Below are 56,493 nucleotides of genomic sequence, written 5' to 3' on the forward strand. Positions count from 1 at the left end.
CCGCGGTGCGCGCGGTCCGCCATGATCCACTCGGGTTCACGGAAGTCGGGCTATCCCTCGGACCAGGATGCCCCGACTTCAATGAACCCGAGTCGATCACCCTCGACCTGCGGCCTCGGCACCATCCTCGGCGGCCCTGCCGTCCGGGCCACCCCGGGCAGGGTCACCATCAGCCCGGCTCCTGATCGCGCCCAGGCCCAGCACGAAGGCAATGCTGAAAGCGACACCGAAGGCGACGCCACCCTTCGCCCCGAACACGGGAAGGCCGATCGCCAGGCCGATCAGGATGCCAACCGGCCAGGTCCAGAGATAGGACGTGTCACTCCGCGTACCGGATCTCGCCATGCGTCGATCTTATTCGGCGCCGCCAAGGCCCCACCGATCGCCGTTCTCGACACGACGACCGACCATCAGGCAAGCCCTCACGCGAACCATGCCTATGCCGATCTCGCGATGTCGGGGTCCGCGCCAGGATCACCTGCCGCGCGGAGCTGCTCCTCGAACATGACGAACGTCCGCTGCCGGATCCCACGAATGAGCGCCTGCTCCTTCGGCGTCTCGTGACGTGACTCAGCGTCTGCCAGAAGCTCAATCGAACGCACCGTCTCGTAGAGCGCAAAGATTGGCCCTTCACCCTTGAGATAGTGAGCCCGGAAGGCCTCGACCTCCTGAACGAAGTCCTCTGCCGTACGACGGAATACGTCGCCGCCGATGTCGAAGACGATCTCGCTGAAAAGGTCGTTCTTCTCCTGCCAAGCGCCGGTGTCGATCGCGACACGCCATACCCTGGCGCCGCCGTCGGGTGTCTCCACGATTTTTACCGGCGACTGGTAGTACAGGTAGTAGGACGGGAGCACTAGACCTGGCATTTGGGCCATCAAGCGTTCCCCTCGTAAGTCGACTGCAGCGCCTGCCAAAACAGCTGTTGTTCGCGACGAAGGATCCCGTCTGCGATCGCTCCCTCGCGCCTCGTCAACGCTCGACCCTCGATCCGGGCCAAGGCGTCCACATCGCGGCGCACCTCATACAGCGCATGTTCCCAGACCGCGATCTCGTCGAGCGCGGCCAGGTGCAGACGAAACTCCGCGAGGTGCCCGTTGCGTGCCCGCAGTACGAGTTGCACATCCCGGTAGCCGCTGTCCTCGGGAGACACGAACCGGTCCTGGCAACTCACGATCATGACTTCGGGGTGGTCGCGTATTCGCCCGAGGGCGGCGTAGAGGTCGTCGAGGTTGCGAAACTCAACCTTCGCGGCGGCCAGGTCGAGCAGCTTGGAAGCATCGCCCTGGTGTTTGTTTACCTTGTCCTCGGCTCGACGACGGTCCTTGGGCTGAGGACGCCAGCCGGGCTCTCCGACGCGAAGACCACCGACGTGGGCTAGGGACACTGCTAGCTGATTCAGGTCTGCCTGTGCCTCCATCGCCGCCGAATAGAGATCGTCGAGGTAGCGCTTCCGGTAGACGGCGTCGTCGCGTCGGACCTCGTCGAAACCTGCCTGCGTGACCGGCCCCCGACGCACCTGGATACTCGCGCTGATCCTCAACTGCTCGCTGGTGAGGGGTGTCGGCTCCGGTCGGGGCACGGGCGGGCGGTCCGAATCCTGTCGTCGCATGGCCTCCTGTTGGGCTACGTCGTCGAGCACCTCGGCGAGGACGTCGATGGCCTGTTGATGGCTGGCCAGGTGGTACAGAGTCAGCGGACGGGCCGTCAGTGACTTCGCGAGTTCGGGCGTGGACAGGATCATGCGCGCCAGGTCCGGACGCTGCACCAGCTGCCGCACCAGGTGCTCGGCCAGGTCGGGCTCGTTAGGGGGCGGCTCTCGCCGGGCGCTGTCGAGCATGCCGCGGACCCGGTCATCGGTGAACAGTCGTACAAGATCCTGTGCCGACGCTTCGTCCAGGTCCGGGACCAGCCGGCGAAGAGTGGGCGGGTCGACCGCCGTCGCGAACTCAGCGGGAGTCACGCCGGCCGCGAAGACATCGTCCACACTGTTGGCCGACGAAACAGCGCGGGCACGACCGCCAGGCGGTGTGGGCTGGTCGAGACCGGCGCTCGCTGGATTGTCGGCGTCCGGCGACCACGGGGCCGAGCCCGGGCCGTCGAGGAGCAGGTACATCCGGTTGATGTACGGGTCGCCGTGCCCGCCGTCGTCGTGCGTTGGCGGGTGATCCGGCAGGTCGGGTCGCTCGCTGAACCGCCCCCTCGGCAGTCCGCCGAGCGGCATCGGCCGGCCGTCTCCGCTCAGCACCAGCGCGTCGATGCCGACCACGTCGGGGTAGAGCGGCCGGTCCCGGACCACGCCGTTCTGCGGGTCCACGTAGAGCACTGTGCCGTTCTGGTTGAGCGCCACCCAGGCGTGCGAGCCACCGTGCGCCCACTCGGTGACCAGGAACGAGTAACTGCCGTGGCCGCCCAGCAGCAGTTGGTCGTGCAGGTTGCGGTAGCCCCGGTCGGCGGCCTGCCGCGCCTGCTGGGCGTCGGCGTGTTGGCCGGCGGGGGCGAGGAGTTGCTGGAAGCGCCCGCCGGTCACGTCCTCCACCCGGCCCGGGCCGCCTGCCTCGCCACGGATGGGGCGCCGGATGTCACCGTCCAGGTAGCCGTCGAAGGTACGGGGTGCCGACACGCGGGGCCGCCCGTGCACCCATGTCTCGAACAGTGACAGCGTGCAGTCCAGGCAGTTGATGCCCCGGGTGGCGTCTGCTGCGGGACCGCCGTCGTTGAGGAGCCGGAACCAGCCGCCCTGGCGGGGGTCGGCGGTGCGGGCGATGGCACCGTCCGGCTCGCGGGGCATTTGCCGTTCGACGTCGACCTGGTGCAGGGCGAGTGGTGGACGGAGTCCTCCGGGCTGCCCGTACGGCCGGGAGTCGTCGATGGGCGGCGGATCGTCGTCACCTGTGAGCCTGGACGGGCCGACAGTCTCCACCGCGCCGAGCGCGAGCGCGCCCACGTCCCGGTTGGCGTGCTCGAAGGTGGCGCTGATGTCCACGACCGGCGGGGCCGTGGTGCCGGCCAGCACCGCGTCTGCCAGGTCACGCCATTCGGAGTACGCGCGAGCCTCCTCGTTCGCCGCGCGCTGCCAGCCGTCGGCCCACTGCCGGTTGCCGGCCTGGTGCAGCTGTCGGGCGTAGGTGGCGTACTCGACGGCTCGGCGATCGTGCTCGACGGCACGGGTGCGCAGGCGGGCGGCTTCGGCCTGTCGGCGGTTGTTCTCGAACCCGATCCGTAGCGATTCGTAGTGGTCCTGGTAGCGCCGCCGCTCGGCGGCTTCGGCCGCGGCTGCCCACTGCGCCGCGTACGCGTCGTTGGTTTCGGGCTCGCGCATCGATGGGGCACCGAACGCGGCCACGTCGACGGGGATCGACGCCCTCCCCCGGGCCGGGTGGTCGGGTGCTCGTACCGGTGCGGGCGTCCCCCGCGTCGGAACGCGCGACGGTACGGCGAATCGACCCACCACAGGTGTGGTGGAGGCGACCGGCGGCGCTCCGTTGGTGGTGGTCGGGACGCCGAAGGTGCTCGGTGCCGCTGGGCCGGGGGTGATTGTCGGCGCGGAGGGTCCAGTCGCCGGAGACCAGGCGGTCGGTGCGGAGGTGGTGGTGTGCGACGAGCCGCCGGGGTGGGTCGGCGGCACGCCGGTGGCCGCCGGCCCGCTGCTCGATTCGAGGGGACCGACCACGGGCGCGGCCGCCGACGAGAGCCGCGGATCGGCGGCCGCCGACGACGAAAGCCGCGGATCACCACCCACCGCCGACGTGGCCGGATCGGCACCCACTGCCGAGAACACCGGATCGACACCCAACGCCGGAAACGCCGGATCGACACCCACCGCCGACGTGGCCGGGTTGACGGTCGTCGCCGAGAGCGTGGGGTCGGCCGCGACCTGGTGCGGTACGCCAGTTCTCTCCCCGACTGGTCCGCCCGTCGACGGCGTCGCCTCGGACGCGCTTACCGGACGGCCCACCACGTCCACGTCGGACACCGCACCAACACTCGTCGTCGACGACAGGTGCGCGTCGGTCACGACAGGAGATGCCAGCGCGGCTGCCCCTGACTGCTCGATGCCCGGAGACGTATGCGCGGCCACCTGGTTCGTCGGCGACGCCGCGCCGGCCTCCGTCGCCTGCACGGAAGCGCCCGCAGACGTGACGAGACCACCGGAAGCCACACCACCGGCGGCCCCCGCAGACGCACCCCCCACCGCGGACGGACCCCCCGAGGCGGCCGCATCCCCCGCGACAGGCGGCACTGACGGAAGAGTGGGGCCGGTGAACGACGCCCCGGCGAGGGCGTTGGCCTGCGCGTCGAGCCGGGCGCGTAGCGCGTGGTCGGTCTGGCCGGTGGCCGAGCCGGTGGCCCCGGACGCGGCGGCGCGCGCCACGTCCTCCATCGAGGTCGGGCCCTGACCGGTGGCCAGGCTCGCCGCGCTCTCGGCGAGCACCTCGCCGGTCATCTCCCGACCCAGGTGCTCTCCGACCTTCGCCGCTCGGCCGGTCGCGTGCCGACCCAGGCCGGCCAGCGGCGCCACCGCACCGCCGGCGAGCCCGCCGACCGCCGAGGCACCGAGGTCGGTCAGGTCCAGGCCGTGTGCCCGCCCGGTGGTGTTCTGGTACGCCTGGGTGGCCAGGGTGACCCCGGCTTCCTCGGTGGCCTCCTCCAGCCCTTCCCGGGCGGCCCGCTTGGCGAGCCCGCGCACACCACCCCGGGCGGCCTCCTTGGCGGCCCGTTCGCCGGCCTCCTTGAGCCCGTGTTTGAGGGATTTGCTGGCCAGTTGACCCATCAGCCGCTTGAAGATCTGTTGAACCAGCAGCCGCGTCGCGGTGATCGCCGCACCGGCGGCCGGGGTTGCCGCACCGGCGGTGAGCACCGCCGCGACCGCCACGGAGAGCAACTCGACGACCAGGATGCCCAGCTCGATCCAGACTTCCAGCTTGGCGCCCTCGATGTCGCAACCGCACTCCTCGACCAGGCGGCCCAGGTCTGCCGTGACGGCGAGCAGCACGGGCAGCGGGGCGTCGGCGTTCTCGGCGATGCCCCGCCAGGCCGCCTCGAACGCCGCGTCGACCGCCCCGACGACGCCGTACCCGTTGCGCACCTCGACGGCGGCCGTGGCGGCGTCGGTGTGTGGCCCGGCGAGCACGGAGGCGACCGCGTACCACTGGTCGGCGAGGTCCCAGACGGCCCGCTCGTTGCCCTCCGGCCACTGCACACCGACCACCCAGTCGAGGGCCTCGTAGATCCAGCCGGGCACGTCCCACGGCGCGTGGTCCAGTGGGTGCGGGATGGGACTCGGCAGCACGCTCATCTCAGACCGCCGGCCGTCAGCGCCGGTCGGCGGCCCGGCCGACCCGGGCGGCGTTGGCCCCGTCGGTCTGCACGGTCGCGTCGACCGCCTCGACCACGTCGCCGCCCAGCTCGGTGAGCCGATGCCCGACGCCGGCCCAGGCTCGCAGCACGGTCTGCTCGAACCCTCGGTAGTTGCGCTCGAAGGCGGCGCCGATGTCGTCGCGACCCCACGGCCGGGCGCCACTGGCGGCCTCGATCGCGCCGCCCTCGGCCGCACGTCGGGCCGTCACCGCCTCGCCGGCGAGCGCCAGGTCGGCACCACCGCGGCGGGCCCGGGACGGATCAAGCCAGAGCTGCCCGTCGGTCATGCCTTCGCCTCGCCTTCGCCGAGTGCGGCGTCGGCCCGGCCGAGCAGCGCGGCGTAGTCGCCGGTCTTGAGGAAGTCCATCGTCCCGGAGCCGGCCGGCATGTTCTCGGCGACGAGGTCGCGGGTGGCGTCGCCGGCGGCGGTCGCGGCCGCCCGGATCGTTTCGGTGATTTTTCGGCCGAGCGCCCCAGCGTCGCGGTCCCGGTAGATGGCCGGCGTCAGCTCGACCTCGATCAACTGGCCCTGCGCGCCCACGGTCGCCGTCACCTGCCCGTCGGCCGACCGCCGGGTCACCCGCAGCGCGGCAAGGCGCGTCTGGAGGGTGTCCAAACCGGATCTGAGCTGCTGGTATTGACCGTACACATCGTCGAATCGGGCCCGTAGGTCGCGATTGACGCCCCGGTCCGCCTGTTCGCCCACCGCCGCCCTCCCGTCACCGTCGGTAGAGCGAAACAATACCGGCCGCCATCGATCCGTGTAGTCCGGTAGTTTCAACGCGTGATCGACCGTCAACAGGCCGAGCAGCTCGCGGCCACCTGGGCCCGCCGTGACTCGCAGCGCCTCGGCCACGAGTGCACGGCGATGGTCGACGAGTTCGACCTGGGTTACGTCATCACGTCCGTCGTGCCCACCGAGGTGCGCACGGTGCCGGGTGACCTGCCGACGACAGTCATCGACAAGCAGACCGGCAAGGTCACCACCTGGCCCCGGGTGCCGAGCACTGTGGTGGCGGAGCTGTACCGGCGTAGCCAGCCCGCCGGGCCGACCGCTCCGCGCACCGTCGATCCGTCGAGCCTGCTGGTCCGGGAGATCCACCGGGGCGCCACCCCGAACACCGCCGCGCACCTCACCATCGACGGACGGATCTGGACGGCCCAGGGCACCAAGGCTGAGGTGCCACTCAACCATCACCCGCTCGTGCGCGACTATCTCCACCAACTGCCCCCCGGCGAGCTGGTCCGCGGCGGGGCCGGGCACGCGGAGCTGATCGTGGTCTCCGACGTCCTGCACGAGTACGACCACCGCCGCGCCGCCGAGGGCATCGCGCCGATGGGGCGGGCCGAGGCAGCCGCGCTCCTGGAGGACGCCCGCTTCGAGATCTTCCGGATCCGTGAGCCGGGCGATCCCGCAGGTGGGCCCGCCGAGCGGCCCTGCGACTCGTGCATCAGCTTCCTGGTGCGGGCGAACGTCCTGCCGGAGTCGGCTCGCGCCTACACCGAGACCTGGAACGCGCCGGAGGCACCCGACCCCGATCCCGGGCGCTTCCCGGCGGAGGTCGCCAACGCGCTGGTCGCGGCCGGTTGGCGGCCACACATCGGGGATCAGATCATGGCCGCCGCGGCGGTACGGGACGTCACGTCGGTGGCGGGGCGGAACCACCGACACGAGGTCTTTCCCGCCGCGGTGGAGGCGCTCACCGCGTTCCCCAGTCTGGTCGGCGCGCGGCGCGGCCGGGGCGAGCAGGTGTGGATCTCCCGTTTCGACATCCGTCCGCACACCGTCGCGCACACCTCCGACACCCTCGCGGACTTCGGCGCGGTGCTCGGCGTACGCCTCTTTCCGATCGGCACCGAGCAGCAGGACAGCATCCTGGCGGTGGACGAGCGCGGCCGGGTCTTCGCGCTCGACCAGGCCGGCGAGTGGTTCCTCGGCGACACCATCGACGCCGCGCTGACCACCCTGCTGCTCGGCCGCTCCCCCGCCCGGGTTCGCGACGACGGCACCTGGCAGGCCGACTAGCGCGGCGGCGCTGTGTCCGTGGAGCGCGAGGCCGGTCTGCACCGTGGCCCGGGGCCCAGCGCAGGCGAGTGATCAGCCGACGGAAACAGTCGCGATAACCCTTGTCTGCCGCGAATTCAGTAGCCAAGATGGCAGAGAGATTGCGATAACCGCCGCAGACCGGCGCCCCGGCCCCCTTCGGAGTGATCCCGCCATGAGTGACCAGCAGCAGCTGCGCAACTTCGTCAACGGCTCCTACGTCGACCCGGCCGATGGCGGCTACGCCGACCTGGTCGACCCCTGCACGGGTGAGGTGTTCGCCCAGACCCCGGTGTCCGGCCCCGCCGACGTGGACGCGGCGATGAGCGCCGCCGCCACCGCGTTCGAGAGCTGGCGGGAGGTCACCCCCGCCGAACGGCAGCGGGCGCTGCTCAAGCTCGCCGACGCCGTGGAGGCGCGCGCCGCCGAACTGGTCGACGCCGAGGTGCGCAACACCGGCAAGCCCCGACAGCTCACCGCCGAGGAGGAGCTTCCCCCGGCGGTGGACCAGTTCCGGTTCTTCGCCGGCGCCGCCCGGATGTTGGAGGGGCGGTCCGCCGGGGAGTACCTGGCCGGCCACACCTCCTACGTGCGACGTGAGCCGATCGGCGTCTGCGCACAGGTCACCCCCTGGAACTACCCGCTGATGATGGCGGTCTGGAAGATCGCCCCGGCGCTCGCCGCCGGCAACACGGTGGTGCTCAAGCCGTCGGACACCACGCCGGTGTCGACGCTCTTGCTCGCCGAGATCGCCGCCGAGTTCTTCCCGCCGGGGGTGTTCAACGTGGTCTGCGGCGACCGGGACACCGGTCGTACCCTCGTGTCGCACCCGACCCCGCAGCTGGTGTCGATCACCGGCTCGACCCGCGCGGGCATGGAGGTCGCCGCCGCGGCGGCCCCCGACCTGAAGCGGACCCACCTGGAGTTGGGCGGCAAGGCCCCGGTGGTGATCTTCGATGACGCGGACGTGGCGGCGGCCGCCGAGGCCATCGCGCTGGGTGGCTACTTCAACGCCGGGCAGGACTGCACGGCGGCCACCCGGGTGCTGGCCGGCCCCGGCGTCCACGACGACTTCGTGGCGGCCCTCGCCGAGCAGGCCCGCAACACGAAGACCGGCGCCCCGGACGACGCCGACGTGCTCTACGGTCCGCTGAACAACGCCAACCAGCTCACCCGGGTCAGCGGCTTCGTCGACCGCCTGCCGGACCACGCGGCGATCCAGACCGGCGGGTCCCGGCAGGGCGAACGCGGCTACTTCTACGCGCCGACGGTGGTCTCCGGGCTGCGTCAGGCCGACGAGATCATCCAGGACGAGGTGTTCGGGCCGGTCATCACCGTGCAACGTTTCTCCGACGAGGACGAGGCGGTGCGCTGGGCCAACGGTGTCGACTACGGCCTGTCCGCGTCGGTCTGGACGCGGGACCACGGCCGGGCCATGCGGATGACCCGTCGACTGGACTTCGGGTGCGTCTGGGTCAACACCCACATCCCGTTCGTCTCCGAGATGCCGCACGGTGGCTTCAAGCACTCCGGGCACGGCAAGGACCTTTCGGTCTACAGCCTGGAGGACTACACCCGGATCAAGCACGTCATGCACAACCTGGGGAGCTAGTGAAGCGCGCGGAGTGAGCCGGGTCTGCGAGCCCCGCAGTCGCGAACTCAAGGAGGCACAGCCCCATGACCACTTCCGAGGAACTGCACAAACGGCGTGGTAGCGCCGTCGCCCGGGGTGTCGGCAGTGTGCTCTCGTCCTACGTGGACCGGGCGTCCGGCGGGACGGTCACCGACGTCGACGGCCGGGAGTGGATCGACTTCGCCGCCGGCATCGCCGTGACCAGCGTCGGCAACTCGGCCCCGAGGGTGGTCGAGGCGGTCCGGGCGCAGGTGGAACGGTTCACCCACACCTGTTTCATGGTCGCGCCGTACGAGTCGTACGTGGCGGTGTGCGAGCAGCTCAACGCGTTGACGCCCGGCGGGTTCGAGAAGCGCTCGGCGTTGTTCAACTCCGGCGCGGAGGCGGTGGAGAACGCCGTGAAGGTCGCTCGGCACGCCACCGGGCGGCCGGCGGTCGTCGTGTTCGACCACGCGTACCACGGCCGAACCAACCTGACCATGGCGTTGACCGCGAAGAACATGCCGTACAAGCACCGGTTCGGGCCGTTCGCCGGGGAGATCTACCGGGTGCCGATGTCGTATCCGCTGCGTGACGGCGGGCTCTCCGGCGCGGAGGCGGCGGCACGGGCCGTCGAGATGATCGAGAAGCAGGTCGGCGCGGAGAACGTCGCCGCGCTGCTCATCGAGCCGATCCAGGGCGAGGGTGGCTTCGTCGTACCCGCGCCGGGTTTCCTGCCCGCGCTGCGTGCCTGGGCGACGGCGGCCGGGGTGGTCTTCGTCGCCGACGAGATCCAGACCGGTTTCTGCCGTACCGGTGACTGGTTCGCCTGTCAGCACGAGGGCGTCGAACCCGACCTGGTGACCCTGGCCAAGGGCATCGCCGGTGGCCTGCCGCTGGCCGCGGTGACCGGTCGGGCCGAACTGATGGACGCGGTGCACGTGGGCGGGCTGGGTGGCACGTACGGCGGCAACCCGATCGCCTGTGCGGCGGCGCTGGCCACCATCGAGACCATGCACGAGCTGGACCTGGCCGGTGCGGCCCGACGGATCGAGTCGGTGCTTGTCCCCCGGCTACGGGCCATCGCCGGGCGGGATCCCCGGGTCGCCGAGGTACGCGGCCGGGGCGCGATGCTCGCCGTGGAGCTGGTGCTGCCGGGCACGCTCACCCCGGACCCGGTCGCCACCGCGGCGATCTCGGCGGCCTGTCACGCCGCCGGCCTGCTCACGCTGACCTGCGGCACATACGGCAACGTGCTGCGCCTCCTGCCCCCACTGGTGATCTCCGACGGGCAGCTCGGTCGGGGTGCCGACCTCCTCGACGCCGCCTTCGGCTAAGCGGCGGAGCGGGCGGAGCGGGCTGAGCGGGCTGAGCCGTGGAGCGGGCGGAGCGGCGGAGGGGCCCGGTGCACGGGCCCCTCCGCCGACGTCAGCGAAGCACCTCGACCGTGTTGCGGCGCACCAGGTTCTTGCCCGGCTCGCGGATCTGCTCCATGGCGGCGGAGTTGAGCAGCACGCAACTGCCCGACGGGCCGGTCACCGTCACCGTGGTCGCGCGGTTGTTGTCCAGGTTCGTCACCCGCAGTCGGGTGCCCACCGGGAACTGCCCACTGGTCGCCGCCGGCCCGGCCGCCTCCTCGAAGAAGGTGATCGCCCCCGAGCACGCCGACCGGGGCGCCGGGCCGGGCGCGCCGGGCGACGCGGCACCCGGGCGGACCGTGCCGGGGGCGGGAGCGCCGGCGGGCGGTGCCGCGCCGTCGACGCGTTCCACCACGTTGCGGCGGATCACGTTCTTACCCGGCTCCCGGACCAACTCCATGGCCGCCGCGTTGAGCAGCACGCAACTGCCCGACGGGCCGGTCACCGTCACCGTGGCGGCCCGGTTGTTGTCCAGATTGGTCACCCGCAGCCGGGTACCCACCGGGAACCGGTCGCTTGTCGCCGCCGGTGCCCCACCCTCCGCCGAGAAGGTGACCGAGCCGGCGCAGACCGACGATCGTGCCGGGGCCGTGTCGGCGAACCCGAAGCTGGTCCCCACCGACACGCCCACCACGGCGAGCACCGCCACACTCGCCGCCAGCACGTGCCTGCGCTGCACCCTCATCGCCGTCACTCCCGTCCTCGGTGGTGTCCTTCACTCACCTGGTACGGACCGGAGCGCCCTACCGTTCAGCCGGCGCGGGTATCGATCGTGCGGCGGCCAGGTCCACCGGCCCGTACCGGGTGTGCGGCGCCCCGGTGATCAGCGCCCAGTAGCGGTCGCCGTACGACCAGTGCCACCACTCGGTCGGGTAGTTCACCATCCCCGCGCCGCCGAGAGCGTCCACCATGATCTGCCGGTGCCGACGGGCGGTGCCGCCGATCGCCGGCGCGTCGGTGAAGCAGGCGTCGGCGCTGTCCTCCGGGGTGGCGTCGATGGCCGTGCCCAGATCCAACTCGACACCGTCGTCGGTGCACAGCGTCAGATCCACCGCGCCGCCCGTGCTGTGCGGGGCCACCTCGACAGGTGCGACGAACTTCGTGGTCTCCCGGTGCAGCCGCTCCGGCGACCAGTCCGGGTGTCGTCGGCGCAGCTCGTCCCGGTAGCCGGTGAAGATGGCCAGCTGCGCCTGGTACGGCCGGTAACCCTCGACCACCAGCAGGCGCAGCCCACCCGGCAGGGCACGCTGCGCGGCCAACAAACGGTCCACGACACCCGCGCGCAACCGGGCGTACGCCCCGGCCGGGTCGGCCGCGCGGCCGTCGAGCCGCAGCTCCGGCAGCTCACGCAGGTCCACGAACTCCTCGCCGTCGTCGGCGCTGGGCACGGCCGCCACCCGAGGATCAGAGAGCAGGATCACTTGACGCTCCCCGCCGTGCTCGCATACCGCTCCGCGTGCCGGACGCCTGCCAACTCGACAAGTCGGTCCACCACCTCCCGATAGCCGACCCCGACGGCGGCCCACACCTTCGGGTACATCGAGTGCGCGGTGAAGCCGGGCATCGTGTTCAGCTCGTTGACGTACAGCTCACCAGCGTCGTAGAAGAAGTCGACCCGGGCCAGACCCCAACCGCCGATCGCGGCGAACGCGCGCAGCGACAGCTCACGGACCCGCGCGGTCACCTCGTCCGGCAACACGGCGGGAACGATCATCGGGTCGGCGTCACCGAAGTACTTCTGCTGGTAGTCGAACCAGCCGCCGACGACCCGCACCTCGCCCACCGCCGACGCCTCGGGACGCCAACCACCGAGCACCGCGCACTCCAACTCCCGGCCGGCGACCCCCTGCTCGACCATGACGAGCTGGTCGTGGCGAAGCGCCTCCTCCACGGCGGCGGCCAGGTCGTCACCCTCACCGACGCGGGAGATGCCGATCGACGAACCCATGCTTGCCGGTTTGACGAACAGTGGCCGGGTCAGCCCGGTCACCAGCTTCTCCGGGTCGTCGACGGCCCGGTAGGTGTGCGCGTCGAACGACACGTACGGGGTGACGGGGATGCCCTCGGCGCGCAGCGCCCGCTTCATCGCCACCTTGTTCATGCCCACCGCCGAGGCGAGGATGCCGCACCCGACATACGGCACGTTCAGCGACTCCAGCAGCCCCTGCACCACACCGTCCTCGCCGTACGGGCCGTGCAGCACCGGGAAGACCACGTCCAGCTCGGCGTGCACCGCGCCGGGGGCGTTGCCGGCGAACACCTGCACGACGCCTGGACGCGGCGCGGCCCGCAGCTCGATGGCCGGCCCGGTCACCACCAGCTGGTCGTCGATGGCCCGTTCGCCGGCCGGTCGGTCGCGCAACTCGGCCAGCAGCGCGTCGGGCATCAGCCGGAAACCGCCGCTGCGGGTGACACCGATGGCGACCGTGCGGTAGCCGCCGCCGGCGAGCGCCCGGGCCACCCCGAGCGCGGAGGCACAGGAGACCTCGTGCTCCGCCGACGGTCCACCGAACAGGATTCCGATCCGAACCGGCGCGCTCACGCGGCCACCCCTTCCCCGGGCAGGTCGGCGGATCGCGGGGCCATCAACCGGGCCACCAGCGCCGCCTCCACGTTTCCGCCGGTCAGCACCACACCGACCGTCCGCTGCCGGTCGCTCGTCGGTGCCGTCCGGCTTTCGCCGGCCGGCGGAAGCCGAAGGGCGCCGGCCAGGCCCGCCGCCCCGGACGGCTCGGCGAGCACCTTGACCTCCGTCAGGATCAGCCGGAACGCCGCAGCGATCTCGTCGTCGTCGACCCGGACGACCCCGCGCAGCGTGTCCCGCACGATGGCGAACGGCAGCTCACCCACGCAGGACGGCCGCAGCCCGTCCGCGATGGTGGGCGCCGGCGCGACCGGAACCCGAACACCGGCCGCCAGGCTGCGGGCCAGCGAGTCGCAGCCCACCGGCTCGACGCCGTACACCTCGATGCCGGAGCGGGCGGCGGCCAGGCACGCGCCGGCCACCCCACCACCACCACCCACAGGTACGACGAGCGCGTCCAACGGCGTCCCCGCCCGCTCGGCGTCCTCGATCAGCTCCAGGCTCGCGGTGCCCTGCCCGGCGATCACGTCCGGATGGTCGTACGCGTCGATGACCGGGTGACCGCTCTCGTCGCTGAGCCCGTTGGCCACCGCCACCCGCTCCTCGACGCCGGTGCCGGCGAACACCACACGCGCCCCCGCCGCGCGCGCCCGGTCGACCTTCGTCGGCGCCGCGTCGACCGGCAGCACCACGGTCGCCGCCAGCCCGTGCTGCCGGGCCGCCAACGCCACAGCCACCGCGTGGTTGCCGGTGCTCTGCGCGATCACCCCGGTGTGGCCGGCCGAGGCGAGACGGCCAACCGCGCGCAACGCGCCCCGCATCTTGTACGAGCCGCCGTGCTGCAGGTTCTCCGCCTTGAGCAGGACCCGCGCCCCAGCGAGCTCGTCGATCACCGGGGACCGCAGCACGGGTGTGCGGACCACGCGGCCGGCGAGCCAGCGGCCGGCCTCCTCGACATCGGCCCGGACCTGGCCAACGGTGCGTGACATCGTCTCTCCTTTTCGGGCACACCACAGGCGGGATCCAGCGGTACGTGGACCCCGGTGAAGGTGGGTGGAAGTGTCAGGTCAGGGTGGGTAGCTGGACGTCGACCCGCAGGCCGCCGTGCTCGGCGGGCCGGGCCGCGATGATGCCGTCGTGGGCCTGCGTGATCGAGCGGGCGATGGCCAGGCCCAGGCCGGCCCCGCCGCCCTGCGAGGTCCGGTCCCGGGCGAGTCGGCGGAACGGCTCGAACAGGCCGGCCACCGCCTCCGCCGGCACGGGCTGGCCGGTGTTCACCACGGACAGCGCGGGCACGCCGCTCACCACGACTGTCAGCGAACCGCCCGGCCGGTTGTACTTGATCCCGTTCTCCACCAGGTTGGTGACCAGGCGTTCCAGCAGCACCCGCTCGCCGACGACCACCCGGGGCGCGAGATGGGTCTGCACCGTGACTTCGGCCTCCCGGGCGCGGTCCAGGTACCCGGCCAGCACCGCCTCGACGATCGTGTCCAACCGCTGCGGTATCCGCGAACGGAGGCCCTGGTCACTTTCGCTGAGCGCGAGCAGACCCTCGATCAGGCGTTCGTTGCGCTCGTTGGTCTCCAACAGCTGACTGGTCAACAACTCCAACTGCTCACCGCTGAGCGCCCTGGCCATGCCGACCTCGATCAGCGTCCGCTGCACCGCGAGGGGCGTACGCAACTCGTGCGAGGCGTTCGCGGCGAACCGCCGCTGCCCCTCGTACCCGGCGGAGACGCGCTCCATCATCTCGTCGATCGCCCGGGACAGCCGGGCCAACTCGTCGCTGCCCCGAGGCCGGATCCGGTGACCGAGGTTCTGCGGGCCGAGGTGCCTGATCGGCCCGGCCAGGTCAGCGACCGGCCGCAGGCACCACACCGCGGCGAACCAGAGCGCCACCAGGACGGCCAGGGTCACGAGCAGGACGGCCGCCACGGGCAGCATGAACGCGCCCGGCCGTACGTTGCGGCACACCCCCGACAACCCGGGCATGGGCACATCGCAGAACTGCTGCCCCCAGGTCCAGGTCATCGCCGACAGCCACTTGCCCATCGCCGGCAGCACCGGGCCGGCCAACAGCGCCAGCAGCCCCACCAGCAACACCCGACGTCGGGGCGTCCAGTTCACGCCGTACCGCCGATGCGGTAGCCGGCCTTCGGAACGGTGTGGATGATCGCGGGATCGCCGAGCTTCTTGCGCAGGGTCATCACGGTGACCCGTACGGCGTTGGTGAACGGGTCGGCGAACTCGTCCCAGGCCTGCTCCAGCAACTCCTCGGCGCTCACCACCTGGCCGTCGGCGCGCAGCAGCACGTGCAGCACCGCGAACTCCTTCGGGCTCAACGCCAGCGGACGGCCGTCCCGGGTGGCCACGTGCCGGCCCACGTCCAGCGCCAAGCCGTCCTGGGTGAGCACCGGCGGCAGCGCCGGCGTGGACCGTCGCCCGAGGGCCTGCACCCGGGCCACCAACTCGGCGAAGGCGAACGGCTTCGTCAGGTAGTCGTCCGCACCGAGGCCGAGGCCCTCCACCCGGTCCCGGATACCGGCCGCCGCGGTGAGCAGCAACACCCGGGTGCCGACCTGCGAGTCGGCGATGCTGCGGCACACCTCGTCGCCGGTGTGCCCCGGCATGTCCCGGTCCAGCACCGCGACGTCGTAGCGGTTCACCCCGACCCGCTCCAGCGCACCGTCACCGTCGTAGCAGACGTCGACGGCCATCGAGAGGCGGCGCAGCCCTTCGGCCACCGTGTCCGCCAACAACCGCTCGTCGTCCGCCACCAGCACCCGCACGTTTTCCGCTCCCCCAGTTCGGCTTGCCCGGCATACCGTTGCAGGCCCGGGTTAAGGGTTCTGTAAGCACCCGCCGCAGCCATCCTCCACGCGAGTGTCCAGCGGGCAAACCACCGCAAGCCCGGCCCGACCAACTTCGTGCCCGTCTCACACCACCTGCGCAGTCCGTCCCCACCACCCCGGGGCGATGCGCAGAGGGTGAGCTGCATCACGCCCACCAACCGAAGATCCGCAGCTCGCCCCCGAGTTCGCCATCCAAACCCGTCAAGCCCACCACCAACCACCCGCCCTGCCTGCCCCCGCCTGCCCCCGCCTGCCCACCGCGTCGATCATGGAGTTGTGGTGGGCATCTAATACCGTTTCGCGCCTTTCGCGAGGCACCACAACTCCATGATCGACGCGGGCAGGGCGGGCAGGGCAGGCAGGGCGGGGCGGGGCGGGCGGGGCGGGGCGGGCGGGGCGGGCGGGGCGGGGGTGGCTAGGGGTTAAGGAGGGGGATCAAGGTTCGGATGATGTGGGCGGGGCGACGGTAGAGGTCCTGGTCCGTGAAGTGGCGCATTTGCCAGCCGTTGGCAGCGAGCCAATTCGTTCGAGCGCGATCGTGCCGGAGGCGGACACGGTCCAGATGAGACGACCCGTCGTACTCGACGCCGACGCGGTGGCGCCGATACCCGAGGTCCAGGCGATAGAGCGGTATCCCGTTGCTGTCCGGGACCCAAATCTGCGGCTCGGGCGTTGGCAGGCCGCCGTCCATCAGTACTAGCCGCAGCTGGCTCTCTTGCCGACACTCCGCCCGAGGATCGGCGCGTGGCACGAGATCACGCGCCTGACAGACTCCACGCAACCGGTCGTGTCGAGCGACCTCGACCCTGAGTTCCTCGGGCCGACAGGCACCTACGCGAAGACAAAGGTCCAGCAGCGGCATCGCTTCCATTCGACGCATCGACCGGGCCAGGTCCACCGCGCACCTGGCAGCGGGCGCACAGGGCACCCCGGCCAGCAGCACCGGATCACGCACCGGCAGCACTGCCTCGTGGGTAACCACGCCTCGTATATGTGGGACGTTTTCTCCCGCCGGCACGATCACGTGCACGTTGGGGCTTCGCGCGTCGCCGAAGCCATGCAGTTGTGCGCCGGTGTGAAAGCCGACGACGGCGCTGGAGGGCAGCCGCCGGAAGATTGCCGACAGGCGTCCGGCCTGGTCGACCGATGGCGCGTACACGCTCCGGGACAGCCGTTGCAGGCGGGACTGCTCGGTCAACCTGCGCACCTGCTCCCGGCTGAGGCCGGCCGCGAGTAACTCCGAGTATCGATACAGAGGCTCTGCCATGCCGCAAAAATCTGCAGCACCAGGTCATCAACTCTCGACCCCAACCAGGCGCCCTGTGGATAACCACCGACCCTGTGCACAACCCCCGCAGCCCTCCCCGACCGTGCTATGGAACCGAGTCCGCCAACTCAGTCGATCATGGAGTTGTGGTGGTGACAAATGCCTTGGAACAGCATCTTCCGCCCACCACAACTCCATGATCCACACGCTGCAGGGGGGTTAGTCGCAGGCTGTGCCGTCGCCGTCTCGGTCCAGGTCGTAGATGTCGTCGCCGATCACTCGGATCGGCCCGGTTGCGTAGGCGGGGCCGTTGCCACCGCCACCCGCGCAGTCGACGTCGCTGGCGATCGGGACGCAGCCGCTGTAGTTCGGGTCGCACTTGGACGACTGCGGCTTCTTGGTGCCGACGGCGACGACCTGGGCCACCGGCTGCTTCGTCACGACGGACTTGACCAGCTTCTTCGCCGTCCGCACGCCGTCGGTGGTGGTCACCTCGTATGTCAGGGTCCGTGCGCCGTTCACGCCCTTGGTTCGGACGACCCGCTTGCCCTCGGTGAGGGAGGAGTCCTTGACGGTCCGCTCGCTGTACCGGACCGTGACCTGCTCCGTCACGGTTGTCACCTGCACCACGGGCGCGGGCGCCGCCGACGTGGGCGTCGTGGTGGGCGCCGCTGACGTGGGCACCGACGTGGACACCGTGGAGGGCGCGGCGGCGGGGGCCTCCTCGGTCGGTTCGCCGGGCGCGGCCAGGATCGGCTGTTGTGCCGCGTCGGCGGCGGTGTCGGTCTTTGTCGATTCTGGCTCGCCGGTCAGCGCGCCGACGATGGCGGTGCCGGTGCAGCAGAGCAGCAGGATCGACAGGGTCACCGAGCCGAGGATCACGGCGACGCGGCGGGCGGGAGTGGCCCGGCGGAACCAGTTGGGTCGGGACGGCGGGTACGGCGGCCCCGGGTTCTGTGGTGGTTGCATCGTCACGGCGATGAGTGTCGCCGCAAACACGGTCTGCAATATCCACCGTCGCGCTCGTCACCTGCGCCTTTCGCTGCGCGGGAAAGATCGTGGGCGCGCTCGGGGGCGACGAGTCGGCAGGCGTGGCAACCCTCCGGGTCGGCGGGGCAGGGCCGATCGTGCGGGTATCAGCACCAACAAAAGCCGCAGATCCCCACGCACCGGAGCGACAAGCGATCGGGTGACCTACGCGGCGGCGAAAACTGTCGCGATGCCGTCAGCGGGGCAGGCTCACCGCTCCTCCATCGCCCATGGTGACCCGTAGGCAACGAGCAGGTCGAGGAAGGGCAGCGGGGGCAGCGCCTCCGGCCCGAGCACACCGGCACCGGTCCACGCGCCGGTGGCGAGCAACTCCAACGCGACGATCGGGTTGACTGCGGTCTGCCAGACCACCGCCTGGTGCCCGTACTCCCGCATCGACCACTCGTTGTCGACCACGTGGTAGAGGTAGACCTCGCGGGGTTGCCCGTTCGGGCCGAGGCCGCGTACCCAGGTGCCGGCGCAGGTCTTGCCGCGCATCCGGGCGCCGAGGGTGGCCGGGTCGGGCAGGCTCGCGGCCACCACGTCGCGCGGGGAGACGTCGACGCCGCGTACCCGCACCGGGGAGACGGCGTCCAGGCCGAGCTTGTGCAGTGTCTTGAGCACCTCGATGAACTCGTCGCCGAGGCCGTACTTGAAGGTGACCCGCCGGGCCTTGACCCAGCGCGGGATGAGCAGCACCTCCTCGTGCTCGACGTTGACGCACTCGACCGGCCCGATTCCCTCCGGAAAGTGGAAGACCTCCGGCTCGGAGAACGGTTCGGTGGTGAACCAGCCCCGGTCCCTCTCCCAGACGACAGGTGGGTTGAGGCACTCCTCGATTGTGGTCCAGATGGAGAACGAGGGCGCGAAGTCGTACCCGTCGACTGTGAGGTTCGCGCCGTCCCGGACACCGATATCGTCGATCTCAGCGAACAGTTCGTCGGCGGCGTACCTGGCGAACACGTCGGAGAGGCCGGGCTCGACCCCGATGCCGCAGAGCGCCAGCCGACCGGCCGCCGACCAGGTGTCGGTCAGCGCGAACTGTTCGTCGCCGAGCTTCACCCCGGTCTCGGCGTGCGACAGCGACATCGCCATGTCCAGGTAGTCCGCGCCGGCCGCGAACGCGCCATTGAAGATCGGCATGACGAACCGCGGGTCGACGGCGTTGAGGACGTGCGTGATCCGGTGCTCCCGGCACAGCGCGGTGACCGCGTCGACCGAGGAGGCGTCCACCTGGGCGGCGACGAACCGGTCACCGTGCCCGGCGACCGCACGTTCGGCACGAACGGGGTCGTGGTCGGCGACCACGATGGTCTCGAAGAAGGTCCGTCGGGCGGCGATGGCTACGGCGGCGGAGCCGACGCCACCGGCGCCGACGAGGAGGACACGCATCAGGAATCAAACCCCAAACCGAAACGATCGAGAGTACGGAGCCAGAGGTCGCGCCGACCCTCGCGCGCGTCGGCGCGGGCCAGTGACCGGCGGGTGAGATTGATGCCGACCGCGCGGACGGGTTCCGGTGGGAACGGCAGTGGCTTGCGGCGAACCAGGTCGAGCCGGGTCAGTGGGGTGTTTCGGCCGTCGAGCAGGTCGAGCAGCACCCGGGCGCCGAAGCGGGTGGCCCCGACGCCGAGGCCGGTGTAGCCGGCCGCGTACGCCAGCCGACCGCCGTGGGCGGTGCCGAAGAACTGGCAGAACCGGGTGCAGGTGTCGATGACACCTCCCCAGCGGTGGCTGAACCGTACGTCGGCGAGCTGCGGGAACGTGGTGTAGAAGTGGCGGGCGAGGGTGGTGAAGGTGGCCGGGCGTTGCTCCAGCTCGGGCGCGACCCGATTGCCGTAGTGGTAGACGGCGTCGTAGCCGCCGAAGAGGATCCGTCCGTCGGTGGTGATCCGGTAGTAGTGGAACTGGTTGGCGGTGTCGGCGAGCCCCTGCCGGTTGTGCCAACCGATGGCGTCGCGCTGGGCGGGGGTGAGCGGCTCGGTCATCAGCACGTGGTCGTAGACGGGCACGAGGTACGCCCGCAGCCGGCGCAGCAGCGGCGGGAACGCGTTGGTGGCCAGCACGACCCGGCGGGCCCGGATCGAGCCGGGTCGGCCGGCGGCCCGGGTGTCGGTCCGGCCGCCGTCGGCCGGGAAGGTGACGGGATCGGTGCCCAGGGTGCTCGCGTGCAGCGCGGCGGTGTCGGCGCGCAGGCCGGTGACCCGGGTGTGCTCGTGCACGCGTACGCCGAGGTCGAGGCAGGCACGGCGCAGACCCCAGGCCAGCTTCGCCGGGTCCACCATGGCCACCCGGTCGGCGTCGAACATCCCACCCAGGTACGTCGGTGAACGCACTTCGGCGCGTACCTCGTCGCGGTCGAGCAGCCGCACCCGGTGGCCGTACCGGCGGGCCAGGTCGGCGTCGGCGGCCAGCCCGTCGAGTTGGTACGGCGCGACGGCGACAGCCAGTTCGCCGGTGCGCTCGAAGTCGCAGTCGATGTCGAAGGCCGCGACGGTGGCGGCGATGGCGTCCAGGTTCTCCCTGCCGAGGCGTTCCAACTCGCCGACCTCGTCGGGGAACCGGTCGACACCGTTGGCGAGGCCGTGGGTCAGCGAGGCGGCGCAGAACCCGCCGTTGCGCCCGGACGCGGCCCAACCGCAGGTCCCGGCGTCGACGAGCAGCACGTCCCGGTCCGGGTCCGCCTGTTTCGCCAACAGCGCGGCCCACAGTCCGCCGTAACCGCCGCCGATCACCAGCAGGTCGGCGGAGTGCCGGCCGGCCAGTGGCGGTAGCGGGTCGGGGCGGTCCGGGCGGTCGAGCCAGTACGGCACGGGTGCCGCGTCGGCCAACGCCCGGCCGTTGGGCGGGAGCGTCATGACGGCCCACCGGCCGGACGGTCCGAAGACCGAGCCGCGTCCGGGAACGTCATGACGACCGTCGCGGGTGACCTGACGGCCCGGTCAGCAGGTTGGCGCGGCGGGCCCGTCGCCCGCGCAGCGAGCTGAGCCCCACGAGCAGCAGCGCGACCGCGAACATCGCGGTGCCGATCACGTTGACCTGCGGGGGGATGCCACGCTGGGCAGCGCCCCAGACGTACATCGGGAACGTGACAGTGGTGCCGGCGTTGAAGTTCGTGATGATGAAGTCGTCGAAGCTCAGCGAGAAGGCCAGCAACGCGGCGGCCACGATGCCGGGCAGCACCAGCGGCAGGGTGATCCTCCGGAAGGTCTGCCACTCGCTGGCGTAGAGGTCCATGGCGGCCTCCTCCAGCCGCCGGTCCATTCCGGCGAGCCGCGCCTTCACGGTGACCACCACGAACGACACGCAGAACATCACGTGCGCGATCACGATGGTCCAGAAACCCTGCGGTACGCCCGCCGACACGAGCAGGGCCAGCAACGACGTGCCCATCACCAACTCCGGTGTGGCCATCGGCAGGAAGATCAGCCCGTTGATTCCGGATCGGCCACGGAAGCGGTGCCGCACCAGCGCGAACGCCATCAGGGTGCCGAGCACGGTGGCGACGACTGTGGCGAGAAAGCCGATCTGCACACTGCGGACCACCGCGTCACACATGTCCGAGGTGGCGCATGGCTGCCGCCAGTTGTCCACCGTGAACTCGTTGAAGTCGTACGACAGTCGGCTCGACGGCCTGTTGAACGACAGCGCGGCCACCACCAGGATCGGCAGCGCCAGGTAGCCGAGCACCAGCACCGCCACGATCATCACCCAGCGGTCCGCCAACCAGCGCGAGAGCCGCATCAGAGCCACCTTTCATTCGCGACTGCGGGGCTCCGCTGCGCTGCACTCCTCGCGCTCATCAGAGGACCTCCTCCGTGCCGGCCCTGCGCAAATAGCCGAAGACCACCGCGAGGATCGCCGCCATCAGCAGGAACGACAGCGCGGCGCCCTGTGGGTAGTCCAGTCGGACCAGGAACGCCGAGTCGATGACGTTGCCGATCATGTATTCGTTCGGGGTGCCGAGCAGTTCGGCGTTGATGTAGTCGCCGCTGGCCGGGATGAAGAACAGCAACGTGCCGGCGACCAGGCCGGGCATGGACAGCGGCAGCGTCACCCGACGGAACGCCTGCACCGGGCTCGCGTACAGGTCGGTGGCCGCCTCCAGCAACCGGGGATCCAGCCGCTCCAGGCTCGCGTACAGCGGCAGCACCAGGAACGGCAGGAAGTTGTACGTCAGGCCGAGCACCACAGCGAACGGGGTGGCCAACAGCCGACCGTCCGGGGCGAGCAGGTGCACGTCGCGCAGCAGACCGACGAGCGCGCCGTTGTCCGACAGGATCGTCTTCCAGGCCAGCGTGCGGACCAGGAAGCTGGTGAACATCGGCGCGACGACGCACACCAGCAGCAGGTTCTTCCAGCGTCCGGCCTTCTGCGCGATCGCATACGCCAACGGGTAACCCAGCAGCAGCGCCAGCACCAGGGCCAGCCCGGCGTAGCCGAACGAGCGCAAAAACTGCGGCCAGTACGCCTGCACCACGTCCGGGTAGTTGCCGACCGCCCAGGTCATCGCGTACCCGGTGGAGAGCGAGCCGCTGGGGTCGTACAGGCTGGCCGCCGCCAACTGCACGAGCGGCACACCGAAGAAGACGAGCAGCCAGGCCGCACCTGGCAACAACAGGAGGTACGGCAGGAGTCGGCGTCGCCCGGACCGGGCTGCCGGTGGCGCGGGTGGTTGGCGCCCCGCTCCGGTGGGGGCCAGGAGGGTCACGACGACGCACCCACCGGCTCGTCGAGCACAGGTGCGGTCCGGTCGGTGTCGGCGGCGTCGCGGGGCAGCAGGAACGCATGCCGCGGATCCCAGTAGGCCACGGCCGCACTGCCGACCGCCACCGGCGTGGACGCCCCACTGTTGGCGGCGAAGACCGACAACTCGGTGCCCCAGCCGGTACGCAGCAGATACTGCGTGCTGACTCCCACGTAGGAGGCATCGGTGACCACCCCGGTGACGTGCTGGTGCCCCACGGGCACCTGGTCGGCGGAGCCGACCAGAATCAGCTTCTCGGGGCGTACCCCCAGGTGGACCGGGCCGTGGTCGGCCCGCGACCGGCCCGCGGGCACCGAGAAGCGCGTGCCGTGCGCCGTCACCGCGACGTCGCCGCCGCCGACGCCGGTGGCCTCGCCGGCGAGCAGGTTGGACTGGCCGAGAAAGTTCGCCACGAAGGCGGTGGCGGGAAACTCGTAGAGGTCGGCGGGAGGACCGAGTTGCTCGATCCGGCCGCCGTTCATCACCGCGACGGTGTCGGCCATGGTCATGGCCTCTTCCTGGTCATGGGTGACGTGGACGAAGGTGATGCCGACCTCGGTCTGGATGCGCTTCAGCTCGATCTGCATCTGGCGGCGCAGCTTGAGGTCGAGAGCGCCCAGCGGCTCGTCGAGCAGCAGCACCTGCGGCCGGTTGATCAGCGCGCGGGCCAGCGCGACCCGCTGCTGCTGACCGCCGGAGAGCTGGGCGGGGCGGCGGTTGCCGTAGCCGTCGAGCTGCACGAGCGACAGCATCCTGGTGACCTCGCCGTCGACCGAGCGGATGCCGCGTCGGCGCAGCCCGAAGGCGACGTTCTCGAAGATGCTGAGGTGCGGGAAGAGCGCGTAGCTCTGGAAGACGGTGTTGACCGGCCGCTTGTACGGTCGCAGCCGGGCGATGTCCCGGTCACCCAGCAGCACCTGACCGCCGGTGGGCTCCTCCAGGCCGGCGATCATCCGCAACGTCGTGGTCTTGCCGCAGCCGGACGCGCCGAGCAACGCGAAGAACGAGCCCTGCTCGACGGTCAGGCTCAGGTCGTCGACCGCGGTGAAGACGCCGAACCGTTTGGTGAGGTTGGCCAGGCGCAGGTCGCCGGCGGGTGTCTCACGCGCCATCCCCATCACGCCCCGATGACCTGTTGGAACTTGCCCTCGTACTCCTTCTCCTGCTTCTCGTCCAGGGCCATGAACACCTTGGACTTCGACAGCAGCGCCTCGTCCGGGAAGATCAGCGGGTTGGCGGCCAGCTCGGGGTCGATCTTCTCCATCTCGGCCTGCGCGCCCTTGACCGGGCAGATGTAGTTGACGTAAGCGGCGAGCTTCGCCGCGACCGCCGGCTCGTAGTAATAGTTGATCAACGCTTCGGCGTTGCCCCGGTGGGTGGCCTTGTTGGGGACCATCATGTTGTCGCTGTAGAGCATCGCGCCAGAATCCGGCGCGACGAACCGCACCTTCCCGTCCTCACTGGAGAGTTGGATGACGTCGCCGGACCAGCCGATGCATGCGGCGATGTCGCCCTTGGCCAGGTCGGGCGCGTAGTCGTTGCCGGTGAACTTGCGGATCTGCCCGGAGTCGACGGCCTTCTTGAGCTTGTTGAGGGCGTCGTCGAACTGGGCCGCGGTGAAGTTGGCCGGGTCGTGCCCGTTCGACCCGAGCAGCAGGCCCATGGTGTCGCGCATTTCGCTGAGCGCGGTCACCTTGCCCTTGAGGTCCGGGCGGGTGAGCAGTTCGTCGACAGTCCGCAGTTCCTTTGTGACGTTGCCGTTGTACGCCAGTCCGGCGAGACCGGACTGCCACGGGATGGAGATCCGGTTCTCCGTGTCGAACGGGCGGTTGAGCAAAGAGGGAAGCAGGTTGGCCTGCACGTTCGGGATCTTCGCGGGATCGAGCTTCTGGATCCAGCCGAGCCGGATCATCCGGGCCGCCATCCAGTCGGTCAGCACGATGATGTCCCGGTCGGTGCTCTGGCAGGCGGCGAGCTGGTTCTGCACCTTGCCGAAGAACTCGTTGTTGTCGTTGATGTCCTCGGTGTAGGTCACCTGAATGCCGGTAGTCGTGATGAACTCGTCGAGGCTCGGTCGCTTGGACTCGTCCTTGTCGTCCACGTCCATGTACTGCGGCCAGTTGGCGAAGGCGAGTTTCTTCTCGGTGCCGGAGAGGTCCTCGCTGACACAGCCAGCTTCGGTCTGCTGCGCGCCCTTGGTGCCGCAGCCCGCGAGGCTTCCGCCCATGGTGAGCAGGGCGGCCGAACCGAGAGTGCCGGTGAGCAGTCCACGCCGGGAGAGGGGCCGGAGGGGAGTACGCATGACGACTCCTAGGGGTCAGTGCCATGGACGACTGATCCTGACATGAGGTGACCTCCCTTACAAGGGATTCCGTTGCGGGAATAGCAATGTACGACGAAATACGCCAGACTACGCGGGGATACACGCGCGACATCATGATTAGGGACATGGGGAGCGGGCAATGACAAACCGGCAGCACGAGAACAGCAATGGCGGTCGACGCGTCGCTGTCCGTGAAGGCGCCAATCACGCTCTGCTGGATGACGTGGCCAAGCAGATCATCGAGCAACTCCAGGAGGACGGCCGCCGCCCGTACGCGACGATCGGCAAGGCGGTGGGCCTGTCCGAGGCGGCGGTCCGTCAACGGGTGCAGCGGCTGCTCGACTCCGGCGTGATGCAGATCGTGGCGGTGACCGATCCGCTCCAGCTCGGCTTCAACCGGCAGGCGATGATCGGCCTACGCACCGACGGCGACCTGGAGGCGGTCGCGGACCGGCTGGCCGAGCTGGACGAGGTCGACTACGTGGTGATCACCGCCGGGTCGTTCGACCTGCTCACCGAGGTGGTCTGCCGCAACGACGACCACCTGCTGGAGATCCTGCAGCGGCTGCGCGCGGTGCCCGGGGTGCTCTCCACCGAGGCGTTCGTCTATCTCAAGCTGCGCAAGCAGACCTATTCCTGGGGTACGGCCTGAGCCTCCCTTGATCCACTCGGGTTGCAGGAAGTCGGGGTGTCCGGGTCGCCCTGATGCCCCGGTTTCCGTGATCCCGAGTGGATCAGCGGCCTGCCGTGCTTGCCGGGCCTGCCGGGCCTGCCGCGCGGACGAACGACGCCCAGGCGGTCGGCGCGAAGGTCAGGGTGCCGCCGTCGCGGTCCTTGCTGTCGCGCACCAGCACCCGACCGGGCAGGTTGTCGGCCACCTCGACGCAGGCGCCACCGTTGTTGCTGCTGCGGGTCGCGGTACGCCAGCGGGCGTCGGTCATGTCCATGTCGTGGCCACTTCCCCGATCAGCTCGATCGACCGTCGTTGGGGGAACGCCTCACCGGTGACGCTCTCCCACCTGCGTCCCAGGTTAGCGACGTCGAGGGGATCGGTCACGACCTGACCACGGAGCTGATTGTCGAGATACGCCAATTCCACCCCGTCCGGCAGCCGCCCCAAAATGAACGGTCCGGCCAGACCGGTGTGCCACGGGCTCTCCGCCGGGATGACCCGGACCTGTACGTGCTCCCACTCGGCCACTCGTGCGAGGTGAGCCAGCTGGCCGGCCATCACGGCGGGGTCGCCGACCGGCCGGCGCAGCACCACCTCGTCGATCACCGCCACCAGCTGCGGTGGAGCGTCGCGGCACAGAACCGCCTGCCGTTCGAGGCGGCCCGCCACGATCAGGTCCACCTCGGACGGAGCGACAAGCCCTCCGGTGCCCAGGATCGCGCGCGCGTACCCCTCGGTCTGCAGCAGACCCGGCACCAACAGCGGCTCGTACCACCGGAGCGAGGTGGCGTCCTGTTCCAACTCGGCCCACGGCCGGAACCACGGCAGGTCACGGCGGCGGAACGCCTCCGGCCAGAGGTCGGCCGCCTCTCGGCGCAGGACCTTGGCCACCGCCACCCGGGTACGCGAATGCGGGATGCGCCCCGCGGCAAGCCACCGCGCCGCCGTCTTGGGGTCGACGCGAACCTTCTCGGCCAACGACTCGACCGTCTCCCCCGCCTCGGCCATCGCCACCCGCAACGCCTCGTTCGCCACCGAACCCTCCCGCTGCTTCTCGACGCCGTGGCGTCTCGCCCGGCACCACCCGCCGGACCCACTGCGACGCGGCTCGATGCACGTTGCGGCGGACGATAGCCACGCTGCGTGTCCGTGTCTGCGCACTACCGGCGTGTTGCGGTGTGACGTGTTGTCGCGCATTCCGGACGCCCCCCGACCGCCCCCGAAGTGCCCTGCCAGCGTCCCAACGCCCGCGCCTCCCCGCCTGCCGGCCGCCGATCAACCTCCCGGCGGAAGTGCGAATTCCGTTGCATTCACGACAGCCGCACGCTGAATCCGTCGCGAGCCGACCGTGATACCGCCGATAACACTTGCCTCGGAGGTTGAGGCTGTGCGATAACCGTTGGCAGAGCGGCCGGCCTCACCCCCTTGACCGGCCCGACGACCGATGGGGCTGACATGGCCAACGCCACCGACCACCTCTGGATGCACTTCACCCGGATGGCGAGCTACTCCGCCGGCGAGGTGCCGACCATCGTGCGCGGCGAGGGAGCGTACGTGTGGGATGCGCAGGGTCGCCGCTACCTGGACGGGCTCGCCGGGCTCTTCGTGGTCAACGCCGGCCACGGCCGCACCGAACTGGCCGAGGCCGCCGCCAAGCAGGCCGGCGAGTTGGCCTACTTCCCGCTCTGGTCGTACGCGCACCCGAAGGCCATCGAGCTGGCCGAGAGGATCGCGGCGCTCACCCCCGGCGACCTCAACCGGATCTTCTTCACCACCGGAGGTTCCGAGGCCGTCGAGGCGGCGTGGAAGCTGGCCCGCGCCTACTTCAAGCGCACCGGCAAGCCCAACAAGTACAAGGTGATCAGCAGGTTCATCGCCTACCACGGCACCTCCATGGGTGCCCTGTCGATCACCGGCCTGCCGGGCATCAAGAGCGACTTCGAGCCGCTGGTGCCGGGGGCGATCAAGGTGCCGAACACGAACTTCTACCGGGCGCCCGAGCACGGAGACGACCCCGAGGCGTTCGGCCGCTGGGCCGCCGACGAGATCGGTCGGGCCATCGAACGGGAGGGGCCGGACACTGTCGCCGCGGTCTTCCTGGAGCCCGTGCAGAACTCCGGCGGGTGCTTCCCGCCGCCGCCGGGCTACTTCGATCGGGTACGGGAGATCTGCGACGCGTACGACGTACTGCTCGTCTCGGACGAGGTGATCTGCTCGTGGGGGCGGTTGGGCGAGTACTTCGGCGCGGTGCGCTACGGCTACCAGCCGGACATCATCACCACCGCCAAGGGCATCACCTCCGGCTACGCCCCGCTCGGCGCGATGATCGCCAGTGACCGGCTGATGGAGCCGTTCCTCACCGAGACCGGCATGTTCGCCCACGGGGTGACCTTCGGTGGGCACCCGGTCTCCTGCGCGGTCGCCCTGGCCAACCTGGAGGTCTTCGCCCGCGAGGACCTGGTCGGGCACGTACGCGCCAACGAGGACGCCTTCCGGTCCACCCTGGAGAAGCTGTACGACCTGCCGATCGTCGGCGACGTACGCGGCGACGGCTACTTCTACGGCATCGAACTGGTCAAGGACAAGACCACCCGGGAGACCTTCACCGAGGCCGAGTCGGAGCGTCTGCTGCGCGGCTTCCTCTCCACCGCCCTGTTCCAGTCGGGTCTCTACTGCCGGGCCGACGACCGAGGCGACCCGGTGATCCAACTAGCCCCACCCCTGATCGCGGAGCAGCAACACTTCGACGAGATCGAGCAGATCCTCCGCACAGTCCTAACCCAAGCCTGGACCAAGCTCTAACCCCACCACCCAACCCCACCCCAACCCGCCCGCTGGTGTTGATCAAGAGGTTTGCGTCAAAAACGCGCCGACCAGTGACCGAAACCTCTTGATCAATGCCGGAAGGCGGGACGCCCGGGGGCCGGGGGCCGGGGGCCGGGGGCCGGGGGCCGGGGGCCGGGGGCCGGGGGCCGGGGGCCGGGGGCCGGGGGCCCGGGGGCCGGGGGCCGGGGGCCGGGGGCCGGGGGCCGGGGGCCGGGGGCCCGGGGGTTAGTGATTGGGGGGGATTACTCGGAGGTGGCCTCGGCGGCCGGTTTGGTGGGGGTTCTCGGGACGGTTCTGGTCCGGTTCCGGGGGGCGGGGGGCCGGGCGGGCGGCCTCGCGGACCGCTTCGGCCAGCGCGACCAGGTCGTCCGTGGTGGGCGGCGGCGGCTCGAACTCGCCCTCGTGCCGGACGACGTCCCAGCCCCGCGGCGCGGTGAGGCTGCGGGCGTGCTGCTCGCACAGGTCGTACGTGTGCGGCTCGGCGAATGCCGCCAGCGGCCCCACCACCGCTGTCGACTCGTTGTAGACATAGGTCAATGTGGCGACCGCTTGCCGGGGGCAGCCGTTACGGGAGCAGCGCCGTGGTGACCTCACGTGCGGCAGGGTATCTCCATTACCGGGTCCGGCGCATCGCTTCGCGTTGCGACACGCCCGTCATGGTGATCACAGTTGACCGTCCTGGGCGCGCCGCGCCACGGGAGTGGCGCTGCCGCTGGCCGGCCAGACACGGGCGCTACCCTTTGCCTCATGACGAGCCCGGAACACCGCCGCCCCGGCTCCGGCCGGCGTGCGCATCGTGACCGGCACGGGCGCGGCCTGCGTGGGCGGCTGGTGCCGGCCACCGTGCCGCTGGCGCGGACCAAGGCCGAGGTCTTCGACGACCTGGTCCTGGACACCGTGGAGACGCTGGAGCGTCGGTTCGCCAAGGAGCTGGCTGGGGTCGAGTTCGCGGTCGAGGACGTCCCGCCGGACCTGAACGTCTACGACTCGGATGTGCTGGAGGACGGCGAGGTCCCGCTGGCCCGGCTGCTGCCCGGCCGCCCGGGTCGGCAGGAGGTGCCGCCGCGGATCGTGCTGTACCGACGGCCCCTGGAGTTCCGGGCGATGGACCGTGAGGACCTCGCCGATCTCGTCCATGACGTGATCATCGAACAGGTGGCGAACCTTCTCGGGGTGGACCCGGACGAGCTCGCCTGAGCCAACCCCGCGCGGAGACCGGAGCCAACCCCGCGCGGGAGACCTGAGCCAACCCCGCTCGGGGAGCGGAGAGTCGGGCGGCCCCCGCCGCCTCGACCTCACACCGCCAGACCCGCACCGCCCAGGCACCCCCGCCCAGACCTGCACCGCTCGGGCAGCCCCCGCCCAGACCCGCACCGCTCAGGCGGCGCGCCGCTTCAACTTGCGCCGCTCCCGCTCGGAGAGCCCACCCCAGATGCCGAACCGCTCGTCGTGCCCCAGAGCGTATTCGAGACACTCGGTCTTGACTTCGCAACGCGAGCAGATTCGCTTCGCCTCGCGGGTCGAGCCGCCCTTCTCGGGAAAGAACGCCTCGGGGTCGGTCTGCGAGCACAACGCCCGCTCCTGCCACTCCGGCGCGTTTCCGAGCAGGTCGGCCACCTCAAGCTGGCCGTCCATCAAATGCCTCCTTGTCGCGCACCGGCGTCATCGCCGCTGCAACCCCCCACGCGAAAGGCGTGCTTGTCCGTCCGGTCCCGTTTTGTTGCGTTCCGTGCGAACAACCCCATTCAAATTACACGCGTGTAATGCGTGCGCCGTCAAGCCAAACTTGATAATGGAGTCGCCCTCCCGACACCCCCGGGCGGCCACTCGGGCCGTCCAGCCTCGCAACCTGCCCTATCGATTCAGACCCCGGCCGAGTAACGCCCTCTCCGGCGAGTTGCCCCACTTTTCTGCCGTGGCGCTTCCCCGACGAGTCGCCGACCGGAGGGCGCCAAGCATCTCCACCCCTAAGCTGATCTTGGTGGGGGACAGGTTAACGCGGCGCGGCGCAGACTGCCCGCCGAGCTGCGGACAGCACTCGCGCCCCGTCCACAATGTGGACGGGGCGCGAGGGTAGAACCCATGCTTCGAGGTCAGCCAGCGACCCCAAAACCGCTGCTGGGCCAGGCGAACTCGGCTATCGCTCCACCATGGACAGAAATCGTGCCGGCGGGCGTACGATCGTCCCACCAGACGGTATAGATCCCACTCGGCAGATCGGGATAGACCGCACTGTGGAACGAGCCGTCCCGCACCCGACGCTCGCGCACCGCCGAGTGGACACGGCGGTCATCGTCGCGACTGATCTCGATCTCCCGGCCGTGCAGATCCCGACCGGTGTAGATGATCAAAGCACCGGTGTCGCCGCCCAGATCGAGGACGACACTCCCCGTCTCCGACGGCCCGTACGCGTGTTCGTGCATCCTTTCGCTCCCCGCGCCGATCAGGACGCCGCCGACGGGTTGTTGAACCCGTCGTACGGCGTACCCAGGTAGGGGAAGTTTCCGAGGAACGGCGCGGTCACGTCGGCGGCGCTCAGCCCCGGGGTGACGGCGGCGGCCGCCGCGTCCGGTCGGAACGTCTTGTCCACAAGCGGGACGGTGACCCCGGCGATCGCCCGCAACGCGATGCTGACCACGTCGTCAGCGACCCGCCGCCCGTTCGGGAACCCGGCCAGGTCACCACCGAGCACCCCGAACCGGTCCGGACGCTTGGACGGCGGGATAGCGGTGTTCAGTCGCAGCATGTCGGCCTGCACGTCGCCTGTGGCGTTGGTGAAGCCGTCGATCAGCCCGGCCGGCACGCCGGTGAGCAGGATCGCCACCAGGTCGGCTCGGGCCTTCTTGGCCTTGGTGAGCTTGTCCAGGTTGGGGAAGACGTCCGGGTAGAGCGCCGGCAGCAACGCCGCCAGCTCCGGCTGCTCGACGAACTTGGCGAACCGCTTGTCCTCCGACGGTGGCAGCGAGTTCCACAGGTCCTTCTTGGACATCGGCACGATGACCTCGTTGAACAGTGGATTGCCCAACCGCGAGACCTGGGTGAACGGGCCGGTGCTCGTGTCCGCCCCGCCCCGGTCGCCGAGCACCCGCACCTGCCGGCGTGACGCCGACGTCCACACGCCGATCACCGATGCCTGGTCGGCGGCACCGTACCGGTTGGCGCGCCGACGCACCCGCTCCAACGGCACCTGCACCGCGATGCTGTGCACGTTCATCCGGTCGGTGGCGTTGACCGGCTCACCCTCGGCCTTGAAGATCTTCTTTCCGGCGACGTGCAGCTGCTGGAACGGCCGCAGCGTGCCGAGGTCGAAGATCGCCCCGAGGTCGACGAAGAACCCGTCGGCGCGCTGCCCGGCGAAGACCCGCTCCCCCGTGGAGAGCGAGTAGGTGGCCTGCCGCACCAGGTCGGCGTACTTCGGGGTGGACAGCGGGCCGACGTTGCACGGCGGGCACGGCAGCTTGTGCGCCAGCCGGTGCTCGCGGCCGTCGGCCACCCGGGTCAGGCTGTAGAACTGCCGCCGGTTCCAGTTCTTGCTGTCCAGCGAATCGATCGGACCGGTGTTGTAGAGAAAACTGTTCGGATTGGTGACCTCGGTGGTGAATTCGAACCGGTAGGTGACATCCGGACGACCGTCGCCGTCGTTGTCGATATGGATCTCGTACCGCACGTCGTCGCCGAACTCGAAGAAGTTCGGGCCCCCGGAAGGGAGCTGCAACGGCACGTAGTTGGCGATCAACGTGACCGTGTCACGTTTGTCGGGGCTGACGAACGCGTACAGGTCGGAGCTGTCGGCGACCGGATCCTTGGCTATCTCCGGGGCCTCGCGGTGGGAAGACATGGCGGACCAACCTCACTGGGCGGGGACAGGATGGCGGGGCGGGGGTGTCGGGGGGTCAGCGCCGGGCGGCGCGCCGCAGCCGGTCCGCCAGGCCGCGGTCGCGTACCTCGATCCGCCTCTCACCGACGAAGACGTCCATCGTTCCGGAGTCGGCGTCACGCAGGTGCACGACTATCGGTTCGTCGGCTCGTCCGGCCGCGCCGGGGGCGTTCTGCGCGGCCGACAGGCCCGGCACGGTGAGCGCGGCGGCGCCAAGGGTGGCGCTGGCCGCGGCGGTCAACGTCTGCCGGCGGGTCAGTCGCGGCCACTGCCGCTTCCGCTGATCACTGGTCATGGGCAACCTTTCCGGCGGTGGCGCGAACGCGCCCGCGGAGACGACGGGTCCGGTGCCGTCTCGCGACGCCGCCGGGCCCCTGAGGGGACACCGGCGGCGGTCCTCGCCGCGACCGCCACCGGCACCGCGTGGTACGGCCGGCGGCGGGAAAAGGTTCGACGTCAGGGTCGGACGTGACCGTACGTAGTCGAGCGCTTGCGCGCCGGACGACCGGCGGCCTTCGCGATGGCCCGCAACTGCTCCTCCGTACGCGCCGACCCGTTGTCGGAGCCGGCCATCCGGGAGATCGTCTCCTCCATCAGCGTGCCGCCGAGATCGTTGCATCCACCCTGGAGCATCGCGACAGTGCCCTCGTCACCGAGCTTCACCCAGGAGCACTGGATGTTGTCGATCCGGCCGTGCAGCAGCAACCGGGACATGGCGTGCACCACCCGGTTCTCCCGCCAGGTCGGCCCAGGTCGGGCGATACCGGCCAGGTAGATCGGAGCATTCGTGTGCACGAACGGCAGCGCCACGAACTCGGTGAACCCGCCGGTGCGGTCCTGCACCCCGGCCAGCACCCGGAAGTGCGCCAGCCACTGCCCGGGGTGGTCGACGTGGCCGTACATCATCGTGGAGCTGGACCGGATGCCCAGCTCGTGGGCGGTGCTGACCACCTCGACCCAGGCCGCGGCCGGGAGTTTGCCCTTGGTCAGCACCCAGCGCACGTCGTCGTCGAGGATCTCGGCGGCGGTGCCGGGGATGGTGTCCAGCCCGGCCTCGCGCAGCTGGAGCAGCCACTCGCGCACCGGCACCCCGGCCTTCGCGGCGGCGGTGACGATCTCCATGGGTGAGAACGCGTGCACGTGCATGTCGGGCACCCGGGCCTTGATGGCGCGCACGATGTCGGCGTACCCGGTGACCGGCATCTTCGGGTCGATGCCACCCTGGAGGCACACCTCGCTGGCGCCGGCCGCCCACGCCTGCTCGGCCCGGTCCGCGACCTGGTCGACGGAGAGCCGGTACGCGTCGGCGTCCCGCTCACGCTGCGCGAAGGCACAGAAGCGGCAGCCCACATAGCAGACGTTGCTGAAGTTGATGTTGCGGTTGACCACGTAGGTGACGTCGTCGCCGACCGCCGCGCGGCGCACGTCGTCGGCGAGGCGGCACAACTCGTCGAGCGCCGGCCCGTCCGCGCCGAACAGCGCCAGCGCCGCATCGGCGTGCCGGGGGTCGAGCAGCGCCGCCGGGTCGTCGGCGGCGAGCCGCAGCCCGGCCGCCAGGTCACGGTCCGCACCACTTCCGGCCGGTGCCGGGGGTACGCCGGCTCGGCGCGCGGTCGCCTCGGGGGTGACCTTGCCGGCGACCTCCGCCCAGTCGCCGTAGACGCTGTCGAAGTCACCACGCCGGTCCTCGGTGCGGCCGGTGGTGTCGATGGTGGCGTGCAGGTCGACCCGCCCGCCGAACACCTCCTCCGGCTCCTGCCAGGGCCGCCCCTGCGGCATCGCCGACTCGACAGCCATGCCCGTCGCCGGGTCGGCCAGCGCGGTCACGTGCGGGAACAGCCGTGGGTCGAGCCACGGGTCGCCAGCGCGCACGTACTCCGGATAGATCGTCAACCGCTCCCGCAGCGTGAACCCGGCCAGCTCGGTGTGCCGGGCCAACTCGTCGATCTGCGGCCAGGGGCGTTCCGGGTTGACATGGTCGGGGGTGAGCGGCGAGACGCCACCCCAGTCGTCGATGCCGGCGCGCAGCAACAGGTCGTACTCGCCGGCGATGAGATTCGGCGGGGCCTGGATGCGGGCCTTCGGGCCGAGCAGCAGCCGGGCCACCGCCACCGTGGCCGCCAGGTCGTGCAACTCCGCGTCGGGCATGCCGCGCATCGCCGTGTCCGGCTTGGCGCGGAAGTTCTGCACGATCACCTCCTGGAGGTGGCCGTACTCCCGGTGGGCGCGGCGGATCGCGAACAGCGCGTCCACCCGCTCCGCCGGAGTCTCCCCGATGCCGATCAGGATGCCTGTGGTGAACGGCACCCCGACCCGGCCCGCGTCCTCCAGCACCCGCAACCGGACCGCCGGCTCCTTGTCAGGTGAGCCGAAGTGCGGGCCACCCGGCTCGGACCAGAGCCGGGTGGCGGTCGTCTCCAGCATCATGCCCATGCTCGGCGCGACCGGCTTGAGCCGTTGCAGCTCCGACCAGGACAGCACCCCCGGGTTGAGGTGCGGCAGCAGGCCCGTCTCCTCCAGCACCGCCACCGCGCAGGCCCGCAGGTAGTCCAGGGTCGAGTCGTAACCGCGTTCGTCCAACCAGGTCCGGGCCGCCGGCCAGCGTTCCTCCGGCCGGTCACCCAGGGTGAACAACGCCTCCTTGCAACCCTGCGCGGCACCGGCCCGGGCGATCGCGAGAACCTCGTCGCGGTCCAGGAACGGCGCCGGCAGCCGGTGCGGCACGGTCGCGAAGGTGCAGTAGTGGCAGCGGTCCCGACAGAGCCGGGTCAGCGGGATGAAGACCTTCTTGGAGTACGTGACCACGCCCGGCCGCCCCGCGTCCCGCAGCCCGGCGTCGCGGATCCCACCGGCCAGCCGGAGCAACTCGTCGAGTGCGGCACCGCGGGCGGACAGCAGCGCGGTCGCCTCGTCGACGTCAAGTGCCCGCCCGTTCGCGGCCCGGCCCAGGGCCCGCCGCACGCTCGCGTCACTAGGGCCGGAGTGGGTGCGATCAACCATCCACTCACCCTATGCGCAGCGCGTCCCCACCCAACCTGTCCCAGCCCGCCCCGTGGGAAACGGCACTCACGATCACGCAGTGCCGCCCGCGACGAGAAGTAGCTCAACCTGCTGGCGTCAGACGCGGCGGTCGCCCGTCAACCACCCGACCTCGTCGATCATGAGATCGTGGTGGGCGCCGGGTAGCCGCGCCCGCGACCCAGGCCGCTTCACCCCCCAGCTGTAGATCTTGGACACTTTCCGTCAGCTCGTAACGGAAAGTGTCCAAGATCTACCCCGCCCACACCGGCTGTTGATCGTGGCTGACTCAGCGGGGCTGGTCGGGGTGGTCGTTGGGCTTGATGTGCTGGGTGCGGTCGGTGTCGGGGTCGACGGGGTGGGAGATGACCTCGGTCCGGTCCGCGGGGTGGGAGATGACCTCGGTCGGGTCGGCGGACTGGCGCGGGATGGCCTGAGTGGGGTCGGCCGACGGCGGCTGCCCGAACGGCGGTGCGGCCGGGGACGGGGTGGCCGGGGACGGCGGCGCCGACTGGGGGGTGGGGTTCGCCGGCGGCGCGGACTGCGGGGCCTGGAACGGCGGCGCGGACTGCGGCGTGGCCGGGAACGGCGGGGCCGACTGCGGGTGCGGCGGCGCGGACTGCGGGAACGGCGGGGCCGACTGCGGGGGCTGGAACTGCGGCGACGACTGGCCGTACTGGCCAGCCTGCGGGTAGCCGCCCGGCTGACCGGCCTGCGGGTGCCCGCCGCCCGGCTGACCGGCCTGCGGGTAGCTGCCCGGCTGGCCGGGGGCGGGCCAACCGCCCTGCGGCTGGCCGCCGGGCTGACCCGGGGCCGGCCAACCGCCCGGCTGCTGCGGCCAGCCCGCCTGCGGCTGGCCGTAGACGCCCGGCTGAGGCTTGGGCCGCGGCACGTGGTAGTGGGCGCGCCAAATGGTGTAGACCACCCAGGCGGCGATCGCGAAGATCACCATCCAGGCGAACCGGGTGAGCACACCGAGCAGCGCGTCGAGCACCTCGGCCTCGGCCAGCCGACCCACCGTCCAGATCAGCATGGTCAGCGTGCCGAACACGGCGCTGACCGCGTACTCGATGAGAGCCGCCTGGGTGATCAGCTTCGCCTTCGCCAGGACGGGCGAGATGTGTGTGGCCAGCAGCACCGCCAGCAGTGGGAGACCCACCGCCTCCACCCCGATGAACGCGTAGAAGGCGCTGCCCGCGCGGTCGGTGAAGGAGCTGTAGTCGTTCGGGGCGATGAACCGGAGCAGGCCCACGAAGAGGAACACGGCGTTGGCACCAAGCAGCGCGAGCGCGGCTAGCTCACGTAGTGGCTTGGTCAACTGGCGGGCCTGCGTCGCGTCGGAGGACGCGGGCTCGGCGGGGCTGGTCACGAGCTCCCCCTCGGGGCATGAACGGACAGGGCGCACGTGAGCCTAGTCTCCCGGGCCACCCAGGGATCGGAGGCGTCGCGTGCGCGAGGATGGTCGACATGCGCATCGTGGTTCTGGCCGGCGGCATCGGCGGCGCCCGCTTCCTGCTCGGGGTCCGGGCGTACGCCCGTGACATCGGCGCGGAGGTGACCGCCGTGGTCAACGTCGGCGACGACCTGTGGTTACACGGGTTGAAGATCTGCCCCGACCTGGACAGCGTCATGTACACGCTCGGTGGGGGCGCCGACCCGGAACGGGGCTGGGGTCGGGTCGGCGAGAGTTGGACGGTCAAGCAGGAGTTGGCCGCGTACGGGGCACAGCCGACCTGGTTCGGCCTCGGCGACAAGGACATCGCCACCCACCTGGTCCGCAGCACCATGCTCAACGGCGGTTATCCGTTGAGCGCGGTCACCGAGGCGCTGTCCAGCCGCTGGGAGCCGGGCGTACGCCTGTTGCCGGCGACTGACGACCGCCTGGAGACCCACGCCGTGGTGGAGGACGACCAGGGTCAGCGGGCGATCCACTTCCAGGAGTGGTGGGTTCGGTACCGGGCCGACATTCCCACTCAGCGTTTCGTGTTCGTCGGCGCGGAGACGGCGAAGCCGGCACCCGGGGTGCTGGACGCGATCGCCTCGGCCGATCTGGTGCTGATCGCCCCGAGCAACCCGGTGGTGAGCGTCGCGCCGGTGCTGGCCGTACCGGGGCTGCGTGAGGCCGTGGCGGACGGCCCGGCGCCGGTGGTGGGCGTCTCCCCGATCATCGGCGGCGCGCCGGTGCGCGGGATGGCCGACCGTTGTCTGGCCGTGCTGGGTGTGGAGTGCAGCGCTGCCGGGGTGGGTCGGCTCTACGGCGGCCGGGCGAGCGGTGGCCTGCTCGACGGTTGGCTGGTGGCCGAGGAGGACGCGGGCACTGTGGTGCCCGAGGTGACGGTCCGCGCGGTGCCGCTGCGGATGACCGACGAGGCGGCGACGGCGGCCATGGTTCGCGCCGCGGTGGAGTTGACGTGAGGCTGGAGATTCTGCCGGTGCTCGGCATCGGTCACGTGACCGAGGGTGACGACCTGGCCGCGGTGATCGCGACCGCCGCGCCGTGGCTGCGCGACGGCGACGTGCTGGTGGTCACCAGCAAGATCGTTTCCAAGGCCGAGGGGCGGCTGGTCGACGTGCCGGCGGACGGGCCGGAACGGCTGGCCGCACGGGACGAGGTCCTGGCCGGTGAGACCGCCCGGGTGGTCGCCAGCCGCGGGGCTACCCGGATCGTGCAGACCCATCATGGCTTCGTGATGGCCTCGGCGGGGATCGACGCGTCGAACGTGGACAAGACCCAACTGGTGCTGCTGCCGGTCGACCCGGACGCCTCGGCGCGGGCTCTGCGCGACGCGCTGCGGGAGCGTTACGACCTGGACCTGGCCGTGATCATCAGCGACACGATGGGCCGGCCCTGGCGCAACGGGCTCACCGACGTGGCGCTCGGCGTGGCCGGGATGCCGGCCATCCGGGACCACCGGGGCGAGGTCGACCCGTACGGCAACGAGTTGCAGTTGACCCAGATGGCCGTGGTGGACGAGCTGGCCGGTGCCGGTGAGCTGATCAAGGGAAAGTGCGACCAGGTCCCCGTCGCGGTGGTGCGGGGTTACCTGCCCGCCACCAACCCGGACGACGCCGGTGGCGCGCGGGCGCTGATCCGCGACGCGGCGCAGGACCTGTTCTCGCTCGGTACCGCCGAGGCCCGCGCCGCCGGGCTGGCCGACGCCGCCACCCTGGCCGATGGTCCCGGTCCGACGCCGGCCGACCTGACCGTGGTACGACGGGCGATCGACGCGGTCGCCGGGGTGGTCGCCCCCGGCACGGTCTTCACACTGGTCGACGAGGCCGAGGTACGCGCCGGTCTGGTCGCCGAGATGCCCGGGTGGCCGGACGGCGCCACCCTGCTGCTCGGCTCGGCCCCGACGCCAGTCGAGCCGATCGGTCTGGTCCGTTTCGGCGCCGACCTGCACCGACTGCGCGCCGCCCTGGCCGCCGAGGGCGTCGGGTCGACCCTGTTGCCGCCACCTGCCGGCAGCCCGGCGAGCGCCGCGCTCGCCCTGTAGCCCCGCGAGCGCCGCGCTCTGGGAGACGACCGGGTCAGCCCGGCGCGCGCCGCGCTCGGCCGGTGCGGAATGGCCGGGTCACGCGTCCAGCATGGCCCGGCCCAGCGGGGTCAGTGTGTGCAGCACGCTGTTGCGTTCGCGGTGGCTGACCAGCAGGCCGGCGTTGCGCAGCACGGTCGCGTGCTGGCTCGCCGCCGCCGGTGAGATGTTGAGCTGGCGGGCGACCTCGCCGGTGGTGCAGCCGTCGTCGCTGGCCAGCAGCACCGCGGCCCTGGTGCGGCCCAGCAGCGCGGCGAGTGAGTCGCGGGCGACACCTGACGCCGACGCAGCGTTGGCGTCGGCCGACAGCAGCCCACCCAACCGGTCCACCGGGTAGACCAGCACCGGTGGCAGCGCCGGGTCGAGCAGCGCGACCGGGGTGGCCGCGCAGAAGAACGACGGCACGAGCAGCAGCCCACGGCCGTCCAGGTGCAGCTCCCGGCTGTGTGGGTAACTGCGGACCTCCAGCACACCGCTCTCCCAGCGCATCGCCGGTCGGAGACTGGTGAGCAGGCCTTCGACACCGCCGTCGAGCAGCGCCCGCGCCCGCCGCGTGCGGTCCGCGGCCACCGCGGCCTGGATCCGGCTCCAGTACGGAGTGATCGCCAGCGACCGGTACTGCTCCATCGACTCGGCCAAATGGTGCAGCGCCGACACCTCGCCCCCGGCCAGCGCGGCCGCCGAGGAGGGCAGCTGATTTTCGGAGGCCAGCACGCTCAGGTCCCGGTGCAGCAGCTCGGCCGGGGTACGGCGGAGGGCGTCCAGCCCGGCCTCGAAGCCTTCGACGCTGGCGTACGGGGTGAGGAAGTCGGGGAAGTAGCCGCGCGGCGGGTTCAGCGCGAAGAGCAGACGGAGTTGCTCGGAGGCGGCGTCCTGGCGCAGATCCCGGGCCACGCTGCGCCGCCAGTTGGCCGTCAGCGGATCGCGGGTGCGGCCGCGCAGCACGTGCAGGCTGAGGACCAGCTCCCAGACCGGGTCCGCCGCCGGCGCCACCCGGGTCCGGAGGATGTCCTCCCCAGAAAAGTGGATCTTCAGCATGGAGCGCTCCCGTGTCGCCGGCAGGGGGATGCCGGTTGACCGTTCGACTCTACCTGGCCGGCACTAATCTCCATCTTTAAGCCTGGACTGAAAAACCTCGACGCCTCCGGGGCCGGTTCGGCATGCTTCCCATGCCCGAACACGGCGCCGCGCGTCTCGACGCCCGTGCTGCCGGGGCACCGGGACCGGGGAGGCCCCTGTGATCGGACGGCACCACGAGGGTCTGCGGCCCTTGTTCCGCGGAGGTGCCGTCCGGTCATCCCACCCCGCGCCGGCTCAGCCGACCCAGAGCGCGACCCGATGGTCTTCGTCCGTGACATAGAACGGCCGCCCGTCCACCTCGGCCACCCCTTCGACGTGGTGAAACGGCGCCAGGTCCGCCACAATCTCCCCGACTAGTCGGTGCTCGTCGCCCGACTCGCCAGCGGGAAGCCGGAAGCGGACGTGCCGGGAGGTCACCTCGCCCCCACCCGGATGGTCGTCGAGCAGGACCGACCCCTTGCCCAACGCGTCGATCGAGCCGATCACGGCCGCGTACCCGCCGTCCGCCGTCGGGGTTGTCGCGCGGAAGCCGGTCAACTGCCCCGGCGGCGTGACCCCGGTCAACACGTACGCGCCCAACGCCCGCGGCCAGGCCGGCTCGGCCGTGAACATGCCCGGCACACCGGCCACCTCGACCAGGATCGGCTCACCGGCGTCGGTGACCGGGAAACGCAGCCCGAGCAGCACCGTCCCGGACGGGGTGAAGGACGCCGCCTCCACGTTCAACGGCAGGTCGTCCGGAGTCAACCGGCTCACCCAGCTCTTCTCACGGACGGTCCCCCGCGCCAGCGTCTCCACGATGAACCGTTCCCGCACCCGCTCCCCCGCCGGCAGGAGGGTCAACGGCGACGCGGCGAGAGCGTCGTTCACCGCCCGGTGCAGTCGGAACGAGTTGCGCACCACGTGCACCGGCACCGGACCGGCCGCCGCGTCGTCCTCCCGGAACCGGGCCACGAAGGCGCGTCGCGGTCGCAGCGGGCCGGCCTTCGACCCGAAGTGGGAGCCGAAGACGTACACCCAGCCGTCGTGGTGGGCGAGCGCCTCACCATCCTCGGTACGCCCGTTCTCCACACCGGCATCAGCCCGCACGTGTCGGGCCGTCCACTCGCCGTCGTTCCGCTCCAGCAGCAGCGCGAGACAACGCTCCACCGGCCCCTCGTCCAGCACCGTCCAGAAGCCCCGCCGGGCGCCGTACGCGCGCAGCAGCGCCGCCGACCGCACCGGCAACAGATCGCTGGCCTCGTTACCGGCCACCACGAATTCGACGAGTCGCAGGGTCATCGAGCCAGAGTACGGAGCACACGCTCGTACAGTGGCGGGGTGCCTGACACCGTGATCACCGGCCCGACCGCCCACCCGATCGACCCCGAGACGTATGCGGCGCTGCACGCCGACGCCACCGCCCTGCTGGAGGGCTGGCAGCCCACCAGGCCGGACGCGGCCAGCGCGCGGGACCGGACCCTCGCCCTGCTCGCCGCCGGCCCGATCGCGATGAGCCGCCAGCACCGGCCGGGGCACATCACGGCCAGTACGTTGGTGCTGGACGCCACCGGCTCCCGGGTGCTGCTCTGCCTGCACATCAAGTTCGGGCGGTGGGTGCAGCTCGGCGGGCACTGCGAGCCGACCGACCAGACGCTTGTCGACGCCGCGCTCCGCGAGGCCACCGAGGAGTCCGGGATCGCCGGCCTGCGCATCGACCCGGTGCCGATCGACGTGGACGTGCACCAGGTGCAGTGTCAGGGTGGCTCGGCGCACTACGACGTCCGGTTCGCCGTGCTCGCCCCGCCCTCGGCAGTGGAGCAGGTCAGCGACGAGGCCGAGGCGCTGGGCTGGTTCCCCACGGACCAACTGCCCGAGCCGCTGGCCGGCGGGACCGCGCAACTTGTCGCACCGGCCCTCGCCGCCCTCAGACGTAGCCCTCTTCGCCTCGCTCCTTGAGCTCGTCGACAAGGGCCTTGACGTCCTGCGCCCGGTCGCGTGGGCAGACCAGCACCGCGTCCGGGGTGTCCACCACGATCAGGTCGCGCAGACCGAGGACGGCCACCAACCGGCCCGACTGCGGCACGACCACGAGGTTGGTGCTGTCCCGTAGCAGCACGCCAGGCTTGGCCTCCGTGCCGAGGACCACGTTGCCCGCCTCGTCGGCCGGCAGCACGTCGCCCAGGGTGTGGAAGTCACCGACGTCGTTCCAGCCGAAGTCACCCGGCACCGTCGCGACGCGACCCGCCGTGGCCGCGCCCTCCATCACCGCGTAGTCGACGGAGATCTTCGGCAGGGTCGGCCAGATCGCGCCCAGGACCTCGTCCTGCTCAGGGGTGCCCCAGGCGGCGGCGATCGCGGCGACGCCAGCGTGCAGCCCGGGCTGCTGGCGGGCCAGCTCGGCGAGGAAGACGTCCACCCGCCACACGAACATGCTCGCGTTCCAGAGGTGCCGGCCCGAACGGACGTACGCCTCGGCGACCTCGGCGGCCGGCTTCTCCTTGAACTCGGCCACCGGCCGCCACGGCACACCCTCGGTCGGGTCGCCGGTCTCCAGGTAGCCGTAGCCGGTCTCCGCGCGGGTCGGGGTGATGCCGACGGTCATCAGCATGCCCTGCTCGGCCCCACGGACCGCCTCCTGGACCGTGCGGATCCAGGAGTCCGGGTCGCGGATCAGGTGGTCGGCCGCGAAGCTGCCCATCACCGCGTTCGGGTCGCGCGTCGCGATCACCGCGGCGGCCAACGCGATCGCCGCGCAGGAATCCCGGGGGGAGGGCTCGACCAGGATGTTGTCCTCCGGCAGCACGGTCAGCTGCCGTGCCACGGCCGCCACGTGCGCGGCGCCGGTGACCACGAGGGTCCGGTCCGGTGTGGTCAGCGGCGCGAGCCGTTCCACGGTCGCCTGGAGCAGCGAGGCACTGGTGCCGGTCAGCGGGTGGAGGAACTTGGGATGGCCAGCACGGGACAACGGCCACAACCTCGTGCCACTGCCACCTGCCGGAATGACCGCATAGAGCATCCGCACATCATGCCCGACGTTCCTGCCCAAAGTGGCACGGGTCACCGGCAGCGGCGTGGAGGGTCAGGAGCGGGCGCGACTCCACGCGGCGATGTGCACCTCGGCGCTGGACTCCCAGGTGAACTCCTTGGCCCGGTCGAACCCCGCCTTCGCCAGCGACAGCCGCCGCTGCTCGTCGTCGAGCAGGGCGGCCAGGTCGATGCCGATCTGCTCCGGGTCCTCCGAGGTGTACGCGACGGCGTCGCCGCCCACCTCGGGCAACGAGAGCCGGGGCGTGGTCAGCACCGGGGCGGCGCACGCCATCGCCTCCAGGATCGGCAGCCCGAAACCCTCGCCGTAGGACGGGTACGCGGCGACCAGGGCGCCGCCGAGGAAACCCGGCAGGTCGCCGTAGCGCAGGTAGCCGGGACGCAGCAGACGCAGGTGCGACGGAACCTCGGCCACCGCGCGGTCGATGTCCTCGTCGTGCCCCTGCCCACCGGCGATCACGAGGGCCGGCGGGTCGACCCGGTCGGCCACCGCGCGCGCCCACCCACGGATCAGGTTGGGCACGTTCTTCCGTGGCTCCTTGGCGCCGAGGAAGGCGACGTAGCTGCTGTTGCCCAGCCCCAGACGGGCGCGGACCCGGGCCTTCTCCTCCTCGGTGGGAGCGTGGAAGGCAGCCTGGTCGACGCCGTGGTAGGCCACGTCGATGCGGGTCGGGTCGGCGTCGAGGAGCCGGATCAGCTCGTCGCGGGTGGCCTTGCTGGGCACGATCACCCGGTTGGCGCGGCGCATCGAGGTCTTGATGGCGCTGCGGAAGAACGTGCGGCGGGACTTGTCGTAATGCTCCGGCTCGGTAAAGAACGTCGCGTCGTGCACGGTGACCGTGACCGGACAGCCGGCCCGCAGCGGGCAGGTGTAGAAGGGAGAGTGCAGCACCTCTGCGCCCACCTGCTGGGCGAGCAGCGGCAGGCCGGTCTGCTCCCAGGCGAGCCGGGCCGGCCGGTGCGCCACGGCGGCGGGGGCGGGGATGATCTCCGCGCCGGGCAGCATGCGGGTGTAGCGCTCCAGATCGGTGCGGAGACTGACCACCGCCAGCTCCACCCCCGACCCGCACACCTTGCCGAGGGCACCGAGCAGACCGTCGACGTATCGACCGACACCACCACGGTCGGTGGGGACACTCGTGGCGTCGATGAGCACGCGGGGCGGGCGACCGGCGGTCACGGGGCGACTCCTTGTAATGGCGGGTCTGTGGGGAACAACACTCCGGGGGTCAAGCCTACGCCGGAGCGCGGGGCCGACGCTGACTGCGACCCGACGGTACGCCGACTTGTCATCGTCATCGAGTACGGGCCGCAGGGGCGTATCGTTCGCGCCGATGGCCGACAACATTGCCCGGGTGTTCGCCGACGCGATCGCGACCGACCCGACCCGACCGCTGCTCACCTGGTACGACGACGCCACCGGCGACCGCACCGAACTCTCCGGCGCCACCTTGGCGAACTGGGTGGCGAAGACAGCCAACCTTCTCGTCGACGAGGTCGGCCTCGCGCCGGGCACCCCGGCCGGCGTGCTGCTGCCGCCGCACTGGCAGACCGCGGCGGTGCTGCTGGGCTGCTGGTCGGCCAAGCTGACGGTGGCGGACACGCCGGGCGACGTGGGGGTGCTCTTCGCCTCCGTCGACCAGTTCGACGCCGCGCAGTCCTGGTCCGCCGACGAGCGGTACGCCCTCGGGCTGGCCCCGCTCGCCGCCCCGCTACGGCAGGTGCCGCCCGGGTTCGCCGACTACGTCGTCGAGGTACGCGGCCACGGTGACCATTTCACTCCACAGTCCGGTCCGGGCCCCGCCGACGCGCACCTGCTGGGCCGCGCCGACGCCCGCGCCACCGAGTTGGGCATTCTTCCCGGTGCCCGGGTCCTCATCGACGCCGCCCGGCACCCCGACCCGGTCGACTGGCTGCTGGCCCCGCTGACCCGAGCTGCCACCGTGGTCCTCTGCGCCAACCAGGACCCGACTCGCCTGCCAGCCCGCCTGACCGCGGAAAAGGTCACCCACCCCCTCCCGTAACCGCCCTGCCGCACTCCGGCCGGCTTTGGGTCGATCATGGAGTCGTGGTGGGCATTTGGTATCCAGGTGCCCGTTTTGTGGGGCACCACAACTCCATGATCGACCCGGGCGGGGGTGGGGTGGGGTGGGGTGGGGCGGGTGGGGTGGGGTGGGGTGGGTTAGGCGGGGGTTTTGTTGGGGGGGCGGCGTTGGGCTAGGGCGGCGAAGGCTGTCAGGGACTCGGGGTTGGCCAGGGCGCCCTTGGCCGCGGCCTGGTCGACAGGAGTGCCGGTGAGGATCTTCTTGACCGGCACCTCCAGCTTCTTCGCCGAGAGGGTACGAGGCACCGAACGCACCTGATGGATCTCGTCGGGCACGTGCCGGGGTGAGAGCGCCGAGCGCAGTTCACGGCAGATCCTCGTGCGCATCGGGTCGTCCAACTCCAGACCCTCGGCCAGCACCACGAAGAGCAGCAGCTCACCGGCGCCGCCCTCGTCGTCCTCCAGGTGCACGACGACCGAGTCGAGCACCTCGTCGAGCCCTTCCACGACCGAGTAGAACTCGGCGGTGCCGAGCCGGACCCCACCGCGGTTGAGGGTGGCGTCGGAGCGTCCGGTGATCACGCAGCCACCCCGCTCGTTGATGGTGATCCAGTCACCGTGCCGCCAGACGCCCGGGTAGACGTCGAAGTACGCCTCGCGGTAGCGGATGCCGTCCGGGTCGTTCCAGAAGCCCACCGGCATGCTCGGCATCGGCTCGGTGATCACCAACTCGCCCAGCTCACCGATGACCGGCGTGCCGTCGGCGGAACGGGCCTCCACCTTCGCGCCCAGCGCCCGGCAGGCGATCTCACCGGCGTACACCGGCAGCAGCGGCACCCCGCCGACGAAGCCGGTGCACACGTCGGTGCCACCGGAGAGCGACTGGAGCTGGAGGTGGTCGCCGACGGTCTCGTACACCCAGCGGAAACCCTCGGCGGGCAGCGGCGCACCCGTGGAACCCACGCCGCGCAGGGCCGACAGGTCGGCGACGTCCCGGGGGACCAACCCGGCCTTGCGGCAGGCCAACAGGTACGGCGCGGAGGTGCCGAAGTACGTGGTGCCGGTCTCCGCCGCCAGCCGCCACAGCCCACCGAGGTCGGGCTCAGCCGGCCGGCCGGGTTCCGCCCGGACCCCTGGGTTGCCGTCGAAGAGCACGATGGCCGCGCCCACCGCCGGGCCGGAGACCAGGAAGTTCCACATCATCCAACCGGTGGTGGTGAACCAGAAGAACCTGTCGGTCGGGCCCAGGTCGTGGTGCAGGGCGAGCATCTTCAGGTGCTCCAGCAGGATGCCGCCGTGGCCGTGCACGATCGGCTTCGGCAACCCGGTGGTGCCCGAGGAGTACAGCACGTAGAGCGGGTGGTCGAACGGCACCGGCGTGAACGTCGACGGCTCGTCGGTGGGCGCGGCCAGCTCGGCCCAGCCCAGCGCGCCCTCCGGCGCGGGGCCCGTCGGGTCGAGGTAGCCGATGCTGACGGTGTGGCGCACCGACGGCAGGGCCGCCCGGATCGCGGCGACCTCGGCACGCCGGTCCACCGGCTTGTCGCCGTACCGGTAGCCGTCCACCGCGACCAGCACGGTCGGTTCGATCTGCTGCCAGCGGTCGGTGACACTGCGGGTGCCGAACTCGGGCGCGCAGGATGAGAAGATCGCGCCCAGGCTGGCGGTGGCCAGCAGCAGGACGTACGTCTCGGTGATGTTCGGGGCGTACGCCGCCACCCGGTCACCGGCGGTGACGCCGAGCCGGCGCAGCCCGGCCGACACCCGGCGGACCTGCTCGCGCAACTCCCCGGCGGTCAGCGTGACCGGCGGGCGCGTCTGCCCGTGGGAGATCACCACCGGGTCGTCGTCGGCCCGCCCCGGCATCCGCAGCACGTTCTCCGCGTAGTTCAGCGTGGCGCCGGGGAACCAACGGGCGCCCGGCATTCCCCGCTCGGCCAGGGTCGCGGTCGGCGGGGTGTGCGCGACCACCTCGAAGTGATCCCAGATCGAGCGCCAGAACCCGTCCAGGTCGGTGGTGGACCAGTGCCACAGCGCGTCGTAGTCGGCGAAGTCCAACCCGCGGTGCTCCCGCAGCCAGCGCAGGTAGGCGCCGATCCGGGACCGCTCGCGTACGTCCGTCGGCGGCGCCCACAGCATGTCACCCACTGCTCCACCCTCCCCCTGGCCCGACACGACACTGTGACTGGGCCGTGGCGCCATCTTGCCCTACCTCGAAGCGCCATTCTGCGCACCGGGTGGGCCAATCGACGCGTGCCCGTCCCACACTCCAACCCGCCACCTCATGTGGGTCAGCCAGCGCGGTGGGCCTGGATGGCGCGACGGCGGGCGAGGCGGTGCGCACGGCGGATCTCCGCCTCCTTGTACCGCCGCTCGTCCTCCGCCGTCTCCGGCAGCACCGGGCGGACCGTCCGCGGCGCCCCACCCACGTCCACGCCGACGAACACCAGGTACGCGGTGGCCACCCGGACCGGCGCGTCCTCGGCCGAGTCCCACCGCTCGGCGACCACCCGCACGCCCACCTCCATCGAGGTCTGGCCGGTCCAGTTGACCTGGGCGTGCGCGTGCACGAGGTCGCCGACCCGGACCGCCTCGGAGAAGACGATCTCGTCGATCGCCGCTGTCACCGCGGTGCCGCCGCTGTGTCGGGCGGCAGCGGCCCCGGCCACGTCGTCGACGAACTTCATCAGAACCCCGCCGTGCACGGTGCCGTAGAGGTTCACGTCCACCGCCGTCATGATCTTGCTGAGAGTGACGCGCGAGTACGACGTCGGCTTGCCGGTCGGAGCGGCGGAGAGGTGCTCAGTCATGTCGAAAACGGTACGGTGCGCGGATGCGACATCTCTGGAGCTTCCTCGCCGGGCTGGTGGTGGCGCCCATCACCTGGGTGCTTGTCACACTGGGGCAGGACGGGTCGAGCCGGACGGTCGACCGCTGGGTGGAGACCGGCACGTTCAACACCGCCAACCTGATCGAGCCGGCCGTCTATCTCGGTGTCGGCGGTATCCTGCTGGGCCTGCTCGGCACGCTGCGCTTCTCGCCGCTGGGCCCGTTGGTGACCGGGGCGCTGCTGGTCACCCCGTACATCGGGATGTTCGTGGCGCCCTTCTCGGTGCGGGACACGATCCCGCACGAGTGGAAGGTGTTCGGCGATCCGTTGCCGCTGCGACTGCCCGTGGAGAACGGCACGCTCTTCCTGATCGGCCTGCTGCTGCTGATGGCGACCTTCAGCCAACAGCGTTGGCGGCAGTGGCCGATCCCGGCGGCGGATCCGGCCACGGCACCCGCCCCCGCGTCGGACGGAGGCCCCCGCAACGACGACTTCACGTTGACCGACTGGCCGTCCCCCGCGCCCGCCGAGCGGGACACCGCGCCCCTCACTCTGGGTTACCCGGCCGACTCGACACCTACCGAGCCGCTGCCCCGCCGAGTGGGTGGCGAATCACCCTGGTCCGCCCCACCGCGCGGTCAACCGCGCCCCGAGGACACCACCGAGATCCGCTGATCGTCGGGGCGGGCCGGTAGACCGGCCCGCCCCTCCGTCTTTCGCCCTAGTGCAGGGCGACTGCCAGGTCCGGGTCGACCGTGCCGAGGCTGGCGCGGGGAACGACGAAGAGCATGACGATCAGCGCGGCGGCCATGCCGCCCGCGATGACGATCGCCATCGGTACGCTCCCGGTGCCGAACAGACCGGCAAGTGGCGCCGACACCGCACCGATGCCGAACTGCACCGCGCCGAGCAGCGCCGCGGCGGTGCCAGCGGCCTCGCTGTGCCGGCTCATGGCCAGTGCCGGCGCGTTCGGCAGGGCCAGGCCGGCGGCGGCCAGGACCAGCCACAGTGCCGCGAGCAGGGTGCCCAGGCCACCGAAGCCGGTCGCCGCGAACATCACCAGCAGCAGGCCGGCCGCCGTTCCCGCGATCAGGGCGCTGACCAGGATCTGTTGCGGGGTGTAGCGGCGCAGCAACCGCACGTTGAACTGGGTGCCCCCGATCAGGCCGACCGCGCCGGCCCCGAAGGCGATGCCGAACTGCTGCTCGTCGAGGCCGTACTCCTGCTGGAGCACGAACGACGACCCGGAGACGTACGCGAACAGGGCCGCCATCGCCAGCCCGGCGACCAGCACCAGACCGACGAACGCCCGGTCGTTGAGCAATCCCCGGTAGTCCCGCAGGGTGGCGCTCACCCCGCCGTGCCGCCGACGTGCCACCGGAAGGGTCTCCGGGAGCCGCAACGCGGCCACGACGATCAGCAGCGCGCCCAGCACCGCCAGCGCCGCGAAGACGCCCCGCCAGTCGGTCCAGCCCAGCAGGCCGCTGCCCAGCGTCGGCGCGAGGATGGGCGCCAGGCCCATGACGAGCATCAGCCGGGAGAAGATCCGGGCGAAGGAGGCACCGCTGAACAGGTCGCGGACCACTGCTGTCGCGACCACTGTGGCGGCGGCGACACCGAGCCCCTGGAGTACGCGCAGCCCGCCGAGCACCGCGATGTTGGGCGCGAAGACGCACAGCACTGATGCCACGATGTGCGCGGCCAGACCGGCCAGCAGCGGCACCCGCCGCCCGACCACGTCGGAGAGCGGCCCGATCAGCAACTGGCCCAACGCGAGGCCGACTAGCGTGCCGGTCAGCGTCAACTGCACAGCGGTCTCGGTGGTCTGCAGGCCCGCCGTGATGGCGGGCAGCGCGGGCAGGTACATGTCGATGGTCAACGGCCCGATCGCGATCAACGCGCCCAGCACGAGGACGAGCTGCGCCCGCTGACGGGTGGTCATGAGGTCGCCGGGCAGCACCTCTTGCGCGACGGCGGAATCGCGTCCGGTCTTGTCCACCAACTGCTTCATCATCTCGATCTCTCTGCCGAAGCTGGTGCGTCGTCACGAGCGGCGCGGGGCGGCACCGGGACCGCGCGGACGCGGCGGCACGGTGTGGGGTGCCGGCGGTGGGCTGCGTGGACGTGACGAGGCAGGGGTCGTGGCGGGGGTGGCCGGGTGGGCGATGATCCGAGGGTGAATCCCCCGGTCGGCAACACCTTGGCGGTGCGCGACGTTCCCGTTGTGTGGGGAGTCACGCGGTCCGGCCCGGCCGGGAGGGCTGTGACCGGTGTCACAGCAGGATCGAAACCGGGGCCGGGGTGCGCGTCGTCTTGCCTGGTGTGAGACGAAGTCTGGACGGGCTCGACGAGGGTGAGCTCCTGCGCCGCGTCGCTCGGGGCGACCGGCGCGCGTTCGACGCATTGTATCGGCGCACCGCCCCGTGGTTGACAGCGCGTTTGCGTCGGCGCTGCGCCGACGAGGACGTGGTGGCCGAGGTGCTGCAGGAGACGTACCTGGCGGTCTGGCGGTCGGCCGGCAGCCAGGCGCAGTCGTCCGCCTCCGGCAGCGCGCTCGGTTGGCTGTGGACGATCGCCGCGCACCGGCTGATCGACGCGTTCCGCCACCGGGCCCGACGGGAGCGGGTGCCGGCGGTGCGGACCTTCGAGACGGTGGCACCGGCGGCCGAGGACGAGGCGCTGGCCGGCGGGATGGACGCCAACCTGGAGCGTGCCCTGCACGCGCTGCCGGCGGAACTCCGTCAGGTGCTGCGCTCGATGGTCCTCGACGGGTTGACCGCGCGGGAGACCGCTCTGCTGCTCGGCATGCCGGAGGGGACCGTGAAGACCCGGGCCCGACGGGCCCGAATCGCCCTCCGGGAGGCGCTGTCATGACCACTCATCCGACACCCACCCTCATCTCCCAGTACGCCTCCGGTGACGTCGACGTCGACGACACCACCATCTGGGCGGTCGAGGCGCACCTGGAGGGCTGTGCCGCCTGCCGCGCGGTGCTTACCGACGCCGCCGACCCGGGGACGCGGGACCTGCTGGACCGGGTGGCGGATGGAATCGCCACCGGGATCGCCACCGGCCCGGGTCCGGTACGCCGTCGCCGACTGCTGCGCACCGGGGTCGCCGCACGGGTCCTGCCCTGGCTGGTCACCGCCACCGGGCTGATGTTGGCCGCGGCCCTGTTCGAGTGGACGTTCGACAGCCTGCCGTCGCTGGTGCTGCTGATCGCGCCGGTGGCGCCGCTGCTGCCGGTGGCCGCGGTCTGGAGTCGGCGCCTCGACCCCGCCTGGGAACTGACGGCCACCATGCCCCGCACCGGCTTACCGCTGCTGATGCGCCGCACGTTGGGGGTGCTGTCGGCGGTCATCCCGGTGCTGGCGGTGGCCGGCTGGTTCACCGGGCACTCCCCCGGGCTCTGGTTGCTGCCCGTCCTGGGGTTCACCGCCGGAGCGTTGGCGCTGGGCACGGTGGTGGGGGTCGACCGCGCGGCACTCGCGCTGGCCGTCGTCTGGTCCGCCGGTGTGGTCGTGCCGAGCCTCGCCGACGGGCACCTCCCGGCGATCCTCACCGGCGGCAGCCTGCCGGGGTGGGCGCTCACCACCGTGGCGTTGACGGCCGTCGTGCTCGTCCAGGCCCGGCGACGTCCGCCCGATCCGCACCAGAACCTTCTGCACCGATGACGACATCGAGCCAGGGCCGAATGGAGAGATCATGATGCGTACGGTCAGCGTGGCGGAGACCGCGCCGTCCACCTATGCGTGGGCGGTGCACGCCGAGAAGTTGCAGGTCCGGGCCGGCCGACACCTCGCTGTCAACGAGCTCGACCTGAGGTTGGGCACCGGTGTGCACGGGCTGCTCGGCCCGAACGGCGCCGGCAAGACGACGTTGATGCGGGCCCTGGCCACGGTGTTGAAACCGGCCGGTGGGCGGCTGACCTTGCTCGGCGGCGAGGTCACCGGCAACGCCGACCTCCGCCAGGTACGCCGCGGCCTGGGCTACCTGCCGCAGCACTTCGGCTTCTACCCGCGCTTCACGGTCCGGGAGTTCGTCGAGTACGTCGCCTGGCTCAAGGAGATGCCGAAGGCGGTCATCCCGGGCGCCGTGCAGCGGGCCGTCGAACGGGTGGGTCTGGCCGACCGCGCCGACTCGCGGATGAAGACGCTGTCCGGCGGGATGCTGCGCCGCGCCGGCATCGCCCAGGCGATCGTGAACGACCCGGCGGTGCTGCTGCTCGACGAGCCGACCGTCGGCCTGGACCCGGAGCAGCGCCTCGACTTCCGCGAGTTGCTGCGGGAGATCGGACTGGACAGCTGCGTCCTCGTCTCCACCCACCTGGTCGAGGACGTCGCGGTGGCCTGCTCCGACGTGGTGCTCATCAGTGAGGGCCGGTTGGTGTGGCAGGGCACCACCGGGCAGCTCACCGAGCAGGGTGGGGCCGGCGACGCCGGCGACAGCGCCACCGAACGTGGCTACTCGTCGCTGCTGCGTGCCTACCGCGGGCGGGTGTCGGCATGACGGGACGCATTCTCCGCATCGAGCTGCGCCGCTCGGCGGCGCTGGGCACCGGCCTGTTGTTGCTGGTAACCGGCGCGGCGTTGCTGCTGTCGTCCACCGAGTTCTTCGCGGGGCGGTGGATGCAGCTGGCGGTGCTCGCCCGGTCGATGCTGATGGTGCTGCTGCCACTCGCGCTGGCAGGTGGGGCGTGGATGGGCCGGCGCGACGCGCGTCACCGGGTCGACGAGTTGTTCGCCAGCACCGTCCGGCCGCGGTGGCAGCGTGTCGTTCCGACCGCCAGCGCTCTTGCGGTCACCGTGGTGACCGCGTACATCCTGGTCTTTGTGATCGCGGCCGGATGGGTGGTGCCGACGTCGGCCTACTTCCCGACCGCGACGATCATCGTCTTCGCGGTCGGCGTTCTGGCGCTGATCGCGGCGGGTTGGTTGGGCATGGCCGCCGGCCGGGCCGTGCCCCGGGTGATCACCGCGCCGGTCCTCGCCGTGGTCGGGTTCGTCCTGGTGGGGTTGGTGCCGGAGTTGGCCACGGCACCCGACACGGGCGCGGAGATCGCGCAGTTCCGGCCGGAACCGGCAGGCGTGCTGCTCCTACCGACGATCACCGGCCTGGACGACTTCCAGACGATCGCGACGCGGGTCAGCCTGCTCCAGGCGCTGTGGCTGGTGTCCCTCGCCGTGACCGGCCTGCTGCTGCTCGGCGCGGTCCGTCGCCGCGCCATCGCGTTCGCCGTGCTCCCGGCGGTGCTCGGCGTCGCGGTCGCGCTACCGCTGCTGCCGGTCGGCGGAGCCCGGGGTGCGGCGGTCGTCGACCCGGTCGCCATCGAACTGGTCTGCGACAACGACGGTCCGCAGGTCTGCGTGACGCGGGCGCACGCCGGGCTGCTGCCCGCCGTCGTCGGCCCCGCCCGCCAGGCGCTCGCCACGATCGCGGCGAAGCTACCCAACGCACCGGTCCGGGCGGTGGAGACCCAACAGGTCAGCTACTGGGCGCGGCTGGACCGGGACCAGGCACCGCCCCGGCACTCCGCCGACACGATCGTGTTCGACACCCCCACGATCGACCGGGGTGGGCGGGCCGACCTGTCCGGCGACTACTTCCTGCCGTCCCTGCTGGAGGCGACCTGGCAGCAGGAGTGCGGCGACCAGGCGGTTCGGGGCGACGTGTACCGGGCCCGGATGGTCGCCGCCGCCTGGTTGACCGGTCGACCACCGGCTCCGCAACAGGGATGGGCACCCGAGGAGGTGGCGGGGCTGGAGAGCGCGTACCAGGCGCTGGTGAGCCTGCCGGAGGTCGAGCAACGACGCCGGATGGCAGCGGTACGCGAGGGCGTGCTGGACTGCCGGGACGACGAGTTGGTGGCGATCCTGCCCGCGGAGCAGCAGTGAGGTGGCTCCAGCTGCACCTGCGCTCCCGTCGGGTCCCCCTCGCCATGGCCACCGCGACCGCCCTGATCGCGCTGGCGTGGGCGCTGTCGCTGGCCTACACCGACGCGACGACCATCAGCGCCCGGACGGCCAGCCTCGCCATCATGCTGGCGGTGGTCGCGGTCGGCACCACCCTCAACGGCGCCGACGACGCCCTCGACCACACCATGGCTGTCAACTGGCCGGTACGCCGCGCCGGGCACCTGCTGCTCGCCGCCGCCGCGATCACCGCACTGCTGTCCCTCAGCATGATCACCGACACGCGCTACGAGCCGTTCGCCCTCATGCTGCGCAACACCGCGGGGCTGCTCGGGCTCACCGCGCTCGGCGCCACCCTGCTGGGCGCCGCCCTGGCCTGGATCGCCCCACTGACCTGGACCCTCATCGCGGTGCTGCCGATGATGGGGCCCAGCCCGGACCCGAAGATGCAGGTCGCCGGCTGGCTGATCCAACCCGCCGGGACCACCGCCGCCACCGCCTGCGCCGTGATCCTGGCGGTGACCGGTCTGCTCGCGTACACCCTGCGGGGTTGCCCCGTGCGGCCGGTGAGCGAAACCGCCCCCGACCGGTGACGGACGCTCCGGTGCTCCGGGGTCCCGGGGCACCGGACGTGCTGTCCAGGGACGTCCACTGCCGAACTACGCCGGGTCCGCGGCCCGCAGCCGTGGCCACCGCTGCTCGGTCCAGGCCCGCAACAGCCACTCCATCGGCCCGTACCGGAAGCGGGCCATCCACGCCGCGCTCGCGGCGAGCTGCGCACCGTAGATCGCGACCGCGATGAGGACGACGACCGCTGGCGCGACGGCACCGGCGAGGCCCAGCCCGACGCCTGTGAAGACCAGCACGCAGAGCAGCGACTGACCCAGGTAGTTCGACAGGGACATCCGGCCGGCCGGCGCGAGTACGGCGGCGACCCGCCGCCCCCGGTCGGTCTGGAAGAACTGGAGCAGGGTGGCGGCGTACGCGGCCGCGAGCAGCGGTGCGGTGAGCACGCCCACCGTCAGCCCGGTCAGGTTGGCGGTGCCCCCGCCCGATGCGAAGATCACCGCACCGGCCAGGCCGATCGGATAGCCCAGCCGCTGCACCCGGCGCAGGAGCTGCCGGTTCCCGGCGATGTCGGCGAGCAGCCGGCGCCGGCCGGCGGCGTAACCGAAGAGGAAGGCCGAGAGGGCGAGCGGGCCCTGCACGAGGAGCGTGCCGACCATCGCCGGCAGCTGGCGTACGTGCTCGGCGATCAGTCCGCCGATCCCACCCTGTAGTGCCTCGGTGGACCGCTGTCCCGCCGCCAGTGCCGCCGCCGGGTCGGTGACCAGCTGGGTCCCGCCCGTGGCGGCGAGCGCGAGGACGAAACCGATCACGCCGGTCAGCAGCACGGCGACGCGCAGCGCGGTCCCGACGCGGACCTTCCGCATGGCGAGCAGGACCAGACCGAGCAACGCGTACGTGGCCAGGATGTCGCCCTGGAACAGCAGCACCGCGTGCAGGATGCCGAGCACGAAGAGCCCGGCCAACCGTCGCCGGAACCGTGGGGCGACGTCGACGCCGCGCCGCGCGGCCGAATCGAGCTGGAGCGTGAAGCTGTAGCCGAACAGGAAGGAGAAGAGCAGGTACGCCTTCATCGTGAAGAGCAGCTCGACCAGCCAGAGGACCGCCTGGTCGCCCCACGAGTCGTGTGCGGGATCCGGAACCAGCTGGAAGGGGTAGCCGGACGCGAAGAAGGCGATGTTGACGATCAGGATGAAAAGCAGCGCCACGGCGCGCAACGCGTCGACATCGACGATCCGGGACAGCGTCCCGGATGACGCTGACTTCTCGACGGGCGGGTCCTTGATGGAGTGGCTCACGGACAACCTCCGCACGGAGAGGAATCGGGCGACTGTCCTGTGACCCTATGAAGTTGCGCGACTCGGACGACAGCCGGTGAGCGGGAAGATGGCCGGTGGGGTAGGCCCTACCCGCACCGGCCCTCAGCTGTCGAAAGGCCCCAACTCAGCCCTTCAACCGCTTCCGCGCCGCGCTACCGCTGAGAGTTACCGTCCTCGTGCATCTCTTGGCCACGTCGTCGTCGTGCGTCGCGAGGATGACGGTCTTGCCCGCGTCGTTGAGCCCACACAGCAGGTCGATGACGATGTCGCGGTTGTCATCGTCCAGCGAGCCGGTTGGTTCGTCGGCGAGGATGATGTCGCAGGGCTTCAGCAGGAGGCGCGCGACGGCGACCCGCTGCTGCTCGCCGCCGGACAGCGAGAAGACCTTGCGGTTCTCCGATCCCGGAAGCCCCACCTGGTCGAGCGCCGCCGCCATGCTGTGCCTCTTCGACGTACGGCCGGCCGAATCGGTAAACGCGATCTCAAGGTTGTGCGCGACCGACTCGTTGTCGATGAGGGCGAAATTCTGGAACAGGTAACCCAGGTG

At 71.2% G+C, this 56,493-nt stretch carries 53 protein-coding genes (1 of these 53 running past the window's edge); 16 read left to right on the forward strand and 37 right to left on the reverse strand.

Annotated elements, in window-relative coordinates:
• Positions 1–96: 96 nt before the first annotated feature.
• From ACLQ3B_RS19180 to ACLQ3B_RS19200, 5 genes are all read right to left on the reverse strand, one after another.
• Positions 97–345: a hypothetical protein gene (locus ACLQ3B_RS19180; RefSeq protein ID WP_425782084.1), complete on the reverse strand. Its 249-nt coding sequence runs from the start codon at positions 343–345 to the stop codon at positions 97–99.
• 92 nt (positions 346–437) lie between these two features.
• Positions 438–878, reverse strand: coding sequence for a hypothetical protein (locus ACLQ3B_RS19185; protein WP_425782085.1), 441 nt, complete (start codon positions 876–878; stop codon positions 438–440).
• Positions 878–5,299: a toxin glutamine deamidase domain-containing protein gene (locus ACLQ3B_RS19190; protein ID WP_425782086.1), complete on the reverse strand. Its 4,422-nt coding sequence runs from the start codon at positions 5,297–5,299 to the stop codon at positions 878–880. The genes ACLQ3B_RS19185 and ACLQ3B_RS19190 overlap by 1 nt, the downstream gene beginning before the upstream one ends.
• Before the next feature lie 16 nt (positions 5,300–5,315).
• Positions 5,316–5,648 carry a hypothetical protein gene (locus tag ACLQ3B_RS19195; RefSeq protein ID WP_425782087.1) on the reverse strand — a complete coding sequence of 111 codons (333 nt, stop codon included), beginning with the start codon at positions 5,646–5,648 and terminating at the stop codon, positions 5,316–5,318.
• A complete protein-coding gene (locus tag ACLQ3B_RS19200) occupies positions 5,645–6,067 on the reverse strand; it encodes a YbaB/EbfC family nucleoid-associated protein (protein ID WP_425782088.1) in 423 nt (140 codons plus the stop codon). Before ACLQ3B_RS19200 ends, ACLQ3B_RS19195 begins: the two co-directional genes overlap by 4 nt.
• 78 nt (positions 6,068–6,145) lie before the next feature.
• Here ACLQ3B_RS19200 and ACLQ3B_RS19205 point away from each other — a divergent pair, with 78 nt between their 5' ends.
• The 3 genes from ACLQ3B_RS19205 (at position 6,146) to gabT (ending at position 10,354) form a co-directional block, all read left to right on the forward strand.
• A complete protein-coding gene (locus ACLQ3B_RS19205; RefSeq protein ID WP_425782089.1) occupies positions 6,146–7,387 on the forward strand; it encodes an SUKH-3 domain-containing protein in 1,242 nt (413 codons plus the stop codon).
• Positions 7,388–7,580: 193 nt separating this feature from the next.
• Positions 7,581–9,017, forward strand: a complete 1,437-nt coding sequence (locus ACLQ3B_RS19210; RefSeq protein ID WP_425782090.1) for a gamma-aminobutyraldehyde dehydrogenase — start codon at positions 7,581–7,583, stop codon at positions 9,015–9,017.
• Between the two features lie 65 nt (positions 9,018–9,082).
• Positions 9,083–10,354: a 4-aminobutyrate--2-oxoglutarate transaminase gene (gene gabT / locus ACLQ3B_RS19215; protein ID WP_425782091.1), complete on the forward strand. Its 1,272-nt coding sequence runs from the start codon at positions 9,083–9,085 to the stop codon at positions 10,352–10,354.
• Between the two features lie 91 nt (positions 10,355–10,445).
• Here gabT and ACLQ3B_RS19220 read toward each other — a convergent pair whose 3' ends face one another.
• The 14 genes from ACLQ3B_RS19220 to ACLQ3B_RS19285 all read right to left on the reverse strand — a co-directional run bounded on the left by ACLQ3B_RS19220 (position 10,446) and on the right by ACLQ3B_RS19285 (position 25,216).
• Positions 10,446–11,120: a hypothetical protein gene (locus ACLQ3B_RS19220; RefSeq protein ID WP_425782092.1), complete on the reverse strand. Its 675-nt coding sequence runs from the start codon at positions 11,118–11,120 to the stop codon at positions 10,446–10,448.
• Between the two features lie 58 nt (positions 11,121–11,178).
• The gene (locus ACLQ3B_RS19225; RefSeq protein WP_425782093.1) at positions 11,179–11,856 is read right to left on the reverse strand and encodes a M15 family metallopeptidase; all 678 of its coding nucleotides are present in this window, start codon (positions 11,854–11,856) and stop codon (positions 11,179–11,181) included.
• Positions 11,853–12,977: a D-alanine--D-alanine ligase family protein gene (locus tag ACLQ3B_RS19230; RefSeq protein ID WP_425782094.1), complete on the reverse strand. Its 1,125-nt coding sequence runs from the start codon at positions 12,975–12,977 to the stop codon at positions 11,853–11,855. The genes ACLQ3B_RS19225 and ACLQ3B_RS19230 overlap by 4 nt, the downstream gene beginning before the upstream one ends.
• A complete protein-coding gene (locus ACLQ3B_RS19235; RefSeq protein ID WP_425782095.1) occupies positions 12,974–14,008 on the reverse strand; it encodes a threonine ammonia-lyase in 1,035 nt (344 codons plus the stop codon). Before ACLQ3B_RS19235 ends, ACLQ3B_RS19230 begins: the two co-directional genes overlap by 4 nt.
• Positions 14,009–14,081: 73 nt before the next feature.
• Entirely contained in the window at positions 14,082–15,146 is a 1,065-nt protein-coding gene (locus ACLQ3B_RS19240) for a sensor histidine kinase (RefSeq protein WP_425782096.1), read from the reverse strand.
• Positions 15,143–15,808, reverse strand: coding sequence for a response regulator transcription factor (locus tag ACLQ3B_RS19245; RefSeq protein WP_425782097.1), 666 nt, complete (start codon positions 15,806–15,808; stop codon positions 15,143–15,145). The genes ACLQ3B_RS19240 and ACLQ3B_RS19245 overlap by 4 nt, the downstream gene beginning before the upstream one ends.
• Positions 15,809–16,286: 478 nt before the next feature.
• On the reverse strand, positions 16,287–17,138 hold the full coding sequence (locus ACLQ3B_RS19250) for a DUF559 domain-containing protein (RefSeq protein WP_425782098.1): 852 nt from the start codon (positions 17,136–17,138) through the stop codon (positions 16,287–16,289).
• 219 nt (positions 17,139–17,357) lie between these two features.
• Positions 17,358–18,107, reverse strand: coding sequence for a G5 domain-containing protein (locus tag ACLQ3B_RS19255; RefSeq protein WP_425782145.1), 750 nt, complete (start codon positions 18,105–18,107; stop codon positions 17,358–17,360).
• Positions 18,108–18,377: 270 nt separating this feature from the next.
• Positions 18,378–19,559: a saccharopine dehydrogenase C-terminal domain-containing protein gene (locus ACLQ3B_RS19260; RefSeq protein ID WP_425782099.1), complete on the reverse strand. Its 1,182-nt coding sequence runs from the start codon at positions 19,557–19,559 to the stop codon at positions 18,378–18,380.
• Entirely contained in the window at positions 19,559–21,025 is a 1,467-nt protein-coding gene (locus tag ACLQ3B_RS19265) for an NAD(P)/FAD-dependent oxidoreductase (protein ID WP_425782100.1), read from the reverse strand. The genes ACLQ3B_RS19260 and ACLQ3B_RS19265 overlap by 1 nt, the downstream gene beginning before the upstream one ends.
• Before the next feature lie 49 nt (positions 21,026–21,074).
• Positions 21,075–21,911 (reverse strand): ABC transporter permease, encoded by an 837-nt coding sequence (locus ACLQ3B_RS19270; RefSeq protein WP_425782101.1) that lies wholly within the window; start codon positions 21,909–21,911, stop codon positions 21,075–21,077.
• 58 nt (positions 21,912–21,969) lie between these two features.
• The gene (locus ACLQ3B_RS19275) at positions 21,970–22,878 is read right to left on the reverse strand and encodes an ABC transporter permease (protein ID WP_425782102.1); all 909 of its coding nucleotides are present in this window, start codon (positions 22,876–22,878) and stop codon (positions 21,970–21,972) included.
• Positions 22,875–24,032 (reverse strand): ABC transporter ATP-binding protein, encoded by a 1,158-nt coding sequence (locus ACLQ3B_RS19280; protein WP_425782103.1) that lies wholly within the window; start codon positions 24,030–24,032, stop codon positions 22,875–22,877. The genes ACLQ3B_RS19275 and ACLQ3B_RS19280 overlap by 4 nt, the downstream gene beginning before the upstream one ends.
• Positions 24,032–25,216, reverse strand: coding sequence for an extracellular solute-binding protein (locus ACLQ3B_RS19285; protein WP_425782104.1), 1,185 nt, complete (start codon positions 25,214–25,216; stop codon positions 24,032–24,034). Before ACLQ3B_RS19285 ends, ACLQ3B_RS19280 begins: the two co-directional genes overlap by 1 nt.
• A gap of 160 nt (positions 25,217–25,376) precedes the next feature.
• Here ACLQ3B_RS19285 and ACLQ3B_RS19290 point away from each other — a divergent pair, with 160 nt between their 5' ends.
• Positions 25,377–25,889, forward strand: coding sequence for an Lrp/AsnC family transcriptional regulator (locus ACLQ3B_RS19290; RefSeq protein ID WP_366632390.1), 513 nt, complete (start codon positions 25,377–25,379; stop codon positions 25,887–25,889).
• Between the two features lie 82 nt (positions 25,890–25,971).
• Here ACLQ3B_RS19290 and ACLQ3B_RS19295 read toward each other — a convergent pair whose 3' ends face one another.
• On the reverse strand, positions 25,972–26,184 hold the full coding sequence (locus tag ACLQ3B_RS19295) for a DUF397 domain-containing protein (RefSeq protein WP_425782105.1): 213 nt from the start codon (positions 26,182–26,184) through the stop codon (positions 25,972–25,974).
• Positions 26,175–26,918, reverse strand: a complete 744-nt coding sequence (locus tag ACLQ3B_RS19300) for a Scr1 family TA system antitoxin-like transcriptional regulator (protein ID WP_425782146.1) — start codon at positions 26,916–26,918, stop codon at positions 26,175–26,177. Before ACLQ3B_RS19300 ends, ACLQ3B_RS19295 begins: the two co-directional genes overlap by 10 nt.
• Before the next feature lie 447 nt (positions 26,919–27,365).
• Here ACLQ3B_RS19300 and ACLQ3B_RS19305 point away from each other — a divergent pair, with 447 nt between their 5' ends.
• Positions 27,366–28,712: an aspartate aminotransferase family protein gene (locus ACLQ3B_RS19305; RefSeq protein ID WP_425782106.1), complete on the forward strand. Its 1,347-nt coding sequence runs from the start codon at positions 27,366–27,368 to the stop codon at positions 28,710–28,712.
• 249 nt (positions 28,713–28,961) lie between these two features.
• Here ACLQ3B_RS19305 and ACLQ3B_RS19310 read toward each other — a convergent pair whose 3' ends face one another.
• Positions 28,962–29,330: a DUF3499 domain-containing protein gene (locus tag ACLQ3B_RS19310; RefSeq protein WP_425782107.1), complete on the reverse strand. Its 369-nt coding sequence runs from the start codon at positions 29,328–29,330 to the stop codon at positions 28,962–28,964.
• A gap of 153 nt (positions 29,331–29,483) precedes the next feature.
• Between ACLQ3B_RS19310 and ACLQ3B_RS19315 the strand changes: the two genes are divergently transcribed.
• Positions 29,484–29,933 carry a metallopeptidase family protein gene (locus ACLQ3B_RS19315; RefSeq protein WP_074316962.1) on the forward strand — a complete coding sequence of 150 codons (450 nt, stop codon included), beginning with the start codon at positions 29,484–29,486 and terminating at the stop codon, positions 29,931–29,933.
• A gap of 180 nt (positions 29,934–30,113) precedes the next feature.
• On the opposite strand, the gene ACLQ3B_RS19320 is transcribed toward ACLQ3B_RS19315, so the two are convergent.
• From ACLQ3B_RS19320 to ACLQ3B_RS19345, 6 genes are all read right to left on the reverse strand, one after another.
• Positions 30,114–30,371, reverse strand: coding sequence for a WhiB family transcriptional regulator (locus tag ACLQ3B_RS19320; protein WP_007455784.1), 258 nt, complete (start codon positions 30,369–30,371; stop codon positions 30,114–30,116).
• A 458-nt stretch (positions 30,372–30,829) separates the two neighbouring features.
• Entirely contained in the window at positions 30,830–31,159 is a 330-nt protein-coding gene (locus ACLQ3B_RS19325) for a phospholipase (RefSeq protein ID WP_425782108.1), read from the reverse strand.
• A gap of 20 nt (positions 31,160–31,179) precedes the next feature.
• Positions 31,180–32,574, reverse strand: coding sequence for a DUF4331 domain-containing protein (locus ACLQ3B_RS19330; RefSeq protein ID WP_425782109.1), 1,395 nt, complete (start codon positions 32,572–32,574; stop codon positions 31,180–31,182).
• Between the two features lie 55 nt (positions 32,575–32,629).
• Positions 32,630–32,908, reverse strand: coding sequence for a hypothetical protein (locus ACLQ3B_RS19335; RefSeq protein ID WP_355005597.1), 279 nt, complete (start codon positions 32,906–32,908; stop codon positions 32,630–32,632).
• 161 nt (positions 32,909–33,069) lie between these two features.
• Positions 33,070–35,613 carry a bifunctional FO biosynthesis protein CofGH gene (locus ACLQ3B_RS19340; RefSeq protein WP_425782110.1) on the reverse strand — a complete coding sequence of 848 codons (2,544 nt, stop codon included), beginning with the start codon at positions 35,611–35,613 and terminating at the stop codon, positions 33,070–33,072.
• 307 nt (positions 35,614–35,920) lie between these two features.
• A complete protein-coding gene (locus ACLQ3B_RS19345) occupies positions 35,921–37,000 on the reverse strand; it encodes a hypothetical protein (protein ID WP_425782111.1) in 1,080 nt (359 codons plus the stop codon).
• A gap of 98 nt (positions 37,001–37,098) precedes the next feature.
• Between ACLQ3B_RS19345 and cofD the strand changes: the two genes are divergently transcribed.
• Together cofD and ACLQ3B_RS19355 are read left to right on the forward strand one after the other, a co-directional pair.
• Positions 37,099–38,046, forward strand: coding sequence for a 2-phospho-L-lactate transferase (gene cofD, locus ACLQ3B_RS19350; RefSeq protein ID WP_425782112.1), 948 nt, complete (start codon positions 37,099–37,101; stop codon positions 38,044–38,046).
• On the forward strand, positions 38,043–39,128 hold the full coding sequence (locus tag ACLQ3B_RS19355) for a coenzyme F420-0:L-glutamate ligase (RefSeq protein WP_425782113.1): 1,086 nt from the start codon (positions 38,043–38,045) through the stop codon (positions 39,126–39,128). Before cofD ends, ACLQ3B_RS19355 begins: the two co-directional genes overlap by 4 nt.
• Before the next feature lie 78 nt (positions 39,129–39,206).
• On the opposite strand, the gene ACLQ3B_RS19360 is transcribed toward ACLQ3B_RS19355, so the two are convergent.
• Together ACLQ3B_RS19360 and ACLQ3B_RS19365 are read right to left on the reverse strand one after the other, a co-directional pair.
• Entirely contained in the window at positions 39,207–40,205 is a 999-nt protein-coding gene (locus ACLQ3B_RS19360; RefSeq protein ID WP_425782114.1) for an ArsR/SmtB family transcription factor, read from the reverse strand.
• Positions 40,206–40,481: 276 nt separating this feature from the next.
• The gene (locus ACLQ3B_RS19365) at positions 40,482–41,528 is read right to left on the reverse strand and encodes a hypothetical protein (protein WP_425782115.1); all 1,047 of its coding nucleotides are present in this window, start codon (positions 41,526–41,528) and stop codon (positions 40,482–40,484) included.
• A gap of 39 nt (positions 41,529–41,567) precedes the next feature.
• On the opposite strand from ACLQ3B_RS19365, the gene ACLQ3B_RS19370 reads away from it, so the two are divergent.
• The gene (locus ACLQ3B_RS19370) at positions 41,568–42,185 is read left to right on the forward strand and encodes an NUDIX hydrolase (protein WP_425782116.1); all 618 of its coding nucleotides are present in this window, start codon (positions 41,568–41,570) and stop codon (positions 42,183–42,185) included.
• Here ACLQ3B_RS19370 and ACLQ3B_RS19375 read toward each other — a convergent pair.
• Both ACLQ3B_RS19375 and ACLQ3B_RS19380 read right to left on the reverse strand, forming a co-directional pair.
• Positions 42,154–43,245, reverse strand: coding sequence for a mannose-1-phosphate guanylyltransferase (locus ACLQ3B_RS19375; RefSeq protein ID WP_425782117.1), 1,092 nt, complete (start codon positions 43,243–43,245; stop codon positions 42,154–42,156). The genes ACLQ3B_RS19370 and ACLQ3B_RS19375 overlap by 32 nt on opposite strands.
• Positions 43,246–43,308: 63 nt before the next feature.
• On the reverse strand, positions 43,309–44,454 hold the full coding sequence (locus tag ACLQ3B_RS19380; protein ID WP_425782118.1) for a glycosyltransferase family 4 protein: 1,146 nt from the start codon (positions 44,452–44,454) through the stop codon (positions 43,309–43,311).
• A gap of 154 nt (positions 44,455–44,608) precedes the next feature.
• On the opposite strand from ACLQ3B_RS19380, the gene ACLQ3B_RS19385 reads away from it, so the two are divergent.
• Positions 44,609–45,298 (forward strand): TIGR03089 family protein, encoded by a 690-nt coding sequence (locus ACLQ3B_RS19385; RefSeq protein ID WP_425782119.1) that lies wholly within the window; start codon positions 44,609–44,611, stop codon positions 45,296–45,298.
• Between the two features lie 158 nt (positions 45,299–45,456).
• Here ACLQ3B_RS19385 and ACLQ3B_RS19390 read toward each other — a convergent pair whose 3' ends face one another.
• A complete protein-coding gene (locus ACLQ3B_RS19390) occupies positions 45,457–47,466 on the reverse strand; it encodes an acetoacetate--CoA ligase (protein WP_425782120.1) in 2,010 nt (669 codons plus the stop codon).
• A 143-nt stretch (positions 47,467–47,609) separates the two neighbouring features.
• Positions 47,610–48,128 (reverse strand): acyl-CoA thioesterase, encoded by a 519-nt coding sequence (locus ACLQ3B_RS19395; protein WP_196928284.1) that lies wholly within the window; start codon positions 48,126–48,128, stop codon positions 47,610–47,612.
• Between the two features lie 23 nt (positions 48,129–48,151).
• Here ACLQ3B_RS19395 and ACLQ3B_RS19400 point away from each other — a divergent pair, with 23 nt between their 5' ends.
• On the forward strand, positions 48,152–48,823 hold the full coding sequence (locus tag ACLQ3B_RS19400; RefSeq protein ID WP_425782121.1) for a hypothetical protein: 672 nt from the start codon (positions 48,152–48,154) through the stop codon (positions 48,821–48,823).
• A gap of 46 nt (positions 48,824–48,869) precedes the next feature.
• Here ACLQ3B_RS19400 and ACLQ3B_RS19405 read toward each other — a convergent pair whose 3' ends face one another.
• Positions 48,870–50,162 (reverse strand): multidrug effflux MFS transporter, encoded by a 1,293-nt coding sequence (locus tag ACLQ3B_RS19405; RefSeq protein ID WP_425782122.1) that lies wholly within the window; start codon positions 50,160–50,162, stop codon positions 48,870–48,872.
• 308 nt (positions 50,163–50,470) lie between these two features.
• On the opposite strand from ACLQ3B_RS19405, the gene ACLQ3B_RS19410 reads away from it, so the two are divergent.
• Genes ACLQ3B_RS19410 through ACLQ3B_RS19430 form a run of 5 tightly spaced genes read left to right on the forward strand, consistent with a single transcriptional unit; the run spans position 50,471 to position 54,653 of the window.
• Complete coding sequence (locus ACLQ3B_RS19410; protein ID WP_425782123.1) at positions 50,471–51,022, forward strand: RNA polymerase sigma factor; 552 nt, start codon at positions 50,471–50,473, stop codon at positions 51,020–51,022.
• The gene (locus ACLQ3B_RS19415) at positions 51,019–51,822 is read left to right on the forward strand and encodes a hypothetical protein (RefSeq protein ID WP_425782124.1); all 804 of its coding nucleotides are present in this window, start codon (positions 51,019–51,021) and stop codon (positions 51,820–51,822) included. The genes ACLQ3B_RS19410 and ACLQ3B_RS19415 overlap by 4 nt, the downstream gene beginning before the upstream one ends.
• Before the next feature lie 34 nt (positions 51,823–51,856).
• A complete protein-coding gene (locus tag ACLQ3B_RS19420) occupies positions 51,857–52,657 on the forward strand; it encodes an ABC transporter ATP-binding protein (protein ID WP_196930288.1) in 801 nt (266 codons plus the stop codon).
• Positions 52,654–54,042 (forward strand): hypothetical protein, encoded by a 1,389-nt coding sequence (locus ACLQ3B_RS19425; RefSeq protein WP_425782125.1) that lies wholly within the window; start codon positions 52,654–52,656, stop codon positions 54,040–54,042. Before ACLQ3B_RS19420 ends, ACLQ3B_RS19425 begins: the two co-directional genes overlap by 4 nt.
• Complete coding sequence (locus tag ACLQ3B_RS19430; protein WP_425782126.1) at positions 54,039–54,653, forward strand: hypothetical protein; 615 nt, start codon at positions 54,039–54,041, stop codon at positions 54,651–54,653. Before ACLQ3B_RS19425 ends, ACLQ3B_RS19430 begins: the two co-directional genes overlap by 4 nt.
• A 66-nt stretch (positions 54,654–54,719) precedes the next feature.
• On the opposite strand, the gene ACLQ3B_RS19435 is transcribed toward ACLQ3B_RS19430, so the two are convergent.
• The gene (locus tag ACLQ3B_RS19435; RefSeq protein WP_425782127.1) at positions 54,720–55,925 is read right to left on the reverse strand and encodes a DUF418 domain-containing protein; all 1,206 of its coding nucleotides are present in this window, start codon (positions 55,923–55,925) and stop codon (positions 54,720–54,722) included.
• Between the two features lie 145 nt (positions 55,926–56,070).
• Positions 56,071–56,493, reverse strand: the 3' portion of a protein-coding gene (locus ACLQ3B_RS19440) for an ABC transporter ATP-binding protein (RefSeq protein ID WP_425782128.1). It continues 246 nt past the right edge of the window; only the last 423 of its 669 coding nucleotides appear in the window; the start codon falls outside the window, past its right edge; its stop codon occupies positions 56,071–56,073.

It is taken from the genome of Micromonospora sp. DT53, from assembly GCF_049841535.1.
Classification (GTDB): Bacteria; Actinomycetota; Actinomycetes; order Mycobacteriales; family Micromonosporaceae; genus Micromonospora.

Coding starts and splice junctions, on each gene's coding strand:
- ACLQ3B_RS19290 (WP_366632390.1), top strand. CDS start 25,377: ATGACAAACCGGCAGCACGAGAACAGCAATGGCGGTCGACGCGTCGCT.
- ACLQ3B_RS19340 (WP_425782110.1), bottom strand. CDS start 35,613: ATGGTTGATCGCACCCACTCCGGCCCTAGTGACGCGAGCGTGCGGCGG.
- ACLQ3B_RS19270 (WP_425782101.1), bottom strand. CDS start 21,911: ATGCGGCTCTCGCGCTGGTTGGCGGACCGCTGGGTGATGATCGTGGCG.
- ACLQ3B_RS19420 (WP_196930288.1), top strand. CDS start 51,857: ATGCGTACGGTCAGCGTGGCGGAGACCGCGCCGTCCACCTATGCGTGG.
- ACLQ3B_RS19405 (WP_425782122.1), bottom strand. CDS start 50,162: ATGATGAAGCAGTTGGTGGACAAGACCGGACGCGATTCCGCCGTCGCG.
- ACLQ3B_RS19250 (WP_425782098.1), bottom strand. CDS start 17,138: ATGGCAGAGCCTCTGTATCGATACTCGGAGTTACTCGCGGCCGGCCTC.
- ACLQ3B_RS19190 (WP_425782086.1), bottom strand. CDS start 5,299: ATGAGCGTGCTGCCGAGTCCCATCCCGCACCCACTGGACCACGCGCCG.
- ACLQ3B_RS19385 (WP_425782119.1), top strand. CDS start 44,609: ATGGCCGACAACATTGCCCGGGTGTTCGCCGACGCGATCGCGACCGAC.
- ACLQ3B_RS19220 (WP_425782092.1), bottom strand. CDS start 11,120: ATGAGGGTGCAGCGCAGGCACGTGCTGGCGGCGAGTGTGGCGGTGCTC.
- ACLQ3B_RS19365 (WP_425782115.1), bottom strand. CDS start 41,528: ATGACCCTGCGACTCGTCGAATTCGTGGTGGCCGGTAACGAGGCCAGC.
- ACLQ3B_RS19325 (WP_425782108.1), bottom strand. CDS start 31,159: ATGCACGAACACGCGTACGGGCCGTCGGAGACGGGGAGTGTCGTCCTC.
- ACLQ3B_RS19235 (WP_425782095.1), bottom strand. CDS start 14,008: ATGTCACGCACCGTTGGCCAGGTCCGGGCCGATGTCGAGGAGGCCGGC.
- ACLQ3B_RS19305 (WP_425782106.1), top strand. CDS start 27,366: ATGGCCAACGCCACCGACCACCTCTGGATGCACTTCACCCGGATGGCG.
- ACLQ3B_RS19425 (WP_425782125.1), top strand. CDS start 52,654: ATGACGGGACGCATTCTCCGCATCGAGCTGCGCCGCTCGGCGGCGCTG.
- cofD (WP_425782112.1), top strand. CDS start 37,099: ATGCGCATCGTGGTTCTGGCCGGCGGCATCGGCGGCGCCCGCTTCCTG.
- ACLQ3B_RS19330 (WP_425782109.1), bottom strand. CDS start 32,574: ATGTCTTCCCACCGCGAGGCCCCGGAGATAGCCAAGGATCCGGTCGCC.
- ACLQ3B_RS19300 (WP_425782146.1), bottom strand. CDS start 26,918: ATGGCCGAGGCGGGGGAGACGGTCGAGTCGTTGGCCGAGAAGGTTCGC.
- ACLQ3B_RS19295 (WP_425782105.1), bottom strand. CDS start 26,184: ATGGACATGACCGACGCCCGCTGGCGTACCGCGACCCGCAGCAGCAAC.
- ACLQ3B_RS19195 (WP_425782087.1), bottom strand. CDS start 5,648: ATGACCGACGGGCAGCTCTGGCTTGATCCGTCCCGGGCCCGCCGCGGT.
- ACLQ3B_RS19255 (WP_425782145.1), bottom strand. CDS start 18,107: ATGCAACCACCACAGAACCCGGGGCCGCCGTACCCGCCGTCCCGACCC.
- ACLQ3B_RS19315 (WP_074316962.1), top strand. CDS start 29,484: ATGACGAGCCCGGAACACCGCCGCCCCGGCTCCGGCCGGCGTGCGCAT.
- ACLQ3B_RS19210 (WP_425782090.1), top strand. CDS start 7,581: ATGAGTGACCAGCAGCAGCTGCGCAACTTCGTCAACGGCTCCTACGTC.
- ACLQ3B_RS19395 (WP_196928284.1), bottom strand. CDS start 48,128: ATGACTGAGCACCTCTCCGCCGCTCCGACCGGCAAGCCGACGTCGTAC.
- ACLQ3B_RS19335 (WP_355005597.1), bottom strand. CDS start 32,908: ATGACCAGTGATCAGCGGAAGCGGCAGTGGCCGCGACTGACCCGCCGG.
- ACLQ3B_RS19400 (WP_425782121.1), top strand. CDS start 48,152: ATGCGACATCTCTGGAGCTTCCTCGCCGGGCTGGTGGTGGCGCCCATC.
- ACLQ3B_RS19180 (WP_425782084.1), bottom strand. CDS start 345: ATGGCGAGATCCGGTACGCGGAGTGACACGTCCTATCTCTGGACCTGG.
- ACLQ3B_RS19185 (WP_425782085.1), bottom strand. CDS start 878: ATGGCCCAAATGCCAGGTCTAGTGCTCCCGTCCTACTACCTGTACTAC.
- ACLQ3B_RS19285 (WP_425782104.1), bottom strand. CDS start 25,216: ATGCGTACTCCCCTCCGGCCCCTCTCCCGGCGTGGACTGCTCACCGGC.
- ACLQ3B_RS19375 (WP_425782117.1), bottom strand. CDS start 43,245: ATGCTCTATGCGGTCATTCCGGCAGGTGGCAGTGGCACGAGGTTGTGG.
- ACLQ3B_RS19280 (WP_425782103.1), bottom strand. CDS start 24,032: ATGGGGATGGCGCGTGAGACACCCGCCGGCGACCTGCGCCTGGCCAAC.
- ACLQ3B_RS19360 (WP_425782114.1), bottom strand. CDS start 40,205: ATGCTGAAGATCCACTTTTCTGGGGAGGACATCCTCCGGACCCGGGTG.
- gabT (WP_425782091.1), top strand. CDS start 9,083: ATGACCACTTCCGAGGAACTGCACAAACGGCGTGGTAGCGCCGTCGCC.
- ACLQ3B_RS19265 (WP_425782100.1), bottom strand. CDS start 21,025: ATGACGCTCCCGCCCAACGGCCGGGCGTTGGCCGACGCGGCACCCGTG.
- ACLQ3B_RS19320 (WP_007455784.1), bottom strand. CDS start 30,371: ATGGACGGCCAGCTTGAGGTGGCCGACCTGCTCGGAAACGCGCCGGAG.
- ACLQ3B_RS19260 (WP_425782099.1), bottom strand. CDS start 19,559: ATGCGTGTCCTCCTCGTCGGCGCCGGTGGCGTCGGCTCCGCCGCCGTA.
- ACLQ3B_RS19415 (WP_425782124.1), top strand. CDS start 51,019: ATGACCACTCATCCGACACCCACCCTCATCTCCCAGTACGCCTCCGGT.